51 protein-coding genes are annotated in these 57,671 nt (G+C 72.4%); 4 read left to right on the plus strand and 47 right to left on the minus strand.

Translation table 11 applies throughout. The features are described 5' to 3' along the window. The coding region (locus tag OERS_RS09610) for a TetR/AcrR family transcriptional regulator (RefSeq protein WP_139107769.1) at positions 1-475 on the minus strand (475 nt) is incomplete at its 3' end. A 77-nt stretch (positions 476-552) separates the two neighbouring features. Here OERS_RS09610 and OERS_RS09615 point away from each other — a divergent pair. Continuing rightward, a complete protein-coding gene (locus tag OERS_RS09615; RefSeq protein ID WP_082848689.1) occupies positions 553-2,043 on the plus strand; it encodes an MFS transporter in 1,491 nt (496 codons plus the stop codon). Between the two features lie 144 nt (positions 2,044-2,187). Here the strand turns inward: OERS_RS09615 and rbfA are convergent, their stop codons facing one another. The 5 genes from rbfA to OERS_RS09640 all read right to left on the minus strand — a co-directional run bounded on the left by rbfA (position 2,188) and on the right by OERS_RS09640 (position 8,029). Beyond that, complete coding sequence (rbfA, locus tag OERS_RS09620) at positions 2,188-2,664, minus strand: 30S ribosome-binding factor RbfA (RefSeq protein ID WP_056762073.1); 477 nt, start codon at positions 2,662-2,664, stop codon at positions 2,188-2,190. Between the two features lie 191 nt (positions 2,665-2,855). Further along, positions 2,856-5,795 (minus strand): translation initiation factor IF-2, encoded by a 2,940-nt coding sequence (gene infB / locus OERS_RS09625; RefSeq protein WP_068625605.1) that lies wholly within the window; start codon positions 5,793-5,795, stop codon positions 2,856-2,858. Between the two features lie 221 nt (positions 5,796-6,016). Further along, complete coding sequence (locus OERS_RS20680; RefSeq protein WP_082608710.1) at positions 6,017-6,355, minus strand: YlxR family protein; 339 nt, start codon at positions 6,353-6,355, stop codon at positions 6,017-6,019. 6 nt (positions 6,356-6,361) lie between these two features. Then, positions 6,362-7,477 carry a transcription termination factor NusA gene (nusA, locus tag OERS_RS09635; RefSeq protein WP_056648709.1) on the minus strand — a complete coding sequence of 372 codons (1,116 nt, stop codon included), beginning with the start codon at positions 7,475-7,477 and terminating at the stop codon, positions 6,362-6,364. Between the two features lie 3 nt (positions 7,478-7,480). Continuing rightward, a complete protein-coding gene (locus OERS_RS09640) occupies positions 7,481-8,029 on the minus strand; it encodes a ribosome maturation factor RimP (RefSeq protein WP_056648707.1) in 549 nt (182 codons plus the stop codon). A 116-nt stretch (positions 8,030-8,145) separates the two neighbouring features. Between OERS_RS09640 and OERS_RS09645 the strand changes: the two genes are divergently transcribed. Continuing rightward, positions 8,146-9,252 (plus strand): DUF4439 domain-containing protein, encoded by a 1,107-nt coding sequence (locus OERS_RS09645; RefSeq protein WP_139107770.1) that lies wholly within the window; start codon positions 8,146-8,148, stop codon positions 9,250-9,252. Between the two features lie 102 nt (positions 9,253-9,354). Here the strand turns inward: OERS_RS09645 and OERS_RS09650 are convergent, their stop codons facing one another. Then, a complete protein-coding gene (locus OERS_RS09650) occupies positions 9,355-11,208 on the minus strand; it encodes a proline--tRNA ligase (RefSeq protein ID WP_068625640.1) in 1,854 nt (617 codons plus the stop codon). 135 nt (positions 11,209-11,343) lie between these two features. Between OERS_RS09650 and OERS_RS09655 the strand changes: the two genes are divergently transcribed. Then, the gene (locus tag OERS_RS09655; protein WP_068625607.1) at positions 11,344-12,333 is read left to right on the plus strand and encodes an Fpg/Nei family DNA glycosylase; all 990 of its coding nucleotides are present in this window, start codon (positions 11,344-11,346) and stop codon (positions 12,331-12,333) included. A gap of 15 nt (positions 12,334-12,348) precedes the next feature. On the opposite strand, the gene OERS_RS09660 is transcribed toward OERS_RS09655, so the two are convergent. The 11 genes from OERS_RS09660 to rpsB form a co-directional block, all read right to left on the minus strand. Beyond that, positions 12,349-13,293: a GNAT family N-acetyltransferase gene (locus OERS_RS09660; RefSeq protein ID WP_056648702.1), complete on the minus strand. Its 945-nt coding sequence runs from the start codon at positions 13,291-13,293 to the stop codon at positions 12,349-12,351. 10 nt (positions 13,294-13,303) lie between these two features. Then, positions 13,304-14,443: a flavodoxin-dependent (E)-4-hydroxy-3-methylbut-2-enyl-diphosphate synthase gene (gene ispG, locus OERS_RS09665; RefSeq protein WP_211268461.1), complete on the minus strand. Its 1,140-nt coding sequence runs from the start codon at positions 14,441-14,443 to the stop codon at positions 13,304-13,306. A 123-nt stretch (positions 14,444-14,566) separates the two neighbouring features. Beyond that, positions 14,567-15,877 (minus strand): M50 family metallopeptidase, encoded by a 1,311-nt coding sequence (locus tag OERS_RS09670; RefSeq protein WP_068625609.1) that lies wholly within the window; start codon positions 15,875-15,877, stop codon positions 14,567-14,569. Between the two features lie 171 nt (positions 15,878-16,048). After that, positions 16,049-17,233: a 1-deoxy-D-xylulose-5-phosphate reductoisomerase gene (gene dxr / locus OERS_RS09675; protein ID WP_068625610.1), complete on the minus strand. Its 1,185-nt coding sequence runs from the start codon at positions 17,231-17,233 to the stop codon at positions 16,049-16,051. A 70-nt stretch (positions 17,234-17,303) separates the two neighbouring features. Then, the gene (locus OERS_RS09680) at positions 17,304-17,855 is read right to left on the minus strand and encodes a DivIVA domain-containing protein (protein WP_068625611.1); all 552 of its coding nucleotides are present in this window, start codon (positions 17,853-17,855) and stop codon (positions 17,304-17,306) included. Further along, positions 17,852-18,988 carry a 23S rRNA (adenine(2503)-C(2))-methyltransferase RlmN gene (gene rlmN / locus OERS_RS09685; RefSeq protein WP_056648690.1) on the minus strand — a complete coding sequence of 379 codons (1,137 nt, stop codon included), beginning with the start codon at positions 18,986-18,988 and terminating at the stop codon, positions 17,852-17,854. Before rlmN ends, OERS_RS09680 begins: the two co-directional genes overlap by 4 nt. Positions 18,989-19,139: 151 nt before the next feature. Then, positions 19,140-19,985 (minus strand): phosphatidate cytidylyltransferase, encoded by an 846-nt coding sequence (locus tag OERS_RS09690; RefSeq protein WP_056648689.1) that lies wholly within the window; start codon positions 19,983-19,985, stop codon positions 19,140-19,142. A 21-nt stretch (positions 19,986-20,006) separates the two neighbouring features. Further along, positions 20,007-20,564, minus strand: coding sequence for a ribosome recycling factor (gene frr / locus OERS_RS09695; RefSeq protein ID WP_056648687.1), 558 nt, complete (start codon positions 20,562-20,564; stop codon positions 20,007-20,009). Between the two features lie 97 nt (positions 20,565-20,661). Further along, positions 20,662-21,396, minus strand: a complete 735-nt coding sequence (gene pyrH, locus OERS_RS09700) for a UMP kinase (RefSeq protein ID WP_056649018.1) — start codon at positions 21,394-21,396, stop codon at positions 20,662-20,664. Positions 21,397-21,573: 177 nt separating this feature from the next. Beyond that, the gene (gene tsf / locus OERS_RS09705; RefSeq protein ID WP_056648686.1) at positions 21,574-22,413 is read right to left on the minus strand and encodes a translation elongation factor Ts; all 840 of its coding nucleotides are present in this window, start codon (positions 22,411-22,413) and stop codon (positions 21,574-21,576) included. A 105-nt stretch (positions 22,414-22,518) separates the two neighbouring features. Beyond that, positions 22,519-23,487, minus strand: coding sequence for a 30S ribosomal protein S2 (gene rpsB, locus OERS_RS09710; RefSeq protein WP_056648684.1), 969 nt, complete (start codon positions 23,485-23,487; stop codon positions 22,519-22,521). A 450-nt stretch (positions 23,488-23,937) separates the two neighbouring features. Here rpsB and OERS_RS09715 point away from each other — a divergent pair, with 450 nt between their 5' ends. Next, positions 23,938-24,498, plus strand: coding sequence for a M23 family metallopeptidase (locus OERS_RS09715; protein WP_248948496.1), 561 nt, complete (start codon positions 23,938-23,940; stop codon positions 24,496-24,498). Positions 24,499-24,608: 110 nt separating this feature from the next. Here the strand turns inward: OERS_RS09715 and OERS_RS09720 are convergent, their stop codons facing one another. The 29 genes from OERS_RS09720 to ileS form a co-directional block, all read right to left on the minus strand. Further along, positions 24,609-25,598, minus strand: a complete 990-nt coding sequence (locus tag OERS_RS09720) for a tyrosine recombinase XerC (protein ID WP_083201352.1) — start codon at positions 25,596-25,598, stop codon at positions 24,609-24,611. A 55-nt stretch (positions 25,599-25,653) separates the two neighbouring features. Beyond that, positions 25,654-26,844 carry a DNA-processing protein DprA gene (gene dprA, locus OERS_RS09725; RefSeq protein ID WP_068625612.1) on the minus strand — a complete coding sequence of 397 codons (1,191 nt, stop codon included), beginning with the start codon at positions 26,842-26,844 and terminating at the stop codon, positions 25,654-25,656. Beyond that, positions 26,837-28,375, minus strand: coding sequence for a YifB family Mg chelatase-like AAA ATPase (locus OERS_RS09730; RefSeq protein ID WP_068625613.1), 1,539 nt, complete (start codon positions 28,373-28,375; stop codon positions 26,837-26,839). Before OERS_RS09730 ends, dprA begins: the two co-directional genes overlap by 8 nt. Further along, positions 28,375-28,731, minus strand: coding sequence for a YraN family protein (locus tag OERS_RS09735; protein ID WP_068625614.1), 357 nt, complete (start codon positions 28,729-28,731; stop codon positions 28,375-28,377). The genes OERS_RS09730 and OERS_RS09735 overlap by 1 nt, the downstream gene beginning before the upstream one ends. Before the next feature lie 242 nt (positions 28,732-28,973). Further along, a complete protein-coding gene (locus tag OERS_RS09740) occupies positions 28,974-29,273 on the minus strand; it encodes a DUF2469 domain-containing protein (RefSeq protein WP_024840525.1) in 300 nt (99 codons plus the stop codon). A gap of 84 nt (positions 29,274-29,357) precedes the next feature. Then, complete coding sequence (locus OERS_RS09745; RefSeq protein WP_409365924.1) at positions 29,358-30,125, minus strand: ribonuclease HII; 768 nt, start codon at positions 30,123-30,125, stop codon at positions 29,358-29,360. Next, positions 30,122-30,823 carry a signal peptidase I gene (gene lepB, locus OERS_RS09750; protein ID WP_056648673.1) on the minus strand — a complete coding sequence of 234 codons (702 nt, stop codon included), beginning with the start codon at positions 30,821-30,823 and terminating at the stop codon, positions 30,122-30,124. Before lepB ends, OERS_RS09745 begins: the two co-directional genes overlap by 4 nt. 214 nt (positions 30,824-31,037) lie before the next feature. Next, positions 31,038-31,397 carry a 50S ribosomal protein L19 gene (gene rplS / locus OERS_RS09755; protein WP_056648670.1) on the minus strand — a complete coding sequence of 120 codons (360 nt, stop codon included), beginning with the start codon at positions 31,395-31,397 and terminating at the stop codon, positions 31,038-31,040. 162 nt (positions 31,398-31,559) lie between these two features. Beyond that, positions 31,560-32,399 (minus strand): tRNA (guanosine(37)-N1)-methyltransferase TrmD, encoded by an 840-nt coding sequence (gene trmD / locus OERS_RS09760; protein ID WP_068625615.1) that lies wholly within the window; start codon positions 32,397-32,399, stop codon positions 31,560-31,562. Between the two features lies 1 nt (position 32,400). Beyond that, positions 32,401-32,988 carry a ribosome maturation factor RimM gene (gene rimM / locus OERS_RS09765; protein ID WP_068625616.1) on the minus strand — a complete coding sequence of 196 codons (588 nt, stop codon included), beginning with the start codon at positions 32,986-32,988 and terminating at the stop codon, positions 32,401-32,403. A gap of 223 nt (positions 32,989-33,211) precedes the next feature. Beyond that, on the minus strand, positions 33,212-33,451 hold the full coding sequence (locus OERS_RS09770; RefSeq protein ID WP_030150613.1) for an RNA-binding protein: 240 nt from the start codon (positions 33,449-33,451) through the stop codon (positions 33,212-33,214). Continuing rightward, on the minus strand, positions 33,451-33,879 hold the full coding sequence (gene rpsP, locus OERS_RS09775) for a 30S ribosomal protein S16 (RefSeq protein ID WP_056648668.1): 429 nt from the start codon (positions 33,877-33,879) through the stop codon (positions 33,451-33,453). Before rpsP ends, OERS_RS09770 begins: the two co-directional genes overlap by 1 nt. 277 nt (positions 33,880-34,156) lie before the next feature. Further along, on the minus strand, positions 34,157-35,275 hold the full coding sequence (locus OERS_RS09780; RefSeq protein ID WP_068625617.1) for an amidohydrolase family protein: 1,119 nt from the start codon (positions 35,273-35,275) through the stop codon (positions 34,157-34,159). Between the two features lie 132 nt (positions 35,276-35,407). Further along, positions 35,408-37,030, minus strand: a complete 1,623-nt coding sequence (gene ffh / locus OERS_RS09785) for a signal recognition particle protein (RefSeq protein WP_068625618.1) — start codon at positions 37,028-37,030, stop codon at positions 35,408-35,410. A 10-nt stretch (positions 37,031-37,040) separates the two neighbouring features. After that, positions 37,041-38,873: a [protein-PII] uridylyltransferase gene (locus tag OERS_RS09790; protein ID WP_068625619.1), complete on the minus strand. Its 1,833-nt coding sequence runs from the start codon at positions 38,871-38,873 to the stop codon at positions 37,041-37,043. Between the two features lie 65 nt (positions 38,874-38,938). Then, positions 38,939-39,277 carry a P-II family nitrogen regulator gene (locus OERS_RS09795; RefSeq protein WP_056648660.1) on the minus strand — a complete coding sequence of 113 codons (339 nt, stop codon included), beginning with the start codon at positions 39,275-39,277 and terminating at the stop codon, positions 38,939-38,941. Then, positions 39,274-40,581 (minus strand): ammonium transporter, encoded by a 1,308-nt coding sequence (locus tag OERS_RS09800; protein WP_068625620.1) that lies wholly within the window; start codon positions 40,579-40,581, stop codon positions 39,274-39,276. Before OERS_RS09800 ends, OERS_RS09795 begins: the two co-directional genes overlap by 4 nt. Positions 40,582-40,776: 195 nt before the next feature. Continuing rightward, complete coding sequence (gene ftsY / locus OERS_RS09805; RefSeq protein WP_068625621.1) at positions 40,777-41,958, minus strand: signal recognition particle-docking protein FtsY; 1,182 nt, start codon at positions 41,956-41,958, stop codon at positions 40,777-40,779. Between the two features lie 74 nt (positions 41,959-42,032). Then, positions 42,033-42,461: a hypothetical protein gene (locus OERS_RS09810; RefSeq protein ID WP_068625622.1), complete on the minus strand. Its 429-nt coding sequence runs from the start codon at positions 42,459-42,461 to the stop codon at positions 42,033-42,035. A 204-nt stretch (positions 42,462-42,665) separates the two neighbouring features. After that, positions 42,666-46,244, minus strand: coding sequence for a chromosome segregation protein SMC (gene smc / locus OERS_RS09815; protein ID WP_211268460.1), 3,579 nt, complete (start codon positions 46,242-46,244; stop codon positions 42,666-42,668). A gap of 161 nt (positions 46,245-46,405) precedes the next feature. After that, positions 46,406-46,870, minus strand: coding sequence for a nucleoside-diphosphate kinase (gene ndk / locus OERS_RS09820; RefSeq protein ID WP_068625623.1), 465 nt, complete (start codon positions 46,868-46,870; stop codon positions 46,406-46,408). A 23-nt stretch (positions 46,871-46,893) separates the two neighbouring features. Then, complete coding sequence (locus OERS_RS09825; RefSeq protein ID WP_269452529.1) at positions 46,894-47,382, minus strand: DUF4233 domain-containing protein; 489 nt, start codon at positions 47,380-47,382, stop codon at positions 46,894-46,896. A 5-nt stretch (positions 47,383-47,387) separates the two neighbouring features. After that, positions 47,388-49,124: an MDR family MFS transporter gene (locus OERS_RS09830; protein ID WP_083201353.1), complete on the minus strand. Its 1,737-nt coding sequence runs from the start codon at positions 49,122-49,124 to the stop codon at positions 47,388-47,390. An 80-nt stretch (positions 49,125-49,204) separates the two neighbouring features. Next, positions 49,205-49,855: a TetR/AcrR family transcriptional regulator gene (locus tag OERS_RS22250; RefSeq protein ID WP_068625624.1), complete on the minus strand. Its 651-nt coding sequence runs from the start codon at positions 49,853-49,855 to the stop codon at positions 49,205-49,207. A gap of 73 nt (positions 49,856-49,928) precedes the next feature. Then, positions 49,929-50,687: a dihydroxyacetone kinase phosphoryl donor subunit DhaM gene (gene dhaM, locus OERS_RS09840; protein ID WP_068625625.1), complete on the minus strand. Its 759-nt coding sequence runs from the start codon at positions 50,685-50,687 to the stop codon at positions 49,929-49,931. Positions 50,688-50,694: 7 nt separating this feature from the next. Further along, positions 50,695-51,339: a dihydroxyacetone kinase subunit DhaL gene (dhaL, locus tag OERS_RS09845; protein ID WP_068625626.1), complete on the minus strand. Its 645-nt coding sequence runs from the start codon at positions 51,337-51,339 to the stop codon at positions 50,695-50,697. A gap of 88 nt (positions 51,340-51,427) precedes the next feature. After that, positions 51,428-52,423, minus strand: a complete 996-nt coding sequence (gene dhaK / locus OERS_RS09850) for a dihydroxyacetone kinase subunit DhaK (RefSeq protein ID WP_056648644.1) — start codon at positions 52,421-52,423, stop codon at positions 51,428-51,430. Between the two features lie 253 nt (positions 52,424-52,676). Then, positions 52,677-54,125, minus strand: coding sequence for a bifunctional folylpolyglutamate synthase/dihydrofolate synthase (locus tag OERS_RS09855; RefSeq protein ID WP_068625627.1), 1,449 nt, complete (start codon positions 54,123-54,125; stop codon positions 52,677-52,679). Continuing rightward, positions 54,122-57,493, minus strand: coding sequence for an isoleucine--tRNA ligase (ileS, locus tag OERS_RS09860; RefSeq protein WP_068625628.1), 3,372 nt, complete (start codon positions 57,491-57,493; stop codon positions 54,122-54,124). Before ileS ends, OERS_RS09855 begins: the two co-directional genes overlap by 4 nt. Positions 57,494-57,671: the final 178 nt, after the last annotated feature.

Raw genomic sequence — 57,671 nt, forward strand, 5'->3', positions numbered from 1 at the left:
CCCGCGCCTGGTCGAGCGTGCCTCCCGTGCGGTCGACGTAGACCTCGAAGACCTCGACGAAGAACTCGCGCGACCTGGCCCCGAAGTCTGGGTCTGCCCCCGCGAGAAAGCCGTGCATCATGACGAGCAGGAGGTTGCGGTCCGCGAGCAGCCGGACGTAGGTCGCGGCGAGCTCGTCGCCTGCTGCGGGCCCGGCGGGCACCGCGGAGAACGCAGCCACGATGCGGCGGCCGATCCGGTCGAAGACCTCGGCGAACAGCTCGTGCTTGGTGCCGAACATCCGCACGACGTAGGGCTGGGACACGCCCGCGGCCCGGGCGACCTGGTCCACGCTGGTCCCGGCGTAGCCCCCGGCGGCGAAGACCGCGGTCGCGGCGTCGATCATCTGCTCGCGTCGCTCGTCGCGCGACATGCGCCGCGCCGACGGCTCGGGCTCGGCGACCTGGGCCCGTGCAGAACTCGGTGCGCTCTCCATGTTGACAAGGTTATCAGTTGATTACTAGCGTCAGAATCCTAGTAATCATTCGATGCTTACCTCTTTGAGGAGTCCTCATGTCCACGACCGCCGTCCCCGACCGCCCGCCCACCCTCGTCAGCGACGCGCCCCTCCCCGCGGGCCTCACCACCGCGATCGACGACGCACGCTCCCCGGGCGCGCGCCGCCGTCGGCCTCTCGCGCTGGTCCTGGTCGCAGCCTCGCTGCCCATGTTCATGGCCACGCTCGACAACCTCGTGGTCACCGGCGCCCTGCCCGTGATCTCCCAGGCGCTGCGGCCGAGCGTCGAGCAGCTCCAGTGGTTCGTCAACGCCTACACGCTCGCGTTCGCGACCCTCATGCTCGTGGCGGCCTCGCTCGGCGACCGGTTCGGACGCCGCCGGGTGTTCGTCGTCGGGATCGCCGTCTTCACGCTCGCGTCGGTCGCGTGCGCGCTCGCCGACACCCCGTCCGCGCTCATCGCGGCCCGCGCCGTGCAGGGTGCGGGCGCTGCCGCGATCATGCCGCTGTCCCTCGCGCTCATCGCCGACGCCGTCCCCCGTGCCCGCCGCGCGCTCGCGATCGGGATCTGGGGCGGCGTCTCGGGTCTCGGCGTCGCGCTCGGGCCGCTCGTCGGCGGCGCGGTCGTCGAGGGCATGAGCTGGGAGGCGATCTTCTGGATCAACGTGCCCGTCGCGCTCGTCGCCGTCCCGCTCGTGCTCGTCGTGCTGCGCGAGTCGTTCGGCCGTCGCGGGCCGATCGACCTCGTGGGCCTCGCGCTCGCCGGGACCGGGGTCTTCGCGGGCGTCTGGGGCATCGTCCGCGGCAACGAGGACGGGTGGACGTCCGCGGTCGTCCTCTCGCTGCTCGCCGGGTCGGTCCTGCTGCTCGTGGCGTTCGTCGCGTGGGAGCAGCACCTCGCCCGCCGGGGCGGCTCGCCCCTCGTCCCGATGCGCCTGTTCCGCTCGCGCAGCTTCGCCATCGCGAACGTGTCCGGCTTCGCGTTCTCGCTCGGCATGTTCGGCGCCGTGTTCCTGCTGATCCAGTACTTCCAGATCGCCGAGGGCCTCTCACCGCTCGAGGCAGGGGTCCGCACGCTCCCGTGGACCGCGGCCCCCATGCTCGTCGCACCCGTCGCCGGCATGCTCGCGCCGCGCCTCGGCATCCGGACGCTCCTCGTGACCGGGTTGACCCTCCAGACGCTCGCGCTCGCCTGGCTCGCGGTCGTCTCGTCCGGCGCGACGTACGCGCAGCTCGTCCCGGCCTTCGTGCTCGCGGGGATCGGCATGGGTCTGACGTTCGCGCCGAGCGCGACGGCCGTCCTGGTCGACATGGACGAGTCCGACAACGCGACCGCGAGCTCGACCAACTCCACGCTCCGGGAGGTCGGGGTCGCGCTGGGGGTCGCGGTCCTCGTCGCGGTCTTCCAGGCCGCGGGCGGAGCGCTGACACCGGAGCTCTTCACGGAAGGCCTGCCGGCCGCGCTGTGGGTCGGCGCCGCGAGCGTGGGGGTGGGGGCGGTCGCCGCGACGTTCCTGCCGCGCCGCTCCGCCCGCCCGACGGCGTAGCGCACCCCGCCGGGACGGGTCCGGTGGGGTGCGGGGCAGGTGGCCCAGGACAGCGGAACGGCCGGCCCCAGCAGGGACCGGCCGTTCCGTGTGCTCGTGCTGCCGCACCCGCCCGATGGCTCGGTGGGGTGCGCGGGCGCGCCGTCAGGCGGGCGCGACCTCGTCGGAGTCCGCAGACCCGCCGGCCTCGACCTCGTCGTCAGCGGCAGGCTTCTTGTACGGGTCGGCGTCGCCGGCGTACGTGGCCTTCTCGCGCAGCGCGGCCAGCTCGGCATCGCGACGTGCAGCCTCGTGGAGGGCGACGTCGAGGTGCGCGGCGGTGTCCGGCACGGAGTCGAGGTGGAACTCCAGGGACGGCGTGAGCCGGATCCCCGTCTGCTTGCCGACCTCGGAGCGGATGATCCCCTTGGCGCTCTCGAGCGCCGCGGCGGTCCCTGCCCGCTCCTCGTCGTTGCCGTAGACCGTGTAGAACACCGAGGCGTTCTGCAGGTCACCGGTCACACGCACGTCGGTGATGGTCACGAACCCGAGACGCGGGTCCTTGATCCGGGTGTCGAGCATCTGCGCCACGATGACCTTGATCCGGTCAGCGAGCTTGCGAGCCCTGGGCTTGTCGACCATGGTTCAGTCCTTTCATCAGAGGGCCCCGCAGGAAGTCAGCTCCTGGTGGGCCCTTCGGGCCACGTCCTGAACGAACAGCTCCGCCGACGCCGGACCGTGAGGTGTGGCGGGTCGTGGTGGGTCTGGCACGGGCCGCCAGGCCCGCGGTAGACCCGCCACACCTCACGGGTAGGCGTCAGCGGAGAGGTACGTCAGCTACGCGGCTTCTCCCGCATCTCGAACGTCGCGATCGTGTCGCCGACCTGCAGGTCGTTGAACGAACCGAGACCGATACCACACTCGAAGCCCTCGCGGACCTCGGTGGCGTCGTCCTTGAACCGCTTGAGCGACTCGACCGTGAGGTTGTCGCCGATGACGGCTCCCCCACGCAGGACGCGTGCCTTGGTGTTGCGTCGGATCTCGCCCGAGCGGACGATCGAACCGGCGATGTTCCCGAACTTGGAGGAACGGAAGACCTCGCGGATCTCGGCGGTGCCGAGCTGCACCTCTTCGTACTCGGGCTTGAGCATGCCCTTGAGTGCAGCCTCGACGTCGTCGATCGCCTGGTAGATGATCGAGTAGAAGCGGACGTCGACGCCCTCGCGCTCGGCCAGTGCCTCGACACGCTCGCCGTACTTGACGTTGAACCCGATGATGATCGCGTTGTCCACGGTCGCCAGGTTGACGTCGTTCTGGGTGATCGCACCGACGCCGCGGTGGATGATCCGCAGCTGGACCTCGTCGCCGACGTTGATCTGCAGCAGCGCGTCCTCGAGTGCCTCGACGGCACCGGAGACGTCGCCCTTGAGGACCAGGTTGAGGGTCTCGACCTTGCCCTGCTCGAGCGCCTGGGCGAAGTCCTCGAGGCTGACGCGCTTGCGACGCTTGGCCAGGAGGGCTGCGCGCTCGGCTGCCTCGCGCTTCTCGGCGATCTGACGGGCCGTGCGCTCGTCCGGAGCCACGAGGAACGTGTCACCGGCGCTGGGCACGGACGCGAGCCCGAGCACCATCACGGGGCGGGCGGGGCCCGCCTCGGTGACGTTGTTGCCGTGCTCGTCGAACATCGCACGGACGCGTCCGTGAGCGGTGCCCGCGACGATCGCGTCCCCGACGTGGAGCGTGCCGGACTGGACCAGGACGGTCGCGACGGCGCCGCGGCCCTTGTCGAGGTTCGCCTCGATGGCGACGCCTCGTGCGTCCTTGTCCGGGTTGGCGCGCAGGTCCAGCGAGGCGTCCGCCGTGAGGAGGACGGCCTCGAGGAGCGCGTCGATGCCCTGGTTCTGCTTGGCGGACACGTCGACGAACATGGTGTCGCCGCCGTACTCCTCGGCCACCAGGTTGTACTCGGTGAGCTGCTGGCGGATCTTGGCGGGGTTGGCCCCCTCCTTGTCCACCTTGTTGACCGCGACGACGATCGGCACGCCGGCCGACTGCGCGTGGTTGAGCGCCTCGACCGTCTGCGGCATGACGCCGTCGTCGGCTGCGACCACGAGGATCGCGATGTCGGTCACCTGGGCACCACGAGCACGCATGGCGGTGAACGCCTCGTGACCCGGGGTGTCGATGAACGTGATGGGACGGTCGACGCCCTCGTGCTCGTGACGGACCTGGTAGGCACCGATGTGCTGCGTGATGCCGCCGGCCTCGCCGGAGATGACGTCGGTCTGGCGGATCGCGTCGAGCAGTCGGGTCTTACCGTGGTCGACGTGACCCATGACCGTGACGACGGGCGGACGGGCCTGGAGCTCGTCGTCGCCCTCGCCCTCGAGCTCGGCGTCCAGGTCGATGTCGAAGGCACCGAGGAGCTCGCGGTCCTCCTCCTCTGCGGAGACCATCTCGATGACGTACCCGAGCTCCGCGGCGAGCGAGCCGAACGTGTCCTCGTCGAGGGACTGCGTGGCGGTCGCCATCTCACCGAGGTGGAAGAGCACCGTCACGAGGCTCGCGGGGTTCGCGTCGATCTTGTCCGCGAAGTCGTTGAGCGAGGAACCGTGACGCAGGCGCACGACGGTCGAGCCGTTCCCACGGGGAACCTGCACGCCACCCAGCGAGGGGGCCTGCATCTGCTCGAACTCCTGGCGCTTCGCCCGCTTCGACTTGCGCCCACGGACGGGGCGCCCTCCTGCACGACCGAAAGCACCCTGGGTGCTGCCACGACCTGCGCCACCGCGGCCACCGCCACCGGGGCGACCGGCGAAACCGCCGCCACCACCAGGAGCGCCGCCGGGGCCTCCGCCTGCGCCACCGGGACGACCGGCGAAGCCGCCACGACCGCCACCGGCACCGCCGGCGCCGCCACCCGGACGACCGCCGGGAGCGGGACGGTCACCGGGGCGACCGATCGAGGTACGACCGGGCATCATGCCCGGGTTGGGACGGGGACCACCCGGACGCGGTGCAGGACGGGGACCACCGGGACGGGGTCCGCCGGTGCGCTCGGCGCTGCCTGCTGCTGCTGCGGGGTTGGCGTTCGCTGCCGGGTCGGCTGCGCGCTCGGGCCGTGCACCCGGACGAGGCATGCCCTGGCTCGAGGCGAACGGGTTGTTGCCCGGGCGCGGGGAGCCGGCGCGCGGCATGCCCTGGCTCGAGGCGAACGGGTTGTTGCCAGGACGCGGGGAGCCGGGACGGCCGCCCCCACCGGTTCCGCCGGAGCCGCCGGGGCGGGCTGCTGCGGGACGCGGGCCGGGCGCGGGGGCGTTGCCGCCACCTGCCGGCTTGGGCGATGCCGACGGCTTGCGCTCGGCAGCGGGAGCCGGCGTGGCGGCGGGCTTGGCCGCAGCAGGGGCTGCGGGCGTGGGCTCGACGAACGCGGGGCTCGCTGCTTCCTTCTGGGGTGCCGGCGCCTTGGGCGCGGCGGGTGCCGGCGCGGGGGCAGCGGGCGCCGGTGCTGCAGGCGCAGCCTCGGCGGCCGGCACGGGCTTGGGCGCGGCCGGACGTGCCGGCGCGGGCTTCGCGGCGGCGGGCTTGGCGGGAGCGCTTGCGCTCTCCGTGCCACCGGCCGGGAAGGTGTCGCGCAGCTTGCGGACGACCGGCGGTTCGATGGTCGAGGATGCCGAGCGGACGAACTCACCGAGTTCCGTCAGCTTGGTCATGATGGTCTTGCTCTCCACCCCGAGCTCCTTTGCGAGCTCGTAGACGCGGACCTTTGCCACAACTCTCCTGTCTCGGCCCACCCGAAACAGGGAGGACCGTCTTTAGTGCTGGGTGCTCATCGCTGGGTACTCATCGGGTGCCCATCGGCTTCTAACCCGCTTCCTTGTCGACGATTCGTGCGGTGTTCGTGCGGTACTGGCGCGGCTCGGCTCGGGCGGCGCTGGTGCGCCGCCGACCGGGACCGCCGACTTGACGATGACTGGCGATGACTGACGACGGGTCAGTCTTCCCTGTCGAGATGGGCGTGAGCTCCGGCGAGGTCCACGGGTCCTGCGAGACGCAGCGCCCGGGGAAAGGCTCGTCGACGCTCGGCCAGCTCGAGGCAACGCCGAGCATCGTGGAGCCAGGCGCCGCGCCCCGGGAGCGACCTGCCGACATCGACGACGAGCCGAGGCTCTGGAGTGTCAGGCTGGTCCACCACGAGGCGGAGAAGAACAGACCGTAGGTCACGCTCCCGGCAGCCGACGCACGTCCGAACGGGCGCGTGAGCGCCTGAAGGGTCGTGCGACGGATTCCGGACCCGTGGCCCAGTCAGGGACAGTCTAGCGCGCCCGCTCACCGAGTGTTACCCGTTTCCGTCGCCGGAGCCCGGTCCGTCGACCTCGTCGAGGCCTCCACGGGCCCGGTCGTCGCCCGCACCGGGGTGCGCGCCCTCGTCCGAGCGGATGTCGATGCGCCACCCCGTGAGCTTCGCGGCAAGCCGGGCATTCTGCCCTTCCTTGCCGATCGCGAGGGACAGCTGGAAGTCGGGGACGACCACGCGTGCGGCGCGAGCCTCGGCGTCGACCACGGTGACAGACGTCACACGGGCCGGCGACAGCGCGCTCGCCACGAACTCCGCCGGGTCGTCGCTGAAGTCGACGATGTCGATCTTCTCGCCGTGCAGCTCGGCCATGACCGCGCGCACGCGCCCACCCATGGGGCCGATGCAGGCGCCCTTGGCGTTGAGGCCCGCGACGCGCGAACGGACCGCGACCTTGGAGCGGTGACCGGCCTCGCGGGCGATCGCCATGATCTCGACCGAGCCGTCGGCGACCTCGGGGACCTCGAGCTCGAAGAGCTTGCGGACGAGGTTCGGGTGCGTGCGGCTCAGCGTGATCTGCGGGCCCTTCATGCCGCGTGCGACGTCCAGGACGTACGCGCGCAGCCGCTCGCCGTGGACGTAGTCCTCGGTCGGGACCTGCTCGTGCGGCGGGAGGACCGCCTCGGTGCCGCCCACGTCCACGAGGACCATGCGCGGGTCGTTGGCCTGCTGGATGATGCCCGCGAGGACCTCACCCTCCTTGCCGCGGAAGTTGCCCAGGATCTGGTCGTCCTCGGCGTCCCGCAGCCGCTGCACGATGACCTGGCGTGCCGTCGCGGTCGCGATGCGCCCGAAGTCCTTGGGCGTGTCGTCGAACTCGGGGCCCAGCACGGGCGCCCGGTAGCGCCGGACGGGCTCGCCGTCCTCGTCCACCTCGTCGGCGGCGTCGTCGGCGTCCTCCTCGGCCGGGATCTCCTCGCGCGCCCAGACCGTCACGTGGCCGGTACGGCGCTCGAGCTCGACCCGCGCGCGGGCGTGCGCGTCAGGGGTCCGGTGGTAGGCGGAGAGCAGCGCCTGCTCGATCGCTGCCACCAGGATGTCGAGGCTGATGTCCTTCTCGCGCTCCAGCAGGCGCAGCGCGCTCATGTCGATGTCCATCGATCAGACCTCCTCGTCGTTCGGGGCGATCGCCCCGGGGTTCTCGTCAACAGCCATCTCCGGGCCGAGGTCTGCCTCGAGCGCACGCTTGAGCTCGACCTGGATGGCGCCGCGCGTCACGTCGTCGAGCGCCACCGAGTCCACGGGAGCCCCGGTGAGCAGCAGGCGGCCGTCCTCGACCTCGCGCAGGCGCCCTTCGACGCTTGCGCCGTCCGTGAGCGTGAGCCTGACGATGCGGCCGCGGGCGCGCTTGAAGTGGCGCAGCTCGGTCAGGGGGCGCGAGGTGCCGGGCGTCGAGATCTCGAGCGTGTACGCACCGGGGAACGCGTCGGAGGCGTCGAGCGCGTTGTTGATCTCGCGCGAGACCTCTGCGACGGCGTCGAGGTCCAGGTTGCCCACCGCGTCCTCGGGCAGGTCCACCGTGATGCGGACGACCGAGCGGCTGCCTGCCAGGGAGACGGTCACGTCCTCCAGGTACAGGCCCGCTGCCTGCACCGCAGGTTCCACGACCTGACGGACCCTGTCCGCACCGGCCTGCTTCGCCTTGTTCATGTCTCGGTCTCCCGTCGGCTTCCAGAGCCCACCGGGCTGAAGGAATCGACCGGTGTGCTGTTGTACGGGATCAGCCTAACGACTCACCCGCCAGGAACGTGACATCATCACCCTCGATGACTGCCGAACCGACTCCGCGCCTCCACCCGTCGAGCCCCTCGGGCGACGCCCCGCCGTCCGCTTCGCCCGGATATTCACGGGTCCGGGCTCGGTGGCGTCGTCCGGCCGGTCGCGCGGTGGTGTCGATCGTCACGTCGCTCACGCTGCTCACCGTGGCCGGCTGCGGGCTGCGCCTGGAGACCCCGCCCCCGACCGAGCCCGTGCCCGACGCCCAGGAGACGCTGCGGCGCGACGCGGTCGACGGCGCGCTGCTCGTGGGCGAGCTCGCCGTCGCGGCGGGCGCGACGTCGTCGGGCCTGGACGCGACCTCGCTCGCGACGCTCGCCGAGGCGGGCACCTTCGCCGACCTCCATGTGACGCAGCTCGGCGGCGTCTACGACTCGGGCCTCCCCGAGCCCGACGGCGACACCGACGAGCCCCCGTCCGGCGCGACCGAGCAGCCGACGACTCCCACGACCGCGACGCCCGCCGAGGTCCTCGACGCGCTGGCCGCCTCGAGCGCGAGCATGCGCGAGGGGATCGACCAGACCGACGACGGCCCGTTCGCCCGGCTGCTGACGTCGATCGTGTCCTCGCAGGACGCCTCTGCGCGTCAGCTCGCGGCCTCGACGGGCACACCCCTGCCCGAGTCCCTCGCGCTCCCGACCGGCCTGCTCGTGCCCGAGACCACGCCGTCGGGGCTGACCGCGACGGACCTGTCGACCATCATCGAGGCCGAGGACGCCGCGGGGTACGCGTTCGAGGTCCGCGCGGCCCTCGCGGACGGCGACGTGCGCGCCGCAGCCCTCGACCGCGCGGTGCTGCACCGCGCCCGGGCAGAGGCCTGGGCCCAGGCGGCGGGCACCGCGGGAGGGGCGCAGGACCCGCGCCGGGTCGCCTACTCGGTCCCGGCCGACGTCCCGACGGCGGAGCTCGCCGTCCAGCTCGAGTCCTCGCTCGCTGAGTCGTACGCCGCGCTCACGGCCGAGGCCGGCACGGGGACCCGCCCGCCGCTCGCCGACCTGTCGACCGAGGCGAGCCTCGCGGCCGTCGCGTGGGGTGCTCCCCTCGCAGCGTTCCCGGGTCTGCCCGAGCAGTCGACCACTCCCCCGGCGGCCGGCTGAGGACGCTCCTCCACGACGGCGGACGGGCCGGGTCCAGGAGCATCGCTCCCGGACCCGGCCCGTCCGTCGTCGGCCCCCGCCGCCGGGGCGGCTGGGGAGAGATCAGGCCAGCAGCTCGGCGACCTTCTCGGTCACGAGGTCGGCGACGCCTGCGACCGGCACCTGCACGGGCTCGCCGCCCTGGCGCGGGCGCACCTCGACGACGCCGTCCGCGAGCCCGCGGCCCACGACCACGACGAGCGGGGCGCCCAGGAGCTCGGCGTCCTTGAACTTCACGCCGGGCGAGACCTTGGGCCGGTCGTCGTACAGGACCTCGACGCCGCGCGCCGAGAGCTCGGCCGTGAGCGACGCGGCGGCCTCGAAGACCGCCTGGTCCTTGCCCGTGGCGACCACCTGGACGTGCATGGGGGCCACGTGCGCGGGCCAGGCGAGGCCGGCCTCGTCGTGGTTGGCCTCGGCCAGCGCGGCGAGCGCGCGCGTCACGCCGATCCCGTACGAGCCCATGGTCACGACGACCTGCTTGCCGTTCTCGTCGAGGACCGTCAGGCCCAGGGCCTGCGCGTACTTGCGCCCCAGCGCGAAGATGTGGCCGATCTCGATGCCGCGCGCGAGCTCGAGCGGACCCGAGCCGTCGGGCGCGAGGTCGCCCGCACGGACCTCGGCGGCCTCGATCGTGCCGTCGGCCGTGAAGTCGCGACCGGCGACCAGGTCGAACACGTGCCTGCCGTGCTGGTTCGCGCCCGTGATCCAGCGGGTGCCCTCGACGACGCGCGGGTCCAGGAGGTAGCGCACGGCCGAGTGCGACGACGCGGGGGTCTTGCCCTCGGCCGGCACGGTCACCTGGGGGCCCTGCGGGCCGAGCACGCCCGGGCCGATGTAGCCCTTGACGAGCTCGGGGTGCGCGGCGAAGTCGGCCTCGCCCGCGGGCTCGACCTCGGCGGGCTCGACCGACGCCTCGAGGCGCTTGAGGTCCACCTCGCGGTCGCCCGGCAGGCCCACGACGAGCACCTCGCGGCGGCCGTCGGGGTGCGTGAGCGCGAGCACGACGTTCTTGAGCGTGTCGGCCGCGGTCCACTCGCGGTCGGGGCGCGGGAAGTGCGCGTTGGCGAGCGCGACGAGCGAGTCGATCGTCGGGGTGTCGGGGGTGTCCTCGACGTGCGCCGCGGGCGCGTCGTCGTAGGGCAGGGCCTCGGGCACGGGCGTGACGACGGCCTCGACGTTGGCCGCGTAGCCGCCGGGCGAGCGGACGAACGTGTCCTCACCGATCGCGGTCGGGTTGAGGAACTCCTCGCTGCGCGAGCCGCCCATGGCCCCGGACGTCGCGGCCACGATCACGTATTCGAGACCCAGGCGCGTGAAGATCCGCTGGTAGGCGGCGCGCTGGTTCTGGTACGAGGCCTCGAGCCCCTCCTCGGTCACGTCGAACGAGTACGCGTCCTTCATGATGAACTCGCGGCCACGGATGAGGCCCGCGCGCGGACGTGCCTCGTCGCGGTACTTCGTCTGGATCTGGAACAGCGTGAGCGGCAGCTCCTTGTAGGACGAGTACATGTCCTTGACGAGGAGCGTGAACATCTCCTCGTGCGTGGGGGCGAGCAGGTAGTCGCCGTCCTTGCGGTCCGTGAGGCGGAACAGGTTCGCGCCGTACTCGTCCCACCGGCCCGTGGCCTCGTAGGGCTCGCGCGGCAGCAGCGCCGGGAAGTGGACCTCCTGGCCGCCCGCGTCCTCCATCTCCTCACGGACGATCGCCTCGACCTTGGCGAGCACGCGCAGGCCCAGCGGGAGCCAGGTGTAGATGCCGGGGGCGGCACGACGGATGTAGCCGGCGCGCACGAGGAGCTTGTGGCTCGCGACCTCGGCGTCGACCGGGTCCTCGCGCAGCGTCCGCAGGAACAGGGAGGTCATCTTGAGGGGCTTGACGGGGGGACCGACCACCCGGCTGGAGGCTGAAGACATGGGCCCGATCCTACCGTCGCGCGATACGGCATCCCGCAGAGGTGCCGCGACCGTCCCCGGTCGGTCCCCGAGGCGGTCCGCCGTCCGTGACCCGCCGGCGGTGCGCGTCCGCGCGGGAGCGGGCACCATGGAAGCGTGCCCGAGCTGCCCGAGGTCGAGGCGCTCGTCCGGTTCCTCGACGAGCGCGCGACCGGTCACGTCGTCGTCGCGGCCGACATCGCCTCGATCGTGGCCCTCAAGACGTTCTCCCCTCCCCTGTCGGCCTTGGTGGGCGGAACGGTCACGGGTGCGTCGCGGCACGGCAAGTGGCTCGACCTGGCGGTGCGTCCCGCCCCTCCCACGGGAGCCGCTGGCGCCACGGGCTCCGGCGGGGCCAAGGCCGGCGACGCCGCCGGTGGCGCGGGGCGGGCGGGGACCGGCGGCGCGGTGCCCGACGACGAGCTCCACCTGGTCTTCCACCTCGCCCGGGCGGGCTGGTTGCGCTGGTCGGAGGACGCGCCGACCACGCCGGTGCGCCCCACCTCGAGCAGGGGCGGCGTGCGGGCGGTCCTCGCGCTGAGGATCCGGTTCGACGACGGCTCGGGGTTCGACCTGACCGAGGCGGGCACGCGCAAGCGGCTCGCGGTCCACGTGGTCCGCGATCCCGCCGAGGTCCCCGCGATCGCGACCCTGGGCGTCGAGCCACTCGGCCCCGACTTCACGCTCGCCGAGCTCTCACGCCTGCTCGCGGCACGCAACCAGCAGCTCAAGGGGTTGCTCCGCGACCAGCGGCTCGTCGCCGGGATCGGCAACGCGTACTCCGACGAGATCCTGCACGCCGCCAGGACGAGCCCGTTCCGCCTGACCCGCAGCCTCGAGGCCGACGACGTGGCCCACCTGCACGCCGCGATCCGCGACGTGCTCTCCGAGGCCGTCGCGACGTCGTCGGGCAGGCCGGCCGCCGAGCTCAAGGACGCCAAACGACGCGGGATGCGCGTCCACGGGCGCACGGGCGAGGCGTGCCCGGTGTGCGGGGACGTCGTCCGCGAGGTCTCGTTCGCGGACCGCAGCCTGCAGTACTGCGCGACGTGCCAGACCGGCGGGCAGGTGCTCGCCGACCGGCGCATGTCCAAGCTCCTGCGCTAGCGGCCGGCGGCCGCCTCAGAAGAGGACGGTCGCGAACGTCCCGACCTGCTCGAACCCCACTCGGCGGTACGTCGCGAGCGCGCGCTCGTTGTACGCGTTGACGTAGAGCGAGACGATCGGTGCGATCTCGCGTCGCGTGATCTCCACGACGGCGGCCATGCCCGACTCCGACAGGCGACGCCCGCGGAGCTGGGGATCGACCCACACGCCCTGGACCTGCGCGACCGCGGACGTGACCGCACCGAGCTCGGCCTTGAAGGCCACGGTGCGCTCGGGCAGCGCGACCGCGGCGAGCGGGTCCCTGTCCCCGTTCGGCAGCGACGGAGCGGGCACACCGCCCGCGAGCCGCACGAACGAGCGCCCCGACGTGATGAGCCCGCGCACGCGCTCGGCGTACGCGTTGCCGCCCGCCGCGACCGGCGAGTACCCGACCTCCTCGACGAACATGCGCACGCACGCGGGCAGCACGAGCGGGAGCTCGGCGGGCACCGACCGCCGGACCATCGGGTCCGGCTCGACCTCGGGCGCACGGTCGATCATGAGCGAGGGCTGGTCGTCGCGCACGTCGCGGGCTGCGGGCCAGTGCTGGGCCAGGCGGTCCCACAGCCCCAGCGCGGCCGCGCGCTCGCCCACGATCGACGACGCACGGCGACCGAACCGGCGCGCCAGGGCCGCGAACGCGTCGAGCGCCTGCGCGTGCTCGGCACCGGCCAGGGGGACGACCGGCACCAGGTTCGCCCCTGCCCAGCAGATCGCGAGCAGCGGACCCTGCGCGGGGAAGCCCCACACCTGTCCGCCGCTCAGCGACAGTCGTGTCGCCTCGACGATCCGTGAGGCGGCCAGGACCGAGCCGACCGGGTCCAGGGCGCACACCGCGAGCGCGGCCGGGACGTCCGCGTCCGTCAGGACACGGGCGGCCTCCGGCCGGGACCACGGCCCCGGGGGGTGCCAGCGCGCCATCGCCGCAGGCTCAGCCGACGGTGACGACCGGCGGGCCGGCCTGTGCGTCGTTCTCCGGCGTCATGGTCTCGGCGATGCGCATCGCTTCCTCGATGAGCGTCTCGACGATCATGGACTCCGGCACGGTCTTGACGACCTCGCCCTTGACGAAGATCTGGCCCTTGCCGTTGCCCGACGCGACGCCGAGGTCTGCCTCGCGCGCCTCGCCCGGGCCGTTCACGACACAGCCCATGACCGCGACGCGCAGCGGGACCTCCATGCCCTCGAGACCCGCGGCGACCTTCTCGGCGAGCGTGTACACGTCCACCTGGGCGCGACCGCACGACGGGCACGAGACGATCTCCAGCTTGCGCGGGCGCAGGTTGAGCGACTGCAGGATCTGGATGCCGACCTTGACCTCCTCGACCGGCGGGGCCGAGAGCGAGACACGGATCGTGTCACCGATGCCCTTGCTCAGCAGCGCACCGAAGGCCGTGGCCGACTTGATGGTGCCCTGGAACGCCGGGCCCGCCTCGGTCACACCGAGGTGCAGGGGCCAGTCACCGCGCTCGGAGAGCAGCTCGTAGGCCCGCACCATGACGACCGGGTCGTTGTGCTTGACCGAGATCTTGAAATCGTGGAAGCCGTGCTCCTCGAAGAGCGACGCCTCCCAGACGGCCGACTCGACGAGCGCCTCCGGGGTGGCCTTGCCGTACTTGGCGAGCAGACGCGGGTCGAGCGACCCGGCGTTGACGCCGATGCGGATCGAGGTGCCCGCGTCCGAGGCCGCGCGAGCGATCTCCTTGACCTGGTCGTCGAACTTGCGGATGTTGCCCGGGTTCACGCGCACCGCGGCACAACCCGCGTCGATCGCCGCGAACACGTACTTGGGCTGGAAGTGGATGTCCGCGATCACGGGGATCTGGGACTTCTTCGCGATCGCCGGCAGCGCGAGCGCGTCGTCCTGGCTGGGCACCGCGACACGCACGATGTCGCAGCCGGACGCGGTCAGCTCGGCGATCTGCTGGAGGGTCGCGTTGATGTCCGTCGTCGGCGTCGTGGTCATCGACTGGACGCTCACGGGGGCGTCGCCGCCGACGTCGACCTTGCCGACCTTGATCTTGCGCGTCTTGCGGCGCGGCGCGAGGACCGGCGGGGGTGCTGCTGGCATGCCAAGGCTGATGGGTACGCTCACGGACCTAGTATCCCCCGCCCAGCACCCGGGCCGCGCCCACGGGCCCACCCCGCCCCGCTCCGCACGCGACTCTTCGCGAGATCTTCACCGTGCGGCCGGTCAGGTGAGCCGGACCGGGTTGACGATGTCCGCGTAGATCAGCAGCAGCCCCATGCCGAGCAGGACGACCCACATGGCCAGCCCCAGCGGGACGAGCCGTGCCACGTCGGCGTGCGCCGGGCGCGGCAGCCCACGGACCTTGGCGACCTGACGCTTGGCGCCCTCGTACAGCGCACCCGCGATGTGACCGCCGTCGAGCGGCGGCAGCGGGATGAGGTTGAACGCGAACAGCGCGATGTTGAGCGAGGCCAGCAGGCTCAGCATGGTCGCGACCTGCCCCACGAGGTCGCCCTCGCCCGCGTCCAGGAGGTCGGCCGCCACGATCGTGACCCCGACGGGACCGACGGGCGAGCTGGGGTCGCGCGCCTCGTCGCCGAACGCGGCCTGGCCGATGTCGACGAGCCGCGCGGGCAGCGAGACGATGATCGCGGCCGTGCCGCTCACCTGCTGCCAGATGGCCTCCGGGACCGCCGACAGCGGCTCGGAGACACGCTCCTGGGTCGGAGCGACACCGACGTACCCCGTGGGCCGGAGCACCAGCTCTCCCGCGTCGTCGCGCACGTACTGGCCGTCGTCGCCCACGACCGGTCGCTCGACCTCGGCCGGGGTGATCTCGAGCGTCGTGCGCTCGCCGTCGCGCTCGACCACGACGGGCACGGTCTCCCCCGCCGCCCCCGTGATCTTGCCGACGAGCGAGTCCCACGACGTGACGGGCTCGCCGTCGAACGAGACGATCGTGTCGCCGGGCTCCAGGCCTGCCTCGGCCGCCGGGGTGAGCGGGTCGTCGGCCGTGCACTCGTAGTCCGCCGGGGCCGTGGCGGGCGTGACGCACTGCGGGACGAGCCCCACCGTCGTGGTCGCCTGCGGCAGACCGATGCCCACCAGCACGATCGTCATGAGCACGAACGCGATCACGAGGTTCATGAACGGTCCACCGAACATCACGATGACCTTCTTGGGCACCGAGAGGTTGTAGAACGCGCGCGGCTCCTGCCCGGGAAGGATCTCCTCGGCGCTCATCTCGCGAGCGTCCTGGACCATGCGCCCGAAGAACCCGTCCGACTGCTTCTTGCCCGCCGGTGCCGGCGGGTACATCCCCACGAGCCGCACGTAGCCGCCCAGCGGGATCGCCTTGACCCCGTACTCGGTCTCGCCCTTGGTGCGCGACCACAGCGTGGGGCCGAACCCCACGAAGTAGTGGCTCACGCGCACGCCGAACTTCTTGGCCGGGACCATGTGCCCGACCTCGTGCAGCGCGATCGACACCAGGATGCCGACCAGCACGACGAGGATCGCGATCACCGCGGTCATGAGAGCTCCGTTCGGGGAGGTTGTGGGGTCCGGGACGACTCCAGGACGGGTGCGAGACGGTCGGAGGGTCGTGGCAGACCGCCCCGGACCGGACGGGGCGAACCTACCGCCGATCGCTGGACGATGCCTGAGACCGCCCGCGCCCCGTGAGGCGCCCGCCGCGTGCCCACCTCAGCGCTGCGCCAGGATCTCGTGGGCCCGCGCACGGGCCCACGTCTCCGCTGCCGTCACGTCGTCCAACGTGACCGCCGCCCGCGAGGTTCCCCGGTGCTCTCCGAGGACACGCTCGACCGTCGCGACGATGTCCAGGAACCCGATGCGGCCCTCCAGGAACGCCGCGACGCACTCCTCGTTGGCCGCGTTGTACACCGCAGGGTGCGTCGCGGAGGCCGACGCGGCCTCGCGCGCGAGCCCGACCGCGGGGAAGAGCGCCTCGTCGAGCGGCTCGAACGTCCAGGCGGTCGCCGCCGTCCAGTCGCACCCGGCGGCCACCTCGCCCAGGCGGTCGGGCCAGCTCAGGCCGAGCGCGATGGGCAGCCGCATGTCCGGGGGCGAGGCCTGCGCGATCGTCGAACCGTCCACGAACTCGACCATCGAGTGCACGACCGACTGCGGGTGCACCACGACCGCGATCTCCTCGGTCGGCACGTCGAACAGCAGGTGCGCCTCGATGAGCTCGAGGCCCTTGTTCATGAGCGTCGCGGAGTTGATCGTCACGACCGGGCCCATGGCCCAGGTCGGGTGCGCGAGCGCCTGCTGCGGGGAGACGGCCTTGACGTCGTCCCGCGCCCAGCCGCGGAACGGCCCGCCCGACGCCGTCAGCACGAGCCGACGGACCTCCTCGCGCCGACCCGAGCGCAGCGCCTGCGCGATCGCCGAGTGCTCCGAGTCGACGGGGACGATCTGGTCCGGACGCTGCCTCGCGTCCTGGACCAGCACGCCGCCCACGACGAGCGACTCCTTGTTGGCCAGCGCGAGCGTCGAGCCCGCGCCGAGCGCGGCGAGCGTGGGGCCGAGGCCCACCGACCCCGTGATGCCGTTGAGCACGACGTCAGACCCTGCCCCCGCGAGCTCGGTCGCGGCGTCCGGACCGACCAGCACCTCGACCGGCTGAGCCCCCGCGCGGGGGGCCCGGGCCGCCAGGGCGGCCTCGACCTCGACGGCCCGTGCAGGGTCCGCCACACCCACGCGCTGCACGCCGAGCGCGACGGCCTGGTGCGCGAGCAGCTCGGCGTTCGCGCCGCCGGCCGAGATCGCGTCCACACGGAAGCGGTCGGGGTGGCGGGAGATCACGTCGATCGCCTGGGTGCCGATGGATCCGGTCGACCCGAGGAGGGTCACGCTGCGCAGACTCATGGGGACATCCTCCCAGGTGCGAGGACCGCCCGAGGCGCGCTGCGGCGTCGGGCAGGACTCACCCACGGCGTCACTCGACGCCGAGCAGCACCTCGATGGCCCGGGCGAAGAACGCGTCCACGGGCGCCTCGGCGTAGCCGTCCTTGCCGCGGCGGCGCGCGAACGTCGCGCTGCGGATCTCGGCGGCCGTGATGGGCTCCTGACGGTCGAAGTACGCCACCAGGCGGTCGCACAGGTCGTCGACGTCGTCCATGTCGTAGCCCGACTCGCCGCGGCCCGCCGGTGCGAAGCGCTCGCCGTCCGGACGACCCAGCCGGCCGTACAGGCTGCGCGCCCGCTCGGCCAGGGCGTTCATCCAGGCCTGCTGCCCGTTGACCGCGACGTACTCGGCACGCTGGCGGGCGATGAACGCGCCCTCCAGGCGGTCGAGGGCCGCGTCGACCTCGTGGGTGTCGTACCCGCCACGGACCAGGTCGAACATCGAGACCTGGATGTCCGTGCTCGTCAGGCGCTCGGGCTTCTTGCCCTCGTAGACCTGACGGGCGTGGTCGAAGAACTCGTCCACCTCTTCGGGGTCGTACCCGTTGCGCACCTTCGAGACGGTGCTGAACAACGCACTCACTCTTCCTCCTCGGCTGCCAGCTGTCCGCACGCACCATCGATGTCGCTGCCGCGTGTGTCACGAATAGTGGTCGGAATCCCGTGCCCGCGCAAGCGTGCGACGAACTCGTCCTCCACGTCGCGCTCGCTGGCCGTCCAGATCGAGCCCGGCGTCGGGTTGAGCGGGATGGGGTTGACGTGCACCCAGCCCGAACCGCGCGCCGTGAGCTTCTCGCCCAGCAGGTCCGCCCGCCAGGCGTGGTCGTTCATGTCCTTGATGAGCGCGTACTCGATGCTGACGCGCCGACCCGTGACCTCGAAGTAGTTGCGTGCCGCGTCCAGCGTCTCGTCGACCGACCACCGGGTGTTGATCGGGACGAGCTCGCTGCGCAGGTCGTCGTCCGGTGCGTGGAGCGAGAGCGCGAGCGTGACCGGGATGCCCTCGGCCGACAGCTTGTTCATCGCCGGGACCAGACCCACGGTCGAGACGGTGATGTTGCGCGCCGACATGCCCAGGCCCTCGGGGGCCGGGGCGATGAGCTGGCGGATGGTGCCCATGACGGCCTTGTAGTTGGCCATCGGCTCGCCCATGCCCATGAAGACCAGGTTGTTGAGCCGGGCCGGGCCGCCGGGGATGTCACCGTCGGCGAGCGACTTCGCGGCCGAGCGCACCTGCTCGACGATCTCCGCGGTCGACAGGTTGCGGGTCAGGCCGAGCTGGCCGGTCGCACAGAACGGGCACGCCATGCCGCAGCCGGCCTGGCTCGAGACGCACAGCGTCGACCGGTTCGGGTACCGCATGAGGACCGACTCGACCTTGGCCGCGTCGAAGAGCTTCCAGAGCGTCTTGACGGTCGTGCCGCCGTCCGCCTGCATCACGCGCGCGGGCGTGAGCAGCTGCGGGAACAGGTTCTCGACCAGCAGGTCGCGCGAGGCCTTGGGCAGGTCCGTCATGTCCTCCGCGGCACTCGTGTAGTGCGCGTAGTAGTGCGTCGCGAGCTGCTTGGCGCGGAAGGGCTTCTCCCCCAGCTCCACGACGGCCGCCGTCCGTTCCTCGGCAGAGAGGTCGGCGAAGTGACGCGGGGGCTTCCCGCGGCGGGGTGCCGACATGACGAGCGGCAGCGGCTTCGATTCGACGGACGGGCGCACAGACATGGTGGATCCAGAGGTTGGAACGGGTGGAACAGGTCAGAGCAGGTACGCACCGAGGCGGTCCGGAGCGAGCGTGCGAGCGTGCCGGTGCGTTCTCACGCAGGCCGGCACGCACGCGGACGGACGAGCCCTGCCACCCCTCACGGGGACCGCCTCAGAGCGAGACGGACAGCAGCAGGAACACGAACGGGGCCGTCAGGAGCATGGAGTCCAGCCGGTCGAGGACACCTCCGTGCCCCGGCAGGAGGGACCCCATGTCCTTCAATTCTAGGTCGCGCTTGATCATCGACTCGGCCAGGTCCCCCACGGTCGCGGTGAGCGGCACCATGACGCCCAGCGCGACGCCGATCACGGGGCTCGCGCCCAGACCGTAGACGGCCCCCACGACGCCGACCGCGGTCGCGAGCACGAACGAGCCCGCCAGGCCTTCCCAGCTCTTCTTGGGACTGATCGAGCGGGCCAGCGGGTGGCGACCGAACAGCACACCGGCCACGTACCCGCCGACGTCGTTCGCGACCGCCAGCAGGATGAACAGCAGGACCTGGATCCGTCCGTTCTCCGGGTTCGCCAGCATCATCATGACGAAGCCCGCCATGAACGGCAGGTATGCGGTCGCGAACGTGCCGGCCGCGGCGTCCCGCACGGCAGCGGTGCCCGAGCCGTCGATCACCCGCCAGACCACGACCCCCGCCACGGTCAGCACGAACGAGACCATGAGGGCCTCGGGTCCGGCGTAGTACGACGAGATCATGATCCCCGCCGCACCCACCAGGAGAGGCAGGAGCGGCAGGTGGATGTCGCGACGCAGGAAGGCCTGCTTCAGCTCCCAGAGCGCCGCACCCACCGCGGCGATCGCCAGCAGGACGAACGGCTCCGGACGGAACCCCAGCGAGGCCCCCACGACGAGGAGGAGCCCGACGCCGACGGCGATCGCCTTCGGCAGGTCGCGTCCGGCCTTCGGCGTACGCCGGGGCTCGGACGCGACAGCATCACGTGTCATCGGTGCGTTCGGAGTTCGCCATCAGACCTCGAGGAGCTCGCTCTCCTTGCCGGCGAGCAGCGCGTCGATCGTGTCGACGTGGCTCTTGGTGAGAGCTTCGAGCTCCTTCTCCGCACGCGTGCCCTCGTCCTCGCCCGCTTCGCCGTCCTTCACGATGCGGTCGAGCTGCTCCTTGGCACGACGACGGATGTTGCGCACCGAGACGCGTGCGTCCTCGGCCTTGCCCTTGGCGAGCTTCACGTAGTCGCGGCGACGCTCCTCCGTGAGCACGGGGAGAACGACACGGATGATGTTCCCGTCGTTCGACGGGTTGACGCCGAGGTCCGAGTCACGGATCGCCTTCTCGATCGCGGACAGCGCGGTCTTGTCGAAGGGCGAGATGACGATCGTGCGGGCCTCGGGAGTGTTGAACGAGGCGAGCTGCTGGAGGGGCGTCGGGGCCCCGTAGTACTCGACCGTGATCTTGTTGAACATCGCGCCACTCGCACGTCCCGTGCGGATGTTGGCGAAGTCCTCCTTGGCGACCTCGATCGCCTTGTCCATCTTCTCTTCGGCCTCGAGGAGGGTCTCGTCGATCACCAGTGCTCCTTCGTCGTGCGTTGCAGGGCTTGCCGTCCTGTGCGCCGCGGGGCGCACCGGGACGCAGCGCGCCCCGGGTCGTGCGTCGGTCGTCCGGTCAGCTCGTGGTGACCAGTGTCCCGATATTGTCCCCCAGGAGGGCGCGGGTCACGTTGCCCGGGTCCCCCATGCCGAAGACGCGCATGGTCACGTCGTTGTCGCGGCACAGGCTCAGGGCCGTGGCGTCCATGACGGCGAGGTCGCCCACCAGGGCGTCGGTGTAGGTGAGGTGGTCGAGCTTGACCGCGTCCGGGTTGGTGCGCGGGTCCGCGCTGTAGACCCCGTCGACGCCGTTCTTGCCCATGAGGACTTCCTGGCAGTGGGTCTCGAGCGCGCGCTGGACCGAGACGGTGTCGGTCGAGAAGTAGGGCATGCCCGCGCCGGCACCGAAGATGACGACGCGCCCCTTCTCCATGTGGCGGATGGCGCGCAGCGGGATGTACGGCTCGGCGACCTGGCCCATCGTGATGGCGGTCTGCACGCGCGTGTCGACGCCCGCCTGCTCGAGGAAGTCCTGGAGCGCGAGGCAGTTCATGACCGTGCCCAGCATGCCCATGTAGTCGGCGCGCGCACGGTCGAGGCCACGCTGCGAGAGCTCGGCCCCGCGGAAGAAGTTGCCGCCGCCCACGACGATCGCGACCTGCACGCCCTGACGCACGGCCTCCGCGATCTCGCCCGCGACGCGCTGGACGACGTCCGGCGCCAGGCCGATCTGTCCGCCACCGAAGGTCTCACCGGAGAGCTTCAGCAGAACTCGTCGTGCCGGGGTCGTGGTCTCGATGTTGTCGCCCATGTGCAGCGCCACCTGTTCTTCGTCGTTCCGAGCTCCCGAGGTCTGCCCCAGGACGTTCCGAGGACGTTCTGCGATGTGTCCCCGGGGTGTTGCGTGGTGCGCCGGGACCTGGCCGGGTCCCGGTGCGCGGTAGCCCGGTCCGCGCGGGTGCGCGGACCGGGCCACCGGTGGAGTGCGTCAGGCGCCGACGCGGTACCGCACGAACTCGGTGACCGTGCCACCGACCTCGGCGAGCACCTGGCCGACGGTCTTCTTGGGGTCCTTCGCGAGCGGCTGGTCGACGAGGACGACGTCCTTGAAGAAGCCGTTCAGGCGGCCCTCGATGATCTTCGGCAGCGCGGCCTCGGGCTTGCCCTCGTTGCGCGAGGTCTCCTCGGCGATGCGGCGCTCGTTGGCGACGACGTCCTCGGGGACGTCCTCACGCGTCAGGTACGTCGGGGACAGCGCGGCGATGTGCTGCGCGATGTCCTTGGCGACGGCCTCGCCGGCAGCGTTCGTCGCGACGACGACGCCGATCGACGGCGGCAGGTCCTTGGCGGTGCGGTGCAGGTACGCGGTGACGCGCTCACCGGCGATGCGCGTGGCACGGCGAAGGACGACCTTCTCGCCGAGCGACGCGGCGGTGTTGTCGATCACGAGCTGGACGGACTCGCCGTCGGCGTCCGCGGCGAGGGCCGCGTCCGTGTCCGCAGCACCCGAGTCGGCGACGGCCTTGAGCACGCGCGCCGCGAGGTTGAGGAAGTTCTCGTTCTTCGCGACGAAGTCCGTCTCGGAGTTGAGCTCGATGAGCGTGGCGACCTGGCCACCCTCGGTCTCGGAGATGTCGACGGCCACGAGGCCCTCGGAGGTCGAACGGCCCTCGCGCTTGGCGACGCCCTTCAGGCCCTTGACACGGATGATCTCGAGCGCCTTCTCGGAGTCGCCGTCGGCCTCGTCGAGAGCCTTCTTGACGTCGAGCATGCCGGCGCCGGTGCGCTCGCGCAGTGCCTTGATGTCGGCTGCGGTGTAGTTCGCCATGGTGCTGTCCTTACCTGTCTGGGGTCCCGGGGCTCCCCGGGGAGAACGTGGAGCGGGCGGTGCGGCGGGTGCGCGCCCCTCGTGCGAGGGGCGCGCACCACGTCGTCACTTGGACTCGTCGGCCTCTTCGGCGATGACCTCGGCCTCGGCGACGACCTCAGCCTCAGCGGCGGCCTCGACGGCAGCCTCAGCGACCTCGGCAGCAGCCTCGGCGACGACCTCGGCCTCGGCAGCAGCCTCGACGGCGACCTCGGCGACGACCTCAGCAGCGGCTGCGGTCTCGACTGCGGCCTCTGCCTCGGAACCGGCGAGGAGCTCGCGCTCCCACTCGGCGAGGGGCTCTGCCTCGGTGGCCGTGCCGGCCTCGGCGCCCGTGCGGCCCGAGTGGCGCTGGAGCAGGCCCTCGGCGGCGGCGTCGGCGATCACGCGGGTGAGCAGCGTGACGGCGCGGATCGCGTCGTCGTTGCCCGGGATCTTGTAGTCGACGACGTCGGGGTCGCAGTTGGTGTCCAGGATCGCGACGATCGGGATGCGCAGCTTGCGCGCCTCGTCGACGGCCAGGTGCTCCTTGTTGGTGTCCACGATCCACACGGCGGAGGGGACCTTCGCCATGTCGCGGATGCCGCCCAGGGTGCGGGTCAGCTTGTCCTTCTCGCGACGCAGGACGAGCAGCTCCTTCTTGGTGAGACCCGAGGCTGCGACGTCGTCGAAGTCGATCTCCTCGAGCTCCTTCATGCGCTGCAGACGCTTGTGCACCGTGGTGAAGTTGGTGAGCATGCCACCGAGCCAGCGGTGGTTCACGTAGGGCATGCCCACGCGAGCGGCCTGCTCGGCGACGGGCTCCTGCGCCTGCTTCTTGGTGCCGACGAAGAGGATCGTGCCACCGTGGGCGACGGTCTCCTTGACGAACTCGTACGCGCGGTCGATGTAGGACAGCGACTGCTGCAGGTCGACGATGTAGATGCCGTTGCGCTCCGTGAAGATGAATCGCTTCATCTTCGGGTTCCAGCGGCGGGTCTGGTGTCCGAAGTGGACTCCGCTGTCGAGGAGCTGGCGCATGGTCACGACGGCCATGGCACGTCCTTTCAGGCGTGACGCGGGATCCTCCCGCTGCTCACGCTCGTTCGTCCGACCGGGCGCGCGGCGTCCGGTCGGTGCTTTCGGTTGACGGTGCGGGCCGGGATTGGCCGTGCACCCCTGGCGTCACACCGCCTGGCGACGCCGGACCCTGGCGAACGAGGGTCCGGACCGTTGTCGTGGCAGCCCCTGCCGCTGGCCCTGACGAGCCGGGAGGCGGGGAAGTGACGCGCGAAGTCGACGGCGCGCAGCGGGGGCCGTGGCCTCTCCGGCGGACTCCGCCGGAGGTGCTCGTGGGCCGTCCGAATGAACGTGCCGATCGCGGCGTTAAGTCTACCTGATGCGCGGCCCCGACCGGACCCGTCCACAGGTCCCCTCGGATCGGTCCGGTCCACAGGCGCGGACGCCGGCGCACCACCCGCGATGGCGGTGCGCGATGCTCGGCCCGTGCCCGCCATCCTGTCACGCCCCGCCCGCCTCTCCGCCGTCGTCGCCGGGGCCCTTGCGCTCACCCTCGTCGCGTCGCCCACGCCCCTCGCTCTGGGCGGGGGCGCACGCACACCGGCGAGCGATCCCTGGGTCGCGCCGGTCGCCGGCGACCTCGTCGTGCTGCGCCCTTTCCTCCCACCCGACCAGGACTGGCTCGCCGGGCACCGCGGCGTGGACCTCGGCGCGTCGCCCGGGTCGGCGGTCGTCGCTCCTCACGCCGGGGTCGTGACGTTCGCCGGGACCGTCGTGGACCGCGGCGTCGTCGTGGTGCTGCACGACGACGGGCTGCGCACCTCGCTCGAACCCGTCGCGGGGAGCGTGGTTCCCGGGACGAGGGTCGCGCGCGGCGAGGTCGTCGGGACCCTCGAGAGCGGCCCCGACGGAGGTGGCGGGGCCGCCGCCGGGCACTGCGCGCCGGCGTCGTGCCTCCACTGGGGCGTCCGGCGGGGAGAGCGCTACCTGGACCCGCTCGCCCTGCTGGCACCTCGTGAACCGATCGTGCTCCTGCCGCTGCGCTGAGGCCTCGCCCGGCCGAGCCCGACGCCGACGTCGGCGTCGGCGTCGGCATCGGTGCAGCAGCGGCCCCGGGCCCGGGCGACGGACACCCCGCCGGCCGCGGCAGGGACCCGTCACGCCCTCGGGAACGCCTGCTCGAACGAGGCCCGCAGCCGGTCGGCGCTGACGTGCGTGTAGCGCTGCGTCGTGGAGAGCGTCGCGTGCCCGAGCACCTCCTGGACGCTGCGCAGGTCGGAGCCTCCCTGCAGCAGGTGCGTCGCGGCGCTGTGGCGCAGGTCGTGCGGCGTCACGTCGTCGACGCCCGCGAGCGCCGCGAGCCGGTGCACCGTCTCGCGCGCCTGCCGCTGACCCCATCGGTGTCCCCGGTCGCCCAGCAGGAGCGCCGGTCCGGAGTCGGCCACCGCGAGCGCGGGGCGACCGGCGTCGAGCCAGCGACGGATCGCCCGCCCGGCGGGCACCCCGAACGGCACGACCCGCTCCTTGTCGCCCTTGCCGACCACGCGCAGGGTCCGCTCCCCCAGGTCCACGTCGTCGACGTCGATCCCGACGAGCTCGGCGACGCGCACACCCGAGGCGTAGAGCACCTCGAGCGCGGCCCACTCGCGCAGCCGGGCAGGGTCGCCGTCGGCGGCAGACTCGCGGGCGGTCTCCATGAGGTGTGCGGCCGAGTCGACCGCGAGGACCGTGGGCAGGTGACGCGGGACGCGGGGGCTCGCGAGGCGCAGCGCGGGGTTCTGCGCAGTGCGCCCCGTGCTCGTGGTCCAGGCGAAGAAGGCGCGCGCCGCGGCGCCGCGGCGGGCCATCGTGGTGCGCGCCAGGTCCCGCGCCCCGAGGTCGGCGAGCCAGTCGCGCAGCACCGCGATGTCGACGTCGCCGAGCTCGCGCACGCCCGTCCCGACGGCGCGCCCCAGGAGCGAGCGCACGTCGCCCGTGTAGGCGCGCACGGTGTGTGCGGAGAGTCCGCGCTGCACGACCAGGTGCTCCTCGAACGCCGCGACCGCGGCGGTCAGCCCGGCCGGGAGGTCGGGCGCGGCCTCCGGCTGCCCGGGGTCGTCCTGCCCGGCCTTCTCGGCACCGTGCGGACGCTTCTCGGAGGTGCCCATGGCACTAGTCTCGCGGAGCGCTCCCGCCGTGACGGGTCTGCCACGCCCGGCGGCCCTACCCGCCGAGCCTGCGCCACCGCCCGCCCGACTGCTCGGCGAGCCCCACGAGCTCGAGGTGGCCGAGGCCTCCGAGCGTCTCCTGGCTGCCGAGCCCGGCCGTCCGGGCCACCGACTCGACCGGAGCGTGGGCTCGCACCGGGGGCGCGTCCCAGAGTCGCCGGCCCACCTCGTCGAGCCCGTCCTGCGGCTCGTGGCGTCCCTCCTGGGCCGTGACCGCGTCGGCCCCCGCGCTGCCTCCCAGCTCGGCTGCCTCGGCGGCGTCGGTGACGCAGACCGCCTTCGCGTCCCGGAGCAGCCGGTGGCACCCGCCCGAGGCCATCGAGGTGACCGGTCCGGGGACCGCGCCCACGGGGCGCAGGAGCACGGCCGCGTGCGTCGCGGTGCTCAGCGCCCCCGAGCGCCAGGCCGCCTCGACCACGACGGTCGCTCCGGAGAACGCGGCGATGAGGCGGTTGCGGTGCAGGAAGCGCACCCGGCTCGGGACCGAGCCCGGCGGGACCTCGCTGACCACGCTCCCCTCCTCCAGGACGGCGCGCAGCAGGTCGGTGTTCCCCGCGGGGTAGAGACGGTCTGCCCCTCCGGCGAGGAACGCGACCGTCCGCCCTGCGGCGGCGAGAGCGCCGCGGTGCGCGGCGGCGTCGATCCCGTAGGCGCCTCCCGAGACGACCGTGAAGCGACGGTCGACCAGTCCCACCGCGAGGTCCGCGGCGACGTGCCGCCCGTAGTCCGTGCACGCGCGCGCCCCCACGAGCGCGAGCGAGCGGGTCGAGAGCGCGGCGAGGTCGTCGTCGCCCCGGACCCAGAGCGCGAGCGGGGCGGCGGCGCCCAGGTCGTCGAGCGCGGTCGGCCACCGCGGGTCCTCCGGGATCACGAGGCGGCCGCCGATCCTGCCGAAGGCGCCCAGCTCACGCGCAGGGTCCAGGCCGGGCAACCGTCCTCGCCAACGCTCGACGGCGCGCACGAGCCGGTCCCCTGCGGGTCGCTCGTCGCGACCCGCGAGCGCTCCCAGCGCCAGCCGGTGGGGGTCGTCGACGACCTCGTAGAGCCACGCGAGAGAGTCGGCGGCACCGAGGTGCGCGACGAGCGCGCCCGCGACCTGGTCGCCCGGCTCCGTGATCCGGCTCCACGCCGCACGCGCGAGCAGCGGGTCGTAGAGGTCGAACGAGGCACGACGCCGCTCACCCATGGTGGCCCCTGGTCCGCAGCGCGAGCCCCTGCCCCACGTCCGACCGGGTGGGCGCGTCCCGCCCTGCGAGGTCCGCGACGGTCCAGGCGAGGCGCAGCACCCGGTCGGCCCCGCGCAGCGAGAGCGTCCCACGGTCGAGCGCCGTGTCGACGTCGGCCAGCAGGCCTCGCCCCGCGCCCAACCGTTCGCGCAGCCACGTCCCGGGCACCTCGGCGTTCGTCGACCAGGGGGTCCCCGCGAGCCGAGCCTTTGCCGCGGCCCGCGCGCCGGCGACACGCACGGCGACCGTCGCGCTCGTCTCCACGTCCCCCTCGCCCGCACGGTCCACCCGGGTCACGGGGCGCACCTCGACCTGGACGTCCACGCGGTCGAGCAGCGGCCCCGAGAGGCGCCCGAAGTACCGTCGGCGGACGATCGGCGTGCACTGGCACTCGATCCCCTTGCCGATCGAGAGACCGCACGGGCAGGGGTTCGCGGCGAGCACCAGCTGGAAGCGTGCCGGGTAGCGCGCCGAGCCCGCGGCCCGGTGGATCACGAGCTCACCGTGCTCGAGCGGCTGCCGCAGCGTCTGGAGCACCCGGGAGCCGAACTCGGGGGCCTCGTCGAGGAAGAGGACCCCGCGGTGCGCCCGCGAGGCGGCACCGGGACGAGGCAGGCCCGACCCTCCGCCGACGATCGAGGCGGCCGTCGCCGTGTGGTGGGGGTCTTCGTAGGGCGGACGCCGCACGAGTCCCTGACCGGGGTCGAACACCCCCGCGACCGAGTGGACCGCGGTGACCTCGACGGCCTCGGCCTCGTCGAGGTCCGGCAGGATGCTCGTGATCCGCGACGCGAGCATGGTCTTGCCCGCCCCGGGGGGTCCGACGAGCAGCAGGTGGTGGCCTCCCGCTGCGGCGACCTCGACGGCTCGCCGGGCCTGCTCCTGCCCCAGGACGTCCCGCAGGTCGCCCTCGGCCCGTCGTGGCCGTTCGACCCGTGGCGCACGGGAGGCGGCCGACGGCAGGACCATGCCGGGGACCTCGGCGCCGTAGAGGGCCGCGACCTCGGCGAGGCTCGCGACGCCGACGACGCGCGCCCCGGGCACGAGGCGCGCCTCCTGCGCGTCCTCCAGCGGCACGACGACGTCGCACAGCCCGGCCGCGACCGCGGCGGCCACGGCAGGGAGCACCCCACGGACGGGCTGCAGCCGGCCGTCGAGCCCGAGCTCGCCGATGTGCACGACCTTCTCGGGGTCGGACACCGAGATCCGGCGAGCGCCGGCCAGCATCGCGACGGCGATGGCCAGGTCGAAGCCCGAGCCGGACTTCGGCAGCGACGCGGGAGACAGGTTGACCGTGACCTTGCGCTGGGGCCACGAGATGCCGGACGAGGCGATCGCGGCCCGGACGCGGTCGCGCGACTCGGACAGCGCCGCGTCCGGCAGCCCCACGAGCGTGAACCCGGGGACCGAGGCCGCCAGGTGGGCCTGCACCTCCACGAGGTGGCCCGAGAGTCCCACGAGCGAGACCGCGAACGTCGTGCCGAGGGTCATCAGCTGACCCCGACGAGGTGCTCGACCTGCGCGGCCCCTGCCTGCGGGAGCACGACGGCCACGACGTCGATCCGGACCGATCCGGGCCGCACCGGGTGGGCGGCCATCCACTCACCGGTCAGCCGGCGCAGCCGCGCGAGCTTGTCCGGGGTCACGGCCTCGGCGGGATGCCCGTAGGCCGTGCCTCGTCGCGTCTTGACCTCGACGACGACGAGCACGTCGCCGTCCCTGGCCACCACGTCGAGCTCGCCCCGGGTGCCGCGCCAGTTGCGGTCGAGCACGACCCACCCGGCCTCGACCAGGTATCTCGCGGCGATCTTCTCCCCGTACCGACCGACAGCGTCCTTCGCTCCCATGTCCCACCTCCGGGCCACACCCTGACGCACTCAGGGGCGGCGCGGGGCGCGGGGACACGGGGCCTGTGGACGGCCCCGCGGGTCGCGCGCCTGTGCACGGCTCGAAGCTGCGGGCGGCCGCTGCGTGGCAGTGCACGGAGGGCAGACGGAGGCGGACGACAGCGCCGCACGCAGCGATCACGGCTACGGGTACGGGTCAGCGCAGCACGACCCCAGCAGCACCCGCCGCCGCCCGGCGTTTCCTAGAGCTGGAGCTCGGCCTTGGCCAGCTCCTCGACGTTCACGTCCTTGAACGTCACGACGCGCACCGACTTCACGAAGCGGGCCGACCGGTAGACGTCCCAGACCCACGCGTCGGCCAGCCGTAGCTCGAAGTACACCTCGCCGGCGGCCGAGCGGACCTGCAGGTCCACCTGGTTCGCGAGGTAGAAACGTCGTTCGGTCTCGACCACGTAGGAGAACAGGCCCACCACATCGCGATACTCGCGGTAGAGGGCCAGTTCCATCTCGGTCTCATAGTTCTCGAGGTCTTCGGCGCTCACTGGACCATCATGGACCATCGGCGGACCGAACCCGGGACGCGCACCCGCGCACGCACGCTGCGGCGCGCCGACGAGCCTCTCCCCTCAGGCCCCGTCCTGCTCGGGGAGCCGCCAGCTGCGCCGGTGCTGCGGCGTCGGGCCGTGGGCCTTGAGCGCCTCGACGTGCACGGCCGCGCCGTACCCCTTGTTGCCGTCCCAGCCGTAGGCCGGGTACTGCCGGGCGAGTCCCGTCATGAGGCCGTCGCGCTCGCACTTGGCGAGCACGCTCGCCGCCGCGACCGAGGCGCACTGGAGGTCGGCCTTGACCAGGGTCCGCACGGCAGGGTCAGGCAGCGCCTCCAGGTCGTCCTCGGGGTCCAGGTCGAAGGCCTCGAAGAGGTCGACCGTCGGGCGGGTCAGCCAGTCGTGCTTGCCGTCGAGCAGGACGGCGTCGACGGGTCCGAGCGACCTGCGGACCTGGGCGAGCGCACGGCGCCCGGCGAGCCGGAGGGCGGCCACGATCCCGTGGGCGTCGATCTCCGCCGGGCCGGCGTGCCCGACGGCCCATGCGAGACCCCAGTCGCGCACCGCGGGCAGCAGCGCCTCGCGCGCCGCGGGCGTGAGCATCTTGGAGTCGGTCAGCCCCTCCGGGAACGCGCCCGTGGTCAGGTCGACCACGACGACGCCCACGCTGACCGGTCCGGCGAGCGCCCCGCGCCCGACCTCGTCCATGCCGGCGACGAACCGTGCCCCCGAGTCGAGCATCGAGCGCTCGTGGCGCATGGTCGGCGGCACGGGACCGGTCGCCCGCTTCGCGGGGGCCTTGCGGGGCTTGTTCGCGGCCGCGGGGCGCGCACCGAGGTCGGTCGTCACGGCTCCGGCACCTCCGCGAACACGTCGCCCGGGTTGCGCATGAACGTGAAGTCGCTCAGGGGCCAGACCTTGACGAACGCGGTCCCCACGACGTTGTTGATCGGCACGAACCCTCCGCCCGGCTTGCCAGTGTTGTAGCGCGAGTCGGCGGAGTGCTGGCGGTTGTCGCCCATGACGAACAGCATGCCCTCCGGGACCACGGTGTCGAAAGGGTCCTGGCTCGGGACGGAGCCCGGCTTGATGTACGTCTCGTCGATGGGCTGCCCGTTGACGCTCACGCGCCCCTGGGCGTCGCAGCACACGACCGTGTCGCCCGGGAGGCCGATCACGCGCTTGATGAGGTGCTCGCCCGTGTCCTGCGGGAGCAGTCCCACGAACGTCATGGCCGACGTCACGGCGTTGCCCACCGGCCCGCGGTCGGGGGCGACGTACGGCGGGAGCCAGCTGCCCGGGTCCTTGAAGACGATGACGTCCCCGCGGTGGACGTCGAACGCGTCGGGCACGAGCCGGGAGACCATCACCCGGTCCCCCTCGACGAGCGTGTCCTCCATCGAGGCGCTCGGGATGAAGAAGGCCTGCACGAGGAACGACTTGATGAGCCACGAGAGCACCAGGGCGCTGACCAGGATGATCGCGGTCTCGCGCACGAGCGACGGCCTGCGGGGTGCGCGGCGCGCGCCGGGCTGCTGCTCTGCCATCTCGCTCCTTGCGTGAGCACCGGCACCCGGATGGTCACCGGGGGCGGGTTCGGGTCGGGCTGCTGCCTGGGCGGCGCTCTCTGTCACGCGCTCACTGTGCCATTTCGACGCCCGAGAGGGGAAAACGGCGCGCGCCGGGACGCCGACGGGCGGCCACCTCGAGAGGTGACCGCCCGTGGGCGTGCAGTGCGGCTGACGGGGTGTCAGGACCGGATCACTTGGCGGGAAGCGCGTCGCGCTTCTCCTTGATCTTCGCCTTCTTGCCGCGCAGCTTGCGCAGGTAGTACAGCTTGGCGCGACGGACGTCACCGCGCGTGACGACCTCGATCGTCTCGAGCGTCGGGGAGTGCACCGGGAAGGTACGCTCCACGCCGACACCGAAGCTGATCTTGCGGACCGTGAAGGTCTCGCGGACGCCGCCACCCTGGCGGCCGATGACGACGCCCTGGAACGCCTGGACGCGGGAGCGGTTGCCCTCGACGACCTTGACGTTGACCTTGACGGTGTCTCCGGCCCGGAACTCCGGGATGTCGCTACGCAGCGATGCTGCGTCGACGCTGTCCAGCGTGTGCATTGTTCTCTCCCCGCTCTGCCACAGGTCAGACGCGTTCTCGTGGCCCACCGCGAGGTGGGTCCGGTTCAGTACAAGGGTGGTGCTCGCATGAGATCGGTCGCGCACGCGGACGTGCGGTGAGCCTCCCCTGTGGCAGAGACCCGACCGGCGGACACCGAGGGTCTATTCTGCCACACCGCCGGGAACGGTCCCCGGGCCTGCTTCAGGAGCAGGGTTCTCGACCGTCACCGGGCGACGCAACGCGCCGTCGGCGATCTTCCACCCGAGCCCCGTCAGGAACGCGCGGTCGTGCTTGTCGAGCGTGCTCACCTCGAGCGCCTCGATCAGGTCCGGCCTGCGGGCTGCGGTCTTCTCGAGCGCGCGGTCCCTGCGCCAGCGGCGGATCTTCGCGTGGTGCCCGGAGAGCAGGACGTCGGGCACCTCGATGTCCTGCCAGACGGGCGGCTTGGTGTACACCGGGTACTCGAGCAGGCCGGCCGCACCGTGCGACTCCTCCACGAGCGACTCGGGGTTGCCGATCACTCCGGGAAGCAGGCGGGCGACGGCCTCGACCATGACGAGCGAGGCGACCTCGCCGCCGTTGAGCACGTAGTCGCCGATCGAGAGCTCGCTCACGCGGTGCCCCGCGGCGCGGTAGTGCTCGGCCACGCGCGCGTCGATCCCCTCGTAGCGCCCGCACGCGAAGACGAGCTGGTCCTCGGTCGCCAGGGCTTCCGCGGTGCGCTGGGTGAACGTCGTGCCCGACGGCGTCGGGACCACCAGGTGCGCGGGTCCGGTCGAGGTCAGCTCGTCGATGGCCTGCCCCCACACGTCGGGGCGCATGACCATGCCCGCTCCCCCGCCGAAGGGCGTGTCGTCGACCGTACGGTGGCGGTCCGTCGTCCAGTCGCGCAGGTCGTGGACGCGCAGGTCGAGCAGCCCTGCGACGCGGGCCTTGCCGACGAGCGACAGGTCGAGCGCGGCCAGGTACTCGGGGAAGATCGAGACGATGTCGATGCGCACGTCAGTCGTTCGTCCCGTCGGTGCCGTCAGAGCCGTCGGAAGAGTCACCCGAGCCCGGCGTGGGCTCGGCGACCTCGAGCCGGTCCGCGTCCCGGGCGAGGAGCCCGCCCGGCGGGTCCAGCACCACGCGACCGCCGGGGACGTCGACCACGGGCACGATCGCGTGCACGAACGGCACGAGCGTGCGCGAGCCGTCCGTCTCCTTGATCACGAGCATGTCGTGGGCGGGCAGGTGCTCGAGCCCCTGGACCTCACCGACGACCGTCCCGTCCTCGAGCTCGGCGCGCAGGCCCGCGAGCTCGTGCGGGTACCAGGCGTCCTCCTCGTCGGAGACGTCGGCCTCGACCACGAGCGTGACACCGCGCATGCGCTCGGCCGCGGAGCGGTCCGTCACACCCGCGAAGGTCACGAGCCACTTGCCCTGGTGCAGCCGTGCGCGCTCGATCGTCAGCGGGCCCGCCTCCGCGGGCTCGGTGTCGATCGAGGACCCGACGACGAGACGTGCCTCGGGGTTGTCGGTGCGCAGGTCCAGCGCGACCTCGCCGCGCAGTCCGTGGGCGCGGCCGATACGGGCCACCGTGAGCTGCATCGTGTGCTCCTTCTCGTCGTGTACGTGCTGGTCGTTCCGGGGCGCGGACCGCTCGACCGGACGGGATCACCGTGGCACCCGTGCGGCGGCGCCGCACCCGTGCCCGGTGTCGGACAGACGACGAGGCCCGGTCCGCCGTGAGGGGACCGGGCCTCGTCGTACCGTGCAGTCGGCGGACCGACCGTCACGTCGTGCTGTGAATCGGCTCTGCGCTCAGCAGGCGTCAGCGGCGATCGACGTCAACGACGTCGACCCGCACCGGACCGTCGACCGACAGGGCTCCGATCACCGTGCGCAGCGCGCGGGCAGTACGCCCGCCTCGCCCGATGACGCGTCCGAGGTCCTCGGGGTGAACCCGGACCTCGAGCAGCTCGCCCCGGCGCAGCGGCTTCGCGTTGACCCGGACCGCGTCCGGGTTGTCCACGATCCCGCGCACCAGGTGCTCGAGCGCCTCGCCGAGCATCAGGCCTGCTCTTCGGCTGCCTCAGCCGCGTCAGCGGACTCGACCGGAGCAGCGGACTTCTTCTCGGCAGCCTTGGCCTTGGCCTTCTCGGCGTCCTGAGCGGCAGCCTCGATGGCAGCGGCCGGGTCGACCTTCTCGCCCTTGACGCGCAGGGTGCCCTCGGCACCCGGCAGGCCCTTGAACTTCTGCCAGTCACCCGTGATCTTGAGGAGCACGAGCACCTGCGGCGACGGCTGCGCGCCGACGCTCAGCCAGTACTGCGCACGCTCGGAGGAGATGTCGATGAGCGACGGCTCCTCGGTCGGGTGGTACTTGCCGATCTCCTCGATGACGCGACCGTCGCGCTTGGTGCGCGAGTCGGCGACGACGACACGGTAGTACGGCGCACGGATCTTGCCGAGACGCTTCAAACGAATTCTGGTGGCCACTGTGGTGGTCTCTCCTGGTTCTGGGTGAGGTGACCCGTGCGTCCTCCCGGTGGGGACCAGGCGAGCACGAGGTCGGGACACGGCGTAGCGCGGAGAGAGGGGCCGGGCACGCCGAGTACCCGGCTATTGTGCCAGACCAGACAGCGTGCGACCAACCCGTCCTTCGAGGACCCGTGTCACACGAGACGACTCCCTCGGACCGGTGCGAAAGCCCCTCAGACCGGAGACACCACCCTCACCCACCACACACGGCGCGCCCAGGCGAGGGCCCCACCCCTCAGACCGGAGACACCAGTTCCCCGCGCAGCACCACGGCCTTCGGGTGCCGCAGCACCTCGATGTTCTCGCGGGGGTCCTCCGGGTAGACCACGAGGTCCGCGCTCGACCCCTCGACGAGCCCGCCGTAGCCCAGGAACTCGCGCCCCTGCCAGCTCGCGGCCGCGACGACGTCGGCCGTCGGGACGCCCGCGGCCACCATCTCCGCGCACTCGTCGGCGATCCGGCCGTGCCCGAGGGTGCCGCCCGCGTCGGTGCCGACCAACAGCTGGATGCCGGCCTCGTGGAGCTGGCGCACCTGCTCGTACCGACGCTCGTGCATGTCGCGCATGCGCGAGGCGAAGAGCGGGTACTTGCCCTCGGCCTGCCGGGCGATGTTCTCGAACTCGGCGACCTGCAGGAGCGTGGGCGTCACGGCGATGCCCCGCTCGGACAGCGTGTACATGTCGTCGGGGTGGATCCCGGTGCCGTGCTCGATGCAGTCGACGCCCGCGGCCAGCAGCGAGGGGACGACCTCGCTCGAGAACGCGTGGACCGTGACGCGCGCGGCCTCGGCGTGCGCGACCGCGACTGCCTCGGTCAGCACGTCCTGCGGCCACAGGGGGCGCAGGTCGCCGTCGGCACCGAGGTCGCGGTCGATCCAGTCCCCGACGAGCTTGACCCAGCCGTCCCCGGCGCGCGCCTCCTGGCGCACGACCTCGGGGAGCTGCGTGACGTCGTCGAGCTCGAGACCGAAGTTGCGCAGGTAGCGCTTGGGGCGCGCGATGTGGCGCCCCGCCCGCACGATGCGCGGCAGGTCACGGCGTGACCGGACCCACCGGGTGTCGAGCGGGGACCCCGCGTCACGCAGCAGGAGCACGCCGCTGTCGCGGTCCGCGACGGCCTGCGCCTGTGCGGTCGCGTTGTCGACCGGCCCGTCAGGACCGAGACCGACGTGGCAGTGCACGTCCACGAGCCCGGGCAGCACCCAGCCCTCGATCGCGACCATGTTCGTGCCCTGCGCGGACGGGCGGGTCAGCGTGACGTGGCCGTCCTTGACCCAGAGGTCGGAGACCTCGCGGTCGTCTCCCAGGAGGATGCGACCTCTGATGTGCAGCGAGGGGCCTTCCAGCGCGGACATCGGTCTCCAGGTTCTCGGACGGTCGGGGTGCGTCCGTCGCGCCGCCGGACGGGCCGGACCACGGTGTCGGACGAGGGGTCGGACGAAGGTCAGGTGTGAGCCACCGTGACCTGCAGGACATAACCTAGCGCGCTAGCGCCCCAGGAACTTCTCCAGGTCGGGCGGGAGCTGCAGGTCGGTCGCGTCGGTCGACTTCTGGGGGGCCTTCGCGCCACCCAGCCCACCGAACGCCGCACCGGGCGCTGCGGTCGGCGCGGCAGGGCCGCCCAGGGCGCGCGCCTGGCGCGCGGCCTCCTCCGCCGCCCGCTTGGCCGGGTTGCCGGACTTCGCCTTGCGCCCCTTGGCCGGGGGCGCGACGCGCCCGCGGGCCTTCTTGCCCCCCATGCCCGGCAGGTTGCCCATGCCCGGCATGCCAGGCATGCCGCCGCCGCGGCTCATCTGGCGCATCATCTTCTGCGCGCCCGCGAACCGGTCGAGGAGCTGGTTGACGTCGCTCGTGGTGACACCCGAACCACGGGCGATGCGCGCACGGCGCGACCCGTTGATGATCTTGGGGTTCTCGCGCTCGCCCGGCGTCATCGAGCGGATGATCGCCTCGATGCGGTCGACCTCGCGCTCGTCGAAGTTGTCGAGCGCCTCGCGCATCTGCCCCATGCCGGGCAGCATGCCGAGCATCTTCTTCATGGAGCCCATGTTGCGCATCTGCTGCATCTGGACGAGGAAGTCCGCGAGCGTGAAGTCCTGGCCCGTGGCCACCTTCTCGGCCATCTTCGCGGCCTGCTCGGAGTCGAACGCCTTCTCGGCCTGCTCGATGAGGGTGAGCACGTCACCCATGTCGAGGATGCGCGAGGCCATGCGGTCGGGGTGGAAGGCCTCGAAGTCGGTGAGCTTCTCACCGGTCGAGGCGAAGAGGATCGGGCGCCCCGTCACACGGGCGACCGACAGCGCCGCACCACCGCGCGCGTCGCCGTCGAGCTTCGACAGGACGACGCCCGTGAAGTCGACGCCCTCCTCGAAGGCCTTGGCGGTCGCGACCGCGTCCTGGCCGATCATGGCGTCGATGACGAACAGGATCTCGTCGGGGTCGACCGCGTCGCGGATGTCCGCGGCCTGGCGCATGAGCTCGGCGTCGACGCCGAGACGGCCTGCGGTGTCGACGATGACCACGTCGTGCTGGCGCTGGCGCGCGGTCTCGACGCCGTCGCGGGCCACCTGGACCGGGTCGCCGACGCTCGTGCCCGACTCGCCCTCGGAGCCCTGGTTGCCGGGTAGCGGCGCGTAGACCGGCACGCCCGCGCGCTCACCCACGACCGACAGCTGGTTGACCGCGTTGGGGCGCTGGAGGTCCGCGGCGACGAGGAGCGGCGTGTGCCCCTGCTCGCGCAGGTGCAGCGCGAGCTTGCCCGCGAGCGTCGTCTTGCCGGCGCCCTGGAGGCCCGCGAGCATGATGACGGTCGGCGGGTTCTTCGCCAGGCGCAGGCCGCGGCTCTCCCCACCGAGGATCGCCACGAGCTCCTCGTTGACGATCTTGACGACCTGCTGGGCAGGGTTGAGCGCGCCGGAGACCTCGGCCGACAGGGCCCTGGACCGGATGGCACCGGTGAAGTCCTTGACGACGGGTACAGCGACGTCAGCGTCGAGGAGCGCGCGCCGGATCTCACGGATCGTGGCGTCGATGTCCGCCTCGGAGAGACGGCCCTTGCTCCGCAGGTTCTTGAAGGTCGACGTCAATCGATCTGACAGCGTGGCGAACACCGCGTCATCCTTACCGCTCGTGAATCAGGGAAGTGCCCAGCCTACCGGTCGGGGGCGCCGGCTCGGGCAGCACGGCCCGGGTCGCGACCGTGAGGTCGTCCACGAGGCGCGCGCGCCACGAGGTCCAGGCCGTGGGGCCGAGCGATGAGGAGTCGGCCTCGGTCAGCGCGCGCAGCACCTCGAGCAGGTCCCGTCGGTGCCCGACGGCGTCGGCGAGCTCGGCGACGGTCGCCGGGTCGTCCGGGTCCGCCGAGACGGCGAGCCGCGAGAGGGTGAGGTGGTGGCGCACGAGGCGCGCGACGTCGTCGGGCACCCCGTCCTCGAAGCCCATCCGGTGCAGGATGCCCGGGACGAGCCGCGCACCCTCCTCCGAGTGGTCGGCCGCGCCGCGCCGCTTGCCGATGTCGTGGAACAGCGCCGAGAGCAGCAGGAGGTCGGGGCGAGCGACCTCCTTGCGGTCCCGCGCGGCCCGCGCGACCGTCTCGACGAGGTGGCGGTCGACCGTGTGCCGGTGGATCGCGGCGCGCTGCGGCCGGTTGCGCACCCCGGCCCACTCGGGGATCCAGGTCGTGACGACCCCCGCGAGGTCGAGCGCCTCCCAGACCGCGACCTGCGCGTGACCGCTGCCGAGCAGCGAGAGGAAGGCCGCCCGCGCCGCGGCGGGCCACGGTTCGGGGAGCGGCGGGCAGTGCGCGAGGCTGCTCACCGAGACGGGCGAGAGCGTCAGGCCCGTCCGTGCGGCCGTCGCGGCGGCGCGCAACGACAGCAGCGGGTCCGTCTCGGGGTGCGCGTCGATGGCCAGGACGAGCTCGCCGTCGTGCTCGACGAGCCCGTCCCCGACCGACCGCAGCCGGGGCGCGGCCCGTCGGCCCCGCACGAGGACCGGGCGACGCGTGGTGCTCGGCCGCTGGAGGGCCTGGCGGGCACGGCGGACCGTGGTGTCGAGCGCGTAGGAGATCTCGCGCCCGGAGGCCGCGAGGCTCGCGAGGAGCTCGTCGGGGTCGTCGTACCCCGTGAGCGCCGCGACCTCGTCGAGGTCCGCGAGCAGGAGCTTGTTGGTGTGCCGTCCCGTGACGACCTGGATCGCGTCGCGCACGTCGAGCAGGTGCGCGTGGGCCTGGTCGACCGTGCCGTGCGGCCGGTCCGTCAGCCAGGTCGCGGCCAGGGCCGAGAGCACCACGGCGTCGCGGATCCCGCCGCGCGACTCCTTGAGGTCGGGCTCGATCAGGTAAGCGATCTCGCCCGACCGCTCGGCCCGCTCCTTCGTCGAGGACAGGAGCTCGGGCAGACGACGCCGCGAGGCAGAACGCCAGTCCGTGAGCACGGCCGACGCGGCCCGGTGCACCACGAGCGCGTCGCCCGCGACGGGGCGGACGTCGAGCCACCCGACCGCCGCCGGGACGTCCTTGGACGCGACCTGGCGGCACTGGGACAACGACCGCACCGCATGGTCCAGGTCGACGCCCTCGTCCCACAGCGGGTACCAGAGGCGTTCGGCGATCGCCGCGACCTGCTCGGCCGAGTGGCTGCGACCGTCGTGCACGAGCACCAGGTCGAGGTCGCTCGCGGGCCCCATGTCCGCGCGCCCCAGGCTCCCCACGGCCGCGAGGGCCACACCCTCGGTGCTCGTGCCGGCCGTGGCCTCCTGCCAGAGGGCCGTGAGCCGGTCCGTGACCAGGGCGCAGACCGCCGAGCGGCGGGCCACCCCCGAGCTGCCCGGGCCGCTCAGGTTCCTGGCGACCGTGAGCATCTCGGCCCGGAGGCCCCGCACCCGAGGTGGGTACGGGGCCTCCGCCGGTTCGCCGGACCCCTGGGGGGTCCCTTCGTGCGCTGCGCCGGTCATCTCGACCGCGCCCCCTGCTGCACCGCTGACGACTCCATGCCGTTCTCCTGTCCGGTCCGGATCACCTAGAGGGCGCCGGCGCCGTGCTCGCCCGTGCGGACACGGGCGACGTCGTCGACCGTGACCGTCCACACCTTGCCGTCGCCGATCCGCCCGGTCTGGGCGGCCTTGACGATCGCCTCGGTGACCGTCGAGGAGTCCTCGTCGTCCACCAGGACCTCGATGCGGACCTTGGGGACCAGGTCCACGGTGTACTCCGCACCGCGGTAGACCTCGGTGTGGCCCTTCTGCCGGCCGTAGCCGCTGGCCTCGCTGACCGTCATGCCCCGGACCCCTGCGGCCTCGAGCGCGGACTTCACGTCGTCGAGACGGTGCGGCTGGATGATTCCTGTGACGAGCTTCATGCCCTGACCTCCTGGATGACACGACCCTGTGCGATGGTCTCGTATGCGGTCTCACCGTGCTCCGCGAGGTCGATCCCGCCGACCTCGGCGTCCTCGCTGACCCGCCAGCCCATCGTCACCTTGATGACGAAGCCGATGACGAACGTGAGGACTCCGGAGAAGATCACGGCCGCGAGGGCGATGACGACCTGGATCACGAGCTGGTCGATCCCGCCGCCGTAGAGCAGGCCCGTGTCCGTGCCCAGCAGACCGATGAGGACGGTCCCGACCAGGCCACCGACCAGGTGGACGCCGACGACGTCGAGCGAGTCGTCGTAGCCGAAGCGGTACTTGAGACCGACCGCGAGGGCGCACAGGACACCGGCGACGGCGCCGAGCGCGATCGCGCCGACCGGGTTGACGGCCGCGGCGGCCGGGGTGATCGCGACGAGGCCCGCGACGATACCGGACGCGGCACCCAGGCTCGTGGCGTGCCCGTCGCGCAGACGCTCGGTGAGCAGCCAGGCGGCCATCGCGGCGCAGGTCGCGACCGTGGTGTTGACCCAGGCCAGGCCCGCGACCTCGTTGGCGGCGCCGGCGGAACCGGCGTTGAAGCCGAACCAGCCGAACCACAGGAGCGCCGCGCCCAGCATCACGAACGGGAGGTTGTGGGGACGCATGGGCTCCTTGCCGAAGCCCTTGCGCTTGCCGATGATCAGCGCGAGCACCAGGCCCGCCACACCCGCGTTGATGTGGACGACCGTGCCACCGGCGAAGTCGATCGGGGCCACGTTGGCGATCCCGTCGGTCACGCCGTAGATCGCCGCCGCGATGCCGTTCTCGCCGGCACCGAGGATGCCGCCGCCCCACACCATGTGGGCGAGCGGGAAGTAGACGAGCGTCACCCAGACACCCGCGAAGACGAGCCACGCGCCGAACCGCGCACGGTCCGCGATGGCGCCGCTGATCAGGGCGACCGTGATGATCGCGAAGGTGGCCTGGAACCCTGCCGCCACGAGAGCCGGGACGCCGCTGCCTGCCAGGAGGCTGTTGGCGTCGTCGGTCAGGGGGGCCAGACCGAAGAACTCGGTCGGGTTGCCGAAGATGCCGGCCACGTCGGACCCGAAGGTCATCGAGTAGCCCCAGAGCACCCAGATGATGCCGACCACGGCGATCGCGCCGAAGCTCATCATCATCATGTTCAGGACGCTCTTGCCGCGGACCATGCCGCCGTAGAAGAACGCCAGGGCCGGGGTCATCAGCAGCACCAGAGCGGCTGACGTCAGGAGCCAGGCCGTGTTTCCAGTGTCAAGTTCGAAGGGCATGCGCTGTCGCCTCTCACCTCGCCAGCCGGGCGGCCGGACAGGTCAAGAGTCGTCCAGCGGCGTTTCCCTGCGACTGTCGCGCGGTTACGCGGGTGTGACGCGGTGCACTCGTGTGTAAACGTTGCGTTACCCGGGCTGATCGAGGACCGCCCAGGCCGGCCCGACGGCGTCCTCGACCCCGGGCCGGCCGCGGGTTCAGTCGCCCAGGAGACCGTCGACGAACTCCTGCGGGTCGAACGGGGCCAGGTCGTCGGGCCCCTCACCCAGGCCGACGAGCTTGACCGGCACGCCCAGCTCGCGCTGGACCGCGACCACGATCCCGCCCTTGGCCGTTCCGTCGAGCTTGGTCAGCACGATGCCCGTGACGCCCGCGATCTCCCCGAAGACACGTGCCTGGTTGAGCCCGTTCTGGCCCGTGGTCGCATCGAGCACCAGAAGCACCTCCGACAACGGCGCCTCCTTGGTGATGACGCGCCGGATCTTGCCCAGCTCGTCCATGAGGCCGGCCTTGTTCTGCAGCCGGCCCGCGGTGTCGACGAGCACGACGTCGACGCCCTCCTCCCGGCCCTGACGGACCGCGTCGAACGCGACGGCGGCCGGGTCCGCACCGTCCCGGTCCGAGCGCACGGTGCGCACGCCCACGCGCGCGCCCCAGGTCTCGAGCTGGTCCGCCGCGGCCGCGCGGAAGGTGTCGGCGGCACCGAGCACGACCGTGCGGTCCTCGGCGACCAGGACGCGCGCGAGCTTGCCCACGGTCGTCGTCTTGCCCGTGCCGTTGACACCCACCACGAGCACGACGGCGGGCAGCCGGGACCCGTCCTCGGCCGTCTGCGGGGCCGTGGCGAGCGAACGGTCCATGGTCGGGTCGACGAGCGCCACGAGCTCCTCACGGAGCAGCGCGCGCACGCTCGCGGCGTCGCGCACGCCCAGCACGCGCACCCGCGTGCGCAGCGAGTCGATGAGCTCGCCCGCGGGCCCGGCGCCGACGTCGGCCAGCAGCAGGGTCTCCTCGAGCTCGTCCCAGTCGTCCTCGGTCAGGTGGTCCCGGGAGAGCACGGCGAGCAGCTTGCTGCCGAGCGGAGAGCCCGAGCGTGCGAGGCGCCCGCGCAGACGCGCAAGACGGCCGCCGACCGCCTCGGGCACCTCGACCGCAGGAGGAGCCTCGAGGTCCGAGGGCGCCTCGGCCGTCGCCACACCGCCGCCCTCGGCGGCCTCGGCGGGTTGCTCCCCGGGAGCGTCGCGCTCGAGCGTGGTCGTGCCTGACGAGGCAGGGGGGAGGGAGTCGCGCGACCCCGAGCGCCGACGGACGCCGAGGAAGCCGAGCCCGAGGACGGCGAGGACGGCGAGGGTGATCCAGAGCCAGAGGAGATCGTTCACCGTCGAAGTGTCTCAAATCCGGGCGCGACGTGCGGGCAGGCGGACCAGCAGTCCTCGCAGGCGCCCGAAGAGGCTCAGTCCTGCGGGAGGACCGGGGGGCTGCTCGGCGCCGTCGTCGACGAGACCGACGGGACGGTCCCCGTCGCAGGGCGGCGCACGCCCGCGCTGTGCAGCGTGTGGGTCGCGCGCTCGCGGGCCCGGTGCAGCACGTCGGTGATCTCGTCCGCGTCGATGTACGCGGGGTCGTCGACCTCGGTCGCCGCGAAGAACTCGTCCATGCCCGTGTCCACGGGCACGACCGTCGAACCGTCGGTGCGCTCGTCGCGGCGAGAGCGACGCCAGGAGGTGAGTCCCGACACGAAGTCGCGCCAGAAACCCTTGAGCCCGACGGGCGGACCCGTCCGGTCGTTGCGGTCGTCGATGCGCGTGACGACGCTCGCGAACAGGAAGACGACGACGGCCGCCACGAGCGCGATCCCCAAGAACACGAACATCCAGAACATCGTTCGATTATCACGGGAGAACGGCCAGGCGACCTTCGCTGCGGCGGCGAGTCCGATGTTCGGCACAGCATCTTCACGGGACCAGGGCCCAGAGGTGATGCGGGACACGCCCACGGGTGCCGCCCGCCACGCCGCCGTCCACCCTGCCCTCAACCGTGCCTCGGTCGATCGCGCCCGCAGCCACGACCCCACCACCTGCCGTGGCTACGCGGGAACCTCGTCCCGCAGCCGCTGGCTGATGACGGTCGTCACCCCGTCTCCCCGCATGGTGACCCCGTACAGCGCGTCGGCGATCTCCATGGTGCGCTTCTGGTGCGTGATGACGATGAGCTGCGAGTCCTCCTGGAGCTCGCGGAAGATCTCGAGCAGACGGCCCAGGTTCACGTCGTCGAGCGCGGCCTCGACCTCGTCCATGACGTAGAACGGGCTGGGGCGAGCCTTGAAGATCGCGACCAGGAGCGCGACCGCCGTGAGCGAGCGCTCGCCGCCGGACAGCAGCGAGAGCCGCTTGACCTTCTTGCCCGCGGGACGCGCCTCGACCTCGATACCCGTGGTGAGCATGTCGTCCGGGTTCGTCAGGACGAGCCGCCCCTCGCCACCCGGGAACATCCGACCGAACACGTGGACGAACTGCTCGGCCGTGTCGTGGTACGCCTCGGTGAAGACCTGCTCGACGCGCTCGTCGATCTCCCGGACGATCTCGAGGAGGTCGGCCCGCGACTTCTTGAGGTCGGCGAGCTGGGTCGTGAGGAACGTGTGCCGCTCCTCGAGCGCCGCGAACTCCTCGAGCGCGAGCGGGTTGACCCGGCCGAGCTGGCCCAGCGCCCGCTCGGCCGAGCGGAGCCTCTTCTCCTGCGCGGCGCGCACGTACGGCTCGGTCACGGGCTCGCCGTCCTCGTCCTCGCGGACCGTGCCGTCCTCGGCGAGGACCGGCACCGGGCGGTCGGGCCCGAACTCGTCGAGCAGGACCTCGGGGTCCAGGCCGAGCTCGTCGACGCTGCGGCCGTGGAGCTGCTCGATCCGCAGCTGCTGCTGGGTCCGGGCCACCTCGTCGCGATGCGCCACGTCGGTCAGCTCGCGGAGCCGGCCCGCGAGCGCGTCGACCTCGGCCCGCCGTGCCGAGACCGCCTGGTCGAGCTCTCCCCGCGCTGCCTCCGCCGTGTCACGCTCCTCGCTGGCCCGTGCGAGCGACCGGTCGAGCGCGACGAGCGCGACCTGGGCGCCGTCGCGGACCGCCTCGGCACGCTCGGCCTGGCGCACGCGCGCCGCCTCCCGCGCCGCCGCACGCTCGCGGGCGGCACGCTCGGTCGCCGCCGCACGGGCCAGCGACTGCGCGCGCCCCGTCAGGGCCCGCGCACGTTCCTCGCTCGTGCGCAGCGCGAGCCGCGCCTCGGTCTCGGCCGCCCGTGCAGAGGTCGCGAGACCGTTCGCCCGGTCGCGTTCTGCCGTCGCGGCGGCGACCGACTCCTCGGTCTGCTCGGGCGCCGAGGCCGCCTCGTCGTGGCGTGCGACGAGCCCCGCGAGCTCGGTCTGCTCGGCCACCAGCATGGCCTGCGCCTTCTCGAGGGAGGCGCGCACCCGGGCCGACTCGGCCGCGGCCGAGCGCGCCGTCGCGCCCAGGTGTCCCAGCTGCTCGGCGACCGCGGCCAGGGCCGCGTCGGACTCGTTGAGCCGGTCCAGGGTCGCGTCGTAGCGCTGCTGCGCCTCCTCGGCCTCCTCGAGCGCGCCCACGAGGGCGAAGCGGGTCCGCTCGCCGCGCGCGACGGCGTCGTCCCGCGCCGTCTGTGCCTCGTCGAGCGCCGACTGCAGGTGCAGGACGCTGGGCGCGGTCGCCGAGCCTCCCCAGGCGCCGTGCGCCCCGAGCAGGTCGCCGCCCCTGGTCACGGCGGTGACCTGCGGCGACGACGCCACGAGAGCGCGGGCCTGCGCCAGGTCGTCGACGACGACGACGCCGTCGAGCAGGAGCTCCACGGCCGAGGCGACCGACCGCGCGGGGGTGACGACGTCCGCGGCCCACGCGGCGCCGTCGGGCAGGAGGACGGACCGAGAACTCACCGTGCCCTCGACGGGCGCTCCCCCGCCCACCACGAGGCTCGCTCGCCCGGCGTCCTCCTGGCGCAGGTGGCGCAGCGCGTCGACGGCCGCCTCGAGGCTCTCGACCGCGATCGCGTCCGCGGCCGGCCCCAGGGCCGCAGCGATCGCGTCCGCGTACCCCGTGTCGATGCTCAGCAGCGCCGCGAGCGAACCGAGAGCCCCCACCTGGTCGGCTGCGAGCAGCGCGCCCGCGCCGTCCTTGCGGACCAGGCTCATCTCGAGCGCCTCGACGCGAGCGCTCCAGGTCGCGCGCTCGCGGTCCGCGGTCTGCTCCTCCTCGCGCAGCCGTGCGACCACGGCCCCGGTGCGCTCGACCGCGTCGGCCGCCTCCTCGTGCTCGGCGTCCAGGCCCTCCTCGCCCTCCTCGACGCCCACGACCTGCGTCTCGAGCGTCGCGAACTCGACGTTCGCCTGGTTCCCCCGCCGCTCGGCCTCCGCGAGCGACTCGCGCAGGCGCCCGATCTCCGCCTCGGTCGCCTCGACGCGCGACCGCCGCGCGGCGACCTGGCCGGCCAGGCGCGCGAGGCCCTCACGGCGGTCGGCGGCGCCCCGCAGCAGCGTCGCGAGGGCCCGCTCGGCGACCTGCGCCTGCTCCTCGACCGCCGTCCGCTCCCCCACGGCCGCCTCGAGCGCGGCGCGCGCGACCGCGACCTCCGACTCGAGCTCGAGCTCGGCCGCCCGGGCCCGCGCGGCCTGCGCGTCCAGGTCGTTCGGGTCCTGTCCCCGCTGCACCGTCTCCGGGCGTCCCAGCAGGCGCAGGCGCTCGGCCGCGAGGGTCCGTGTCCCGCCCAGCCGCTCCTTGAGCGAGGACAGGCGGTACCAGATCTCGCTCGCGCGGGCCAGGGCGGGCGCGGCCTCGGCCGCCTGCGTCTCCAGGGCCCCCAGCGCGTCGCGCGCGGTCGCGAGCGACCGCTCGACCTCACCCTGGCGGGCCCGCAGCGCCGACTCGTCCGCGATCTCCTGCTCGAGCGTCGCGGTGAGCTGGGCCAGGTCGTCCGCGAGCAGCCGCGCCCGCGCGTCGCGCAGGTCGCGCTGGACCACCTGTGCCTTGCGTGCGATCTGCGCCTGGCGTCCGAGCGGGCCCAGCTGACGCCGGATCTCGGCCGTCAGGTCCCCGAGCCGCGTGAGGTTCGCCTGCATCGCGTCGAGCTTGCGGAGCGCCTTCTCCTTGCGCTTGCGGTGCTTGAGGACGCCGGCGGCCTCCTCGATGAAGCCGCGCCGCTCCTCGGGGGTCGCACGCAGCACCGCGTCGAGCTGCCCCTGACCCACGATCACGTGCATCTCGCGCCCGATGCCCGAGTCCGACAGCAGCTCCTGGATGTCCAGGAGCCGGCACGACGACCCGTTGATCGCGTACTCCGAGCCGCCGTTGCGGAACAGCGTCCGGGAGATGGTCACCTCGGAGTACTCGATCGGCAGCGCGCCGTCGGTGTTGTCGATCGTCAGGGACACCTCGGCACGCCCGAGCGGAGGGCGGCCCGTGGTCCCCGCGAAGATGACGTCCTCCATCTTGCCGCCGCGCAACGACTTGGCGCCCTGCTCTCCCATGACCCAGGACAGGGCGTCGACGACGTTCGACTTGCCCGAGCCGTTCGGTCCCACGACGCACGTGACCCCGGGCTCGAAGCGCAGGGTCGTCGCCGACGCGAACGACTTGAACCCGCGAAGGGTCAGGGTCTTGAGGTGCACGGGTCAGAGCCTAGTGCGACGTGGCGGGTGAACCGGGGAGGTGACGGTCCGATCCGGCCCGGCCTCGGACACAGTCAGGCGCCCCCGTCGAAGGACGGGGGCGCCTGACTGCTTCGTGCCGTGCCGGCGGTGCCGGTGTCAGCGGGTCGTGCGGGAGCTGCTCAGAGTCCCGGGAACCAGAGCGCGATCTCCCGCGCGGCGGACTCCGGGGAGTCCGAGCCGTGGACCAGGTTCTGCTGGACCTTCAGGCCCCAGTCGCGCCCCAGGTCACCACGGATGGTGCCGGGCGCGGCCGCGGTCGGGTCGGTCGTGCCGGCGAGCGAGCGGAAGCCGGGGATGACGCCCTGGCCCTCGGCGACGATCGCGAGCGTCGGGCCCGAGAGCATGAAGTCGACCAGCGGCTGGTAGAACGGCTTGCCCTCGTGCTCGGCGTAGTGCGCCGCGAGGAGCTCGGGGGTGGCGTCCAGGAGCTGGACGGCGGCCAGGGTGTACCCCTTGGCCTCGATACGGCGGAGGATCTCGCCCGACAGTCCACGGCGGACGCCGTCGGGCTTGACCAGGACGAGGGTGCGCTCGATGGTCTCGGCGAGCGCGTCGGCCACTGCGGGGGCTGCAACATCAGTCATGCGCACGACCCTACCGGCCCTGCTCACATGTTCGGCGCGGTCTCCGGGTGCTCTGCGTCGTACTCGGCACGCTCACGGTCGATGCGCCCGCCGAGGCGCAGCGAGACGATCCACAGCACCACGAAGATGCCGCCCACGAGGAACATCAGCGGGACGGCGAAGCCGCACGCGATGACGGGGATCTGCACGGCCGAGCCCGCGACGTACCCGCCCGGCCCGCCGACCATGCGGCTGAGCAGGAGCAGGACGACGATCAGGGTGCCGCCCACGATCCAGATCGCCGGCCCCGAGGGCACCTGCATCTTGTCCGGCCACGCGTAGGGGACGTTGCGCAGCCCGTACGCGACGAGGGTCGCGAACAGGATCAGGAACGCCTCCAGCATCAGCGTCGTCGACGTGAACTGGATCTTCGCGGACTTCTTGGCCTTGATGCGGGGCGCGTCCGCCGCGCCCTCCGCCATGGGGGCGGAGGACGCGACGGACCCGTCGACCGGTTCGTTGGTGGAGCTCACGGGGTTCAGTTTACCGGCGCGTCCTGGCGGGAGGAGCCGCCCGCCGGGTCGTCGCCCGTGGGGATGGTGGCACCGTCAGGCCCGACGGCGTCGCGCACCGGCGCGTCCGTCCCACCCTCGACCAGCGCACCCTTCGGGTCGGCGATCGCCTCGCCGCGCGCGACCATGCCGGCCTCGCCCGAGAGCTTGACCTCCTTGAGGAAGAGCGCGAGCACGAACCCGACGACCACGAGCGGCACGAGGTACCAGAACGCCGGAGCGAGCGCGTCCGTGAACGCGTCGATCACGCCCGTCTTGACGGGCTCCGGGAGGGCCTGGACCGCGGCGGGGGTCAGGCTCGACGCCTCTCCCCCACCCGTGGCCGCGCCACCGGGGATGACCTCGGCGAGGTTGGCCGACAGCCGCGTCGTGAAGATCGTGCTGAAGAGCGCCGTGCCCACTGCCGCACCGATCTCGCGGAAGAAGTTGTTCGCGCTCGTCGCGGTCCCGATCTCGTGGGGGTCCACGGAGTTCTGGACGGCCAGCACGATGGTCTGCATGACGAGCCCCATGCCGGCACCCATCACGAAGATCATGGCGCCGAACAGGACCATGGACATGTCGCCCGTGATCGTCGTGAGCCAGATGATGCCCGCGGTCGTGATCGCGAGGCCCACGACGGGGTAGATCTTGTAGCGGCCCGTCTTGGTGATCGCGAACCCGGACCCGATCGCCGTGATCATGACACCGACCATCATGGGGAGCATGAGGAAGCCGGACTCGGTCACGCCTGCGCCGGTCGACATCTGGAGGAACGTCGGCAGGAACGCCAGCGCGGAGAACATGCCCATGCCGAGCACGAGGCCGATGAGCGTCGCGATGGTGAACGTGCGGTTCTTGAAGAGGTGCAGCGGCAGGAGGGGCTCCTCCGCACGCCGCTCGACCACGATGAACAGGGCGATCGAGGCGAGGGTCGCGGCGACCATGCCCAGGAGCTTGGGGTCGGACCAGTCGTAGCCCCGGCTGGAGGTCAGCGACTCCCAGCTCGTGAGCAGGACGATCCCCGAGGTCCCGACGACCAGGAAGAAGATGCCGGCGACGTCGATCTTGCGCCCCGAGCGGTGGCTCGGGAGCTTGAGCGTGAACCATGCGACGAGGAACGCCGCGATGCCGATGGGGACGTTGATCCAGAAGGCCCAGCGCCAGCCCGGGCCCTCGGTGAACCAGCCGCCGAGGAGCGGACCGATCACGGCCGCGATGCCGAACAGGGCGCCCATGGGGCCCATGTACTTCCCGCGGTCCTTGGCCGGGACGATGTCCGCGATGATGGCCTGCGACAGGATCATGAGGCCACCGCCACCGAGGCCCTGGACGGCTCGCCACGCGACGAGCTCGGGGAACGTCTGGGCGAAGCCCGCACCCGCGGACGCGATGGTGAACAGGCCGATCGCGACGAGGAACGGCCAGCGGCGTCCCCACAGGTCGCCGAACTTGCCGTAGAGGGGCATGACGATCGCGATCGCCAGGATGTAGGCCGTGATGACCCACCCCTGGTGCTCGACGCCGTGCAGCTCGCCGACGATCGTGGGCATCGCGGTGCCGACGATCGACTGGTCGAGCGAGGACAGGAACATGCTGGCCATGAGCGCGCCGAAGATCAGCCAGACCGTGCGCTGCGTCAGCACGATGAGCGGCTTGCCGTTCTCGGCAGACGCGCCGGCCCCGGTCGGCGTGGCCGACGTGGTGGAGCGGGAGGTGGACATGAGGGATCCGTTCGGGTGGGGTCAGATCGGTGGTGACGCCCGACGACGCGAGACGGCGGGCGTGAGGGTGGTGGTGGCGGTCAGCCGGGGCTGCCGGGATCTCCCGGCGGGCGCCCCGGACACACGAGCGCCCGGAGCTGGTCGACGACCGAGCCCAGGTGGTCGACCGGCTCGCCCGTGCGGCCGAGCCGTTCCCACTCGAGCGTCGTGGTGCGCAGGAGCGCCATCACGACCATCGCGAGCAGCTCGGGCTCGGGCACGAACGGGTGCTGGGTCCGGCGCCGGTCGAACGCGTCGATCAGCCCGGTCCGCAGGTTCTCGATCCACCACATGTGGCGGGCGAGGAGCCGGTGCTCGCGCTCGACGAGCTTGATCGCCCGGTGCACGCGCTCCAGGGACATGACCTGGTGCGCGAGCAGGTCGGCGACGAGCACCTGGAGGTCGTCGAGGAGGTCGCCCGTGGGACCACCTGCCACGAAGTCCTGGACCGCGCCGGCCGAGGGCGAGAACTCCTCGACCCCCAGCACGGCGTCGTCCTTGGACGCGAAGTAGTTGAAGAAGGTCCGCGTCGAGACGCCGACCGATGCGCAGATGTCGTCGACCGTGACCGCGTCCAGCCCGCGTTCGAGCACGAGGGTCTGGGCAGCGTCGATGAGCGCCTCGCGGCGTTCACGCTTCTTGCGCTCGCGCAGCCCCGTGGGGGCGGCCGAGGGCTCGACAAGGTTCTGCACAGCAAGCAAATTTACATGTCGTGCAACTTTGCAGGCAATGCAGTCTTCACGTGACGCTCGTCACCGGTGCAGATCACACCTCGCCGAAACCGCCCTCGATCGCCGCGACGGCCGCGTCCCGGGCCTCGTCGGCCTGGCGACCCTCCGCGGCGATCACGAGCTCGCGACCGCCGGTCGCGCCCAGCTTCATCATCTCCAGCACGCTCGCAGCGTTGACCCCGTTGATCGTGACCTTGGCGTCGTATCCCGCGACCAGGCGCGCGAGGATCGCCGCCGGACGTGCGTGGAGCCCCAGCGGGTTGCGGAGCGTGACCGCGCGCGGCGCCCCGGGCGAGTCGTCCTCGAGCCCGGCGGCCGCGGCCAGCTGGTCCGCGGGCCCCGTGGGCGGCACGAAACGGTCGTCGGGTGACCCGCTCTGCGCGAACGTGCCGCCTGCGGCCTCGGCCGAGGCGAGCACCTCGGCGAGGGTCCCGCCCCCGTGGGCCGTGACCGCAGCGGCGACCGCCCCCTCGACGAACGGCGCGTCCGCGAGGACGACCCGCCCGTCGAGCGAGTCGTCGAGCTCGATGACCGACTCGATCGTCATGACCGCCGAGCCCAGGTCCGCGAGGACCACCACTCCCTCGGTCCCGAGAAGCCCCTCGGCGACCGCGGCGGACACCACGTCGTAGCTGGTTCCGAGGCTGCCGTCGTCCGTGCCGCCCGCGGGCAGGAGCAGCACGCCCGGGGCCATCTGGGCGGCCAGCTCCGCGGCGCCCTGCGCCAACCGGGCCGAGTGGGACACGAGGACCAGGGCGATCCGCGCGCGGTCGCCGACGTGTGGGGTTGTCATCGGGACATCATTCCCCGGGAGCATCGACCGCCGCGACCGCAGCCCGGAGGATCACCACGGTCGAGGTCGCCCCCGGGTCCTGGTGCCCGACGCTGCGCTCGCCCAGGTAGCTCGCGCGCCCCTTGGTCGCGAGCATCGGGACCGTCGCGAGCGCCCCGGCCTCGGCCGCGGCGAGCGCGGCCTCGAGGACCCCGGCCGGGTCGCTGCCGGAGTTCGCGGCCTCGACGGCCGCGTCGACCGCGGGCTGCCACGCGTCGACCATGGTCTTCTCGCCCGGGACCGCCTTGCCTCGGGCCGTGATGCCCTCGAGCGCGCCCTCGAGCAGCGCGACGACGGCGGACGAGTCCAGCTCGGCGAGGCCCGTGACCTTCGCGGCACGCAGGAACGCCGTGCCGTACAGGGGTCCGGACGCTCCCCCGACCGACGACATGAGGGTCGTGGCGACGAGCTTGAGGACGTCGCCGATCTGCGCGGGCTGCTCCTCGAGGCCGTCGAGCTTGGCGACGACCGCCTGGAACCCACGGTTCAGGTTCTCGCCGTGGTCCCCGTCACCGATCTGACGGTCCAGCTCGGTGAGCTCGTCCCGCGACGACACGATCATCGTCGCCGCGCCTCGCATCCAGCGCACAGCCCACGCAACGTCCAGCGTCATTCCTCGCCCTTTCGTTCCTGTCCCGGGCACGGCTCCCGAGGAGCAGGGTCCGGGGCGCCGCTCCCCGGCTCTCGGGGGTCGGCTGGAGTCACCACCGCAGAGCGGCGGTGTGCACGGGCGCGTCCCACAGCGCGGTCAGCTCGTCGTCCAGCCGGAGCACGGTGACCGAGGCCCCCTGCATCTCCAGCGAAGTGACGTAGTTGCCCACGAGCGAGCGTGTGACTGCCACGCCGCGCGCCTCGAGCAGCCTCCGTGCCTGACGATAGACGACGTAGAGCTCGGACTGGGGCGTACCGCCCATTCCGTTAACGAACAGCAACACTCGCTCCCCGCCCGCGAGCCGCAGGTCCTCCGCGACGGCGTCGACGAGCATGCCGGTGATCTCGTCCGCGGGCGCCATGGGGATGCGGTGCCGGCCCGGCTCGCCGTGGATCCCGATCCCGATCTCGATCTCGGTCTCGTCGAGGTCGAAGCTCGGCTTGCCGACGTGCGGCACGGTGCAGGCCGAGAGCGCGACCCCCATCGAGCGGACGTTCGCGACGACCCGCCCGGCGATCTCGGTGACCTTGCCCAGGTCGTCCCCGCGCTCGGCGGCGGCTCCCGCGATCTTCTCGACCGCGACGGTGCCCGCCACGCCGCGGCGACCTGCGGTGTAGAGCGAGTCCTCGACCGCGACGTCGTCGTTGACGAGGATGCTCGCGGCCTGCGTGCCCTCGGCCTCGACGAGCTCGAGCGCCGTCTCGAAGTTGAGCACGTCGCCCGTGTAGTTCTTGACGATCGCGAGCACGCCCGCGCCCGAGTCGGCGCCGAGGATCGCGGGCACGATCTGGTCCGGCGTGGGCGAGGTGAACACCGCTCCGGGGACCGCGGCGTCGAGCATCCCCGCGCCGACGAAGCCTGCGTGCAGCGGCTCGTGCCCCGCACCGCCTCCGCTGACGAGCCCGACCTTGCCCGGCACCGCACCTCCGGCACGGGACACGTACAGGGGTGCCCGGTGCACCTCCACGAGGTCGGCGTGGGCCAGCTCGAACCCGTCGAGCGACTCCGTCACCGCATCCTGCGGGTCGTTGAGCAGCTTCTTCATGGCGCATCCCTCCGTCGGACTGCTGCGGCACGTCCGGCCGCGTGCACTGCTCGCGCGCCGGTGGCTCGTGCCCCGGCGCCCGTCCCCCCATCAAACACCCCCGCAGCGGCCGCGGCACCCAGGGAGACGTCCTGTGCGCTTCCGTGCCCGACGACGCAGGGTGCCCCTCGGAGCGAGGGACACCCTGCGTCGTGGCCGGGTCGAGCGGAGCCGCTGGGCCGCGACCTGCTGCGGCGCGCCGCGCGCCGCGAGGTCAGCCGCGCCCGAGCAGGATCCGGACGTCGGCCGCGGTGATGACCGAACCTGTGACGAGCACTCCCGTGCCCACGCCGACGCCCACCGAGTCGTCGCGCTCGGCGAGGTCGACCGCGATCGCGAGCGCCTCGTCGAGACGCTCGGCCGTGTGCACCCGGTCCTCGCCGAAGACCTCGATCGCGACCTCGGCGAGGTCGGTCACGTCGGCCGAGCGCTCGGCCGAGTTGCGCGTGATGACGACCTCCGCCAGCACGGGCTCGAGCACCGAGAGGATCTGCTCGGAGTCCTTGTCGCCCATGATCGCGACGACCCCGATCAGGTGCTCGAACTCGAACGCCTCGTCGATCGCCGCGACGAGCGCCTCGGCGCCCGCCGGGTTGTGCGCGGCGTCGACGATCACGGTCGGGCTGGACCGCAGGACCTCGAGCCGTCCCGGAGAGGTCGCGTCGGCGAAGGCCGCCTCGACCACACCGCCGTCGAGCGCGCGACCGCCCGAGAGCAGCGCCTCGGTGGCCGACAGCGCCAGGAGGGCGTTGTGGGCCTGGTGCTCACCGATGAGCGGCAGGAAGATCTCGGTGTAGAGACCTGCGGGCGTGCGCAGGTCGACGACCTGCCCGCCGACGGCCGGGGTCCGCCCGGCCACCGCGATGTCCTGGCCCTCGCGCAGGACGCGCGCGTGCTTGACGGCTGCCGCCTCGATGACGATCGCCTCGGCCGCGTCGCTCTGCTCGGCGAGCACGACGACCGCGTCCTCCTTGACGATCCCCGCCTTCTCGGTCGCGATCTCCTCGATCGTGTGACCGAGCCAGCGCGTGTGGTCGATCGAGATGGGCGTCACGATCGCGACGTCGCCGTCCACGACGTTGGTCGAGTCCCAGCCGCCGCCCATGCCGACCTCGACGATCGCGACGTCGACGGGGGCGTCGGCGAACGCCGCGAACGCCATGACCGTGAGCACCTCGAAGAAGCTCAGGCGAGGGCCGCCCGCCTCCTGCGACTCGCGGTCCGCGACGCCGACGTACGGCGCGACGTCCTCCCAGATCTCGACGAAGCGCGCGGGGCTCACGGGCTCGCCGTCGATCGCGATGCGCTCGGTGACCGAGGTCAGGTGCGGGCTCGTGAAACGGCCCGTGCGCAGACCGTGCTCACGCACGAGCCGCTCGACCAGGCGCGAGGTCGACGTCTTGCCGTTCGTCCCCGTGATGTGGATCGTGCGGTAGGCCTTCTGCGGGTCGCCGAGCAGCTCGAGGACACGCTCGACGCGCTCGAGCGTCGGGTCGATGTCGTGCTCGGGGGCCCGGTCCATGATGTGCGCGTACACCGTGGCCAGGTCCTCGAGCGCGGCGGCCTCCTCGGCCGTGCGCTGGTGCGCGGCACCTCCGGGACGCCGGGCGTCCTTGTCCCCCGGGCGTTCGCCGGCGCCACGGCCGACGCGGACGCCGCTCATGCCTGCGCTCCGTCGGTCTGGTCGGACGACGCCTTGGCGACGAGCACGCTGCGCTCGTCGGTGGGCGACAGGTCGATCGTGACGCTCACGGCGAGGGTCTCGCCCGCGATGAGCTCGCGGTGGTCCTCGACCGCCCCCTGCCAGGGGCCGGGCACCGAGAGCGACAGGTCGATCCGGTCGGAGACGTCGAGCCCGGCGGCCTTGCGGGCGTCCTGGACCTCGCGCACGATGTCGCGCGCATAGCCCTCGGCCAGGAGCGCGTCGTTCAGCTCGAGGTCGAGGACCACGAAGCCGCCCGTGGGCAGCACGGCCGCCGCGATCGTCGGAGCCGCCGGGTCGACCTCGTCGTGGCCCTGCTCGGCGAGCACCACGGTCGTCAGCTCGTACTCCGAGCCGAGCAGCGGCACGTCGCCGTCGGGCGTCTCGACGACGACGAACCCGTCGTCGCCCACCCGCCACGACCCCGCCTTGGCGGCCTTGATGGCCGCCTGGACCCCGCGCCCCAGGCGCGGACCCGCGGCACGCGCGTTGACCGTGAGCTTCTGCGAGACGCCGAACTCGTCGGCCGCACCGGACTCGAGGTCGAGGAAGCGCACGGACTTGACGTTGAGCTCACGGGCGAGCAGGTCACCGTAGGGCTCGAGCGCGGCCGGGTCCTCGGTCACGACGGTCAGGGTGCTCAGCGGCTGGCGCACGCGCAGCGAGTGCGCCTTGCGCAGACCGAGCGAGAGGGAGGCCACCGAACGGACCAGGTCCATCGAGGAGACGAGCGCGTCGTCGGCGACCAGGACGCCCGCGAGCGAGTCGCCCGTGCCGTCGGTCGTCTCCTGCGCCGCCACGCTCGGCCAGTCCGTCAGGTGCACGCTGCGCCCACCCGTGAGCCCGCGCCAGACCTCCTCGGAGAGCATGGGCGCGAGCGGCGCCATGACGCGCGTGAGGACCTCGAGGGCCGTCCAGAGCGTGTCGAACGCGTCCTTGTCCTCGTCCCAGAAGCGGTCGCGCTGCGTGCGGACGTACCAGTTGGTCAGCAGGTCGAGGTGCTCGCGCACGGTCTCGCACGCGCCCGCGATGTCGTACGCGTCGAGCTGGGTCGTGGCGGTCGCGACCAGGTCGTGCGTGCGCGCCAGCAGGTAGCGGTCGAGGGCCGGGAGGTCCACGACGCGCTCCGGTGCCACGCGCTGCGCGGTGTATCCCGCGCCGCCGTTCGCGTTGTTCGAGTAGAGCGTGAAGAAGTAGTACGTGCTCCACAGCGGCAGCATCACCTGGCGCACCGAGTCGCGGATGCCCTCCTCGGTGACGATGAGGTTCCCGCCGCGCAGGATGGGCGAGCTCATGAGGAACCAGCGCATCGCGTCGGAGCCGTCCCGGTCCAGGACCTCGGAGACGTCCGGGTAGTTGCGCAGCGACTTGCTCATCTTGCGCCCGTCCGAGCCGAGCACGATCCCGTGCGAGACGGCCGAACGGAACGCCGGGCGGTCGAACAGGGCCGTGGCCAGGACGTGCAGCGTGTAGAACCAGCCGCGGGTCTGGCCGATGTACTCGACGATGAAGTCGCCCGGGTAGTGGTGCTCGAACCAGTCCGCGTTCTCGAACGGGTAGTGCACCTGCGCGAACGGCATGGAGCCCGAGTCGAACCAGACGTCCAGGACGTCGGGGATACGGCGCATGACGGACTTCCCGGTCGGGTCGTCCGGGTTGGGGCGCGTCAGGTCGTCGATGAAGGGCCGGTGCAGGTCCGTGACGGGCACGCCGAAGTCGGCCTCGAGCTCGGCGATCGAGCCGTAGACGTCGATGCGCGGGTAGTTCGCGTCGTCCGAGACCCACACGGGGATGGGCGTGCCCCAGTAGCGGTTGCGCGAGATGGACCAGTCGCGAGCACCCGCGAGCCACTTGCCGAACTGGCCGTCACGGATGTGCTCGGGCGTCCAGGTGATGTCCTGGTTGAGCTCGACCATGCGGTCGCGGAACTCGGTCACGCGCACGAACCAGCTCGAGACCGCCTTGTAGATCAGGGGGTTCCGGCAGCGCCAGCAGTGCGGGTAGGAGTGCTGGTAGGTCTCGTGGCGCAGCACGACCGCGCGCGAGGCGGCAGCGACGCGTGCGAGCGGGCCCGTGCCCTCCTTGAGGTCCTTGATGACCTTGGGGTTGGCGTCGAACACCTGCTCGCCCGCGTAGTCCGGGACCGCGTTGGTGAAGCGCCCACGGGCGTCGACCGGCACGACGGGCACGATCCCCGCGGCGTCGCACACGGCCATGTCGTCCTCGCCGAAGGCCGGAGCCAGGTGGACCACACCGGTGCCGTCCTCGGTCGTCACGAAGTCGGCCACGAGCACCTGGTGCGCGGTGGGCCAGCCCTCGGCCGAGCGGTCCGTGAAGTAGTCGAAGGCCGGCGTGTAGCGCAGCCCGGCGAGGTCGGCGCCCTTGACGGTCGCCAGGACCTCGGCGTCCTCCCCGAGCTCCTTGACGTAGGCGCCCAGTCGGGCGGCGGCGAGCACGACCTTGTCGCCGGCCACTGCCGAGCCGGCACCGGCGCGCACCACGACGTAGTCCACGTCCGGCCCGACGGCGACCGCCAGGTTCGAGGGGAGCGTCCAGGGCGTCGTGGTCCAGACGAGGACGAGCGCTCCCGCGGCGGGCGAGGCGACGCCGTCGACGTCCTCGCCGGAGAGCCGGAACCCGACCGTGAGGGCCGGGTCCTGGCGCGACTGGTACACGTCGTCGTCCATGCGCAGCTCGTGGTTCGACAGCGGCGTCTCGTCGCGCCAGCAGTACGGCAGCACGCGGTAGCCCTCGTATGCGAGGCCCTTGTCGTACAGGCGCTTGAACGCCCAGATCACCGACTCCATGAAGGTGATGTCGAGCGTCTTGTAGTCGTTGTCGAAGTCGACCCAGCGCGCCTGGCGCGTCACGTACTCCTTCCACTCGTCCGTGTACTTGAGCACGGACTCGCGGCAGGCGTCGTTGAACGCGGCGATACCCATGGCCTCGATCTGGGACTTGTCGGTGATGCCCAGCACGCGCTCGGCCTCGAGCTCGGCCGGCAGACCGTGCGTGTCCCAGCCGAAGCGGCGCTCGACGCGCTTGCCCCGCATGGTCATGTAGCGCGGCACGACGTCCTTGGCGTAGCCCGTCAGGAGGTGCCCGTAGTGCGGCAGTCCGTTCGCGAACGGAGGGCCGTCGTAGAAGACGAACTCGTTGTCGCCGTCCTGGCCCGCCTCACGGTGCTCGATCGACGCACGGAACGTGTCGTCCTTGGACCAGTACGACAGCACGCCGCGCTCGAGCGAGGGCAGGTGGGGGCTGGCGGGGATCTGGTGGCCCTGACCGTCAGGGGCGGTGTCGTCGGTGCGGTGCAGCGGGTAGGCCATGGCTCAGTGGCTCCATCGTGAGTGGCAGGCGGTGGTCCGGGACGTGCTCGTGCGAGGACGACCACCCCTCCCTGGTTCCCGAGGGAGAAGGCGAGCCGCGGTACCACCCCGCTTGCCGTCGTCGGGCACCTGAGGGGCCCGAGCGGCGACCGCTCGACACGGCTGTGACGGGCCTACC

The sequence above is a fragment of the Oerskovia enterophila genome, from assembly GCF_001692445.1.
GTDB lineage: Bacteria > Actinomycetota > Actinomycetes > Actinomycetales > Cellulomonadaceae > Oerskovia > Oerskovia enterophila.

Bases quoted from the DNA above. Each gene is read 5' to 3' on its own strand.
- OERS_RS09615 (WP_082848689.1), top strand. From the start codon at position 553: ATGTCCACGACCGCCGTCCCCGACCGCCCGCCCACCCTCGTCAGCGAC.
- rbfA (WP_056762073.1), bottom strand. From the start codon at position 2,664: ATGGTCGACAAGCCCAGGGCTCGCAAGCTCGCTGACCGGATCAAGGTC.
- nusA (WP_056648709.1), bottom strand. From the start codon at position 7,477: ATGGACATCGACATGAGCGCGCTGCGCCTGCTGGAGCGCGAGAAGGAC.
- OERS_RS09640 (WP_056648707.1), bottom strand. From the start codon at position 8,029: ATGAACAAGGCGAAGCAGGCCGGTGCGGACAGGGTCCGTCAGGTCGTG.
- OERS_RS09645 (WP_139107770.1), top strand. From the start codon at position 8,146: ATGACTGCCGAACCGACTCCGCGCCTCCACCCGTCGAGCCCCTCGGGC.
- OERS_RS09650 (WP_068625640.1), bottom strand. From the start codon at position 11,208: ATGTCTTCAGCCTCCAGCCGGGTGGTCGGTCCCCCCGTCAAGCCCCTC.
- OERS_RS09660 (WP_056648702.1), bottom strand. From the start codon at position 13,293: ATGGCGCGCTGGCACCCCCCGGGGCCGTGGTCCCGGCCGGAGGCCGCC.
- ispG (WP_211268461.1), bottom strand. From the start codon at position 14,443: ATGCCAGCAGCACCCCCGCCGGTCCTCGCGCCGCGCCGCAAGACGCGC.
- OERS_RS09670 (WP_068625609.1), bottom strand. From the start codon at position 15,877: ATGACCGCGGTGATCGCGATCCTCGTCGTGCTGGTCGGCATCCTGGTG.
- dxr (WP_068625610.1), bottom strand. From the start codon at position 17,233: ATGAGTCTGCGCAGCGTGACCCTCCTCGGGTCGACCGGATCCATCGGC.
- rlmN (WP_056648690.1), bottom strand. From the start codon at position 18,988: ATGTCTGTGCGCCCGTCCGTCGAATCGAAGCCGCTGCCGCTCGTCATG.
- OERS_RS09690 (WP_056648689.1), bottom strand. From the start codon at position 19,985: ATGACACGTGATGCTGTCGCGTCCGAGCCCCGGCGTACGCCGAAGGCC.
- pyrH (WP_056649018.1), bottom strand. From the start codon at position 21,396: ATGGGCGACAACATCGAGACCACGACCCCGGCACGACGAGTTCTGCTG.
- tsf (WP_056648686.1), bottom strand. From the start codon at position 22,413: ATGGCGAACTACACCGCAGCCGACATCAAGGCACTGCGCGAGCGCACC.
- rpsB (WP_056648684.1), bottom strand. From the start codon at position 23,487: ATGGCCGTCGTGACCATGCGCCAGCTCCTCGACAGCGGAGTCCACTTC.
- OERS_RS09720 (WP_083201352.1), bottom strand. From the start codon at position 25,598: ATGGGCACCTCCGAGAAGCGTCCGCACGGTGCCGAGAAGGCCGGGCAG.
- dprA (WP_068625612.1), bottom strand. From the start codon at position 26,844: ATGGGTGAGCGGCGTCGTGCCTCGTTCGACCTCTACGACCCGCTGCTC.
- OERS_RS09730 (WP_068625613.1), bottom strand. From the start codon at position 28,375: ATGACCCTCGGCACGACGTTCGCGGTCTCGCTCGTGGGACTCTCGGGC.
- OERS_RS09735 (WP_068625614.1), bottom strand. From the start codon at position 28,731: ATGGGAGCGAAGGACGCTGTCGGTCGGTACGGGGAGAAGATCGCCGCG.
- lepB (WP_056648673.1), bottom strand. From the start codon at position 30,823: ATGGCAGAGCAGCAGCCCGGCGCGCGCCGCGCACCCCGCAGGCCGTCG.
- rplS (WP_056648670.1), bottom strand. From the start codon at position 31,397: ATGCACACGCTGGACAGCGTCGACGCAGCATCGCTGCGTAGCGACATC.
- rimM (WP_068625616.1), bottom strand. From the start codon at position 32,988: ATGCAGCTCACGGTGGCCCGTATCGGCCGCGCCCACGGACTGCGCGGC.
- OERS_RS09770 (WP_030150613.1), bottom strand. From the start codon at position 33,451: ATGCTCGGCGAGGCGCTCGAGCACCTGGTGCGCGGGATCGTGGACAAC.
- OERS_RS09780 (WP_068625617.1), bottom strand. From the start codon at position 35,275: ATGTCCGCGCTGGAAGGCCCCTCGCTGCACATCAGAGGTCGCATCCTC.
- OERS_RS09790 (WP_068625619.1), bottom strand. From the start codon at position 38,873: ATGACCGGCGCAGCGCACGAAGGGACCCCCCAGGGGTCCGGCGAACCG.
- OERS_RS09795 (WP_056648660.1), bottom strand. From the start codon at position 39,277: ATGAAGCTCGTCACAGGAATCATCCAGCCGCACCGTCTCGACGACGTG.
- OERS_RS09800 (WP_068625620.1), bottom strand. From the start codon at position 40,581: ATGCCCTTCGAACTTGACACTGGAAACACGGCCTGGCTCCTGACGTCA.
- OERS_RS09810 (WP_068625622.1), bottom strand. From the start codon at position 42,461: ATGTTCTGGATGTTCGTGTTCTTGGGGATCGCGCTCGTGGCGGCCGTC.
- ndk (WP_068625623.1), bottom strand. From the start codon at position 46,870: ATGACTGATGTTGCAGCCCCCGCAGTGGCCGACGCGCTCGCCGAGACC.
- OERS_RS09830 (WP_083201353.1), bottom strand. From the start codon at position 49,124: ATGTCCACCTCCCGCTCCACCACGTCGGCCACGCCGACCGGGGCCGGC.
- dhaM (WP_068625625.1), bottom strand. From the start codon at position 50,687: ATGACAACCCCACACGTCGGCGACCGCGCGCGGATCGCCCTGGTCCTC.
- dhaL (WP_068625626.1), bottom strand. From the start codon at position 51,339: ATGACGCTGGACGTTGCGTGGGCTGTGCGCTGGATGCGAGGCGCGGCG.
- dhaK (WP_056648644.1), bottom strand. From the start codon at position 52,423: ATGAAGAAGCTGCTCAACGACCCGCAGGATGCGGTGACGGAGTCGCTC.
- OERS_RS09855 (WP_068625627.1), bottom strand. From the start codon at position 54,125: ATGAGCGGCGTCCGCGTCGGCCGTGGCGCCGGCGAACGCCCGGGGGAC.
- ileS (WP_068625628.1), bottom strand. From the start codon at position 57,493: ATGGCCTACCCGCTGCACCGCACCGACGACACCGCCCCTGACGGTCAG.